This window comes from Streptomyces sp. NPDC047079 (genome assembly GCF_040643755.1).
GTDB lineage: Bacteria > Actinomycetota > Actinomycetes > Streptomycetales > Streptomycetaceae > Streptomyces.
Window position 1 is genome coordinate 57,672 of record NZ_JBEYUZ010000020.1, and the last position, 49,212, is coordinate 106,883.

Annotated in this window: 42 protein-coding genes, 1 tRNA gene and 3 pseudogenes (1 of these 46 cut by a window edge); 14 read left to right on the forward strand and 32 right to left on the reverse strand. The window is 69.6% G+C overall.

The window, feature by feature from the left end:
* Positions 1–160, forward strand: the final stretch of a protein-coding gene (locus tag ABZ823_RS23625; protein ID WP_361663747.1) for a nucleoside triphosphate pyrophosphohydrolase. Its footprint begins 167 nt before the window's first position; the window shows 160 of its 327 coding nt (coding positions 168–327); its start codon lies beyond the left edge, outside the window; it ends in the stop codon at positions 158–160.
* Between the two features lie 117 nt (positions 161–277).
* Here ABZ823_RS23625 and ABZ823_RS23630 read toward each other — a convergent pair whose 3' ends face one another.
* Positions 278–1,618 (reverse strand): methyltransferase domain-containing protein, encoded by a 1,341-nt coding sequence (locus tag ABZ823_RS23630; protein ID WP_361663750.1) that lies wholly within the window; start codon positions 1,616–1,618, stop codon positions 278–280.
* 21 nt (positions 1,619–1,639) lie between these two features.
* Positions 1,640–2,584, reverse strand: coding sequence for a LysR family transcriptional regulator (locus tag ABZ823_RS23635; RefSeq protein WP_361663754.1), 945 nt, complete (start codon positions 2,582–2,584; stop codon positions 1,640–1,642).
* A 335-nt stretch (positions 2,585–2,919) separates the two neighbouring features.
* On the opposite strand from ABZ823_RS23635, the gene ABZ823_RS23640 reads away from it, so the two are divergent.
* The 4 genes from ABZ823_RS23640 to ABZ823_RS23655 are packed head-to-tail and all read left to right on the forward strand — an operon-like array spanning position 2,920 to position 6,233.
* A complete protein-coding gene (locus ABZ823_RS23640; RefSeq protein WP_361663757.1) occupies positions 2,920–3,477 on the forward strand; it encodes a hypothetical protein in 558 nt (185 codons plus the stop codon).
* Positions 3,478–3,482: 5 nt separating this feature from the next.
* On the forward strand, positions 3,483–4,103 hold the full coding sequence (locus ABZ823_RS23645; RefSeq protein ID WP_361663761.1) for a hypothetical protein: 621 nt from the start codon (positions 3,483–3,485) through the stop codon (positions 4,101–4,103).
* Positions 4,104–4,128: 25 nt separating this feature from the next.
* On the forward strand, positions 4,129–5,073 hold the full coding sequence (locus tag ABZ823_RS23650; RefSeq protein ID WP_361663764.1) for a hypothetical protein: 945 nt from the start codon (positions 4,129–4,131) through the stop codon (positions 5,071–5,073).
* A complete protein-coding gene (locus tag ABZ823_RS23655; RefSeq protein ID WP_361663767.1) occupies positions 5,070–6,233 on the forward strand; it encodes a cysteine desulfurase family protein in 1,164 nt (387 codons plus the stop codon). The genes ABZ823_RS23650 and ABZ823_RS23655 overlap by 4 nt, the downstream gene beginning before the upstream one ends.
* Positions 6,234–6,377: 144 nt before the next feature.
* On the opposite strand, the gene ABZ823_RS23660 is transcribed toward ABZ823_RS23655, so the two are convergent.
* The 5 genes and pseudogenes from ABZ823_RS23660 to ABZ823_RS23680 all read right to left on the reverse strand — a co-directional run bounded on the left by ABZ823_RS23660 (position 6,378) and on the right by ABZ823_RS23680 (position 9,617).
* Positions 6,378–7,847 carry a UvrD-helicase domain-containing protein gene (locus ABZ823_RS23660; RefSeq protein ID WP_361663770.1) on the reverse strand — a complete coding sequence of 490 codons (1,470 nt, stop codon included), beginning with the start codon at positions 7,845–7,847 and terminating at the stop codon, positions 6,378–6,380.
* On the reverse strand, positions 7,844–8,323 hold the full coding sequence (locus ABZ823_RS23665; protein WP_361663773.1) for a hypothetical protein: 480 nt from the start codon (positions 8,321–8,323) through the stop codon (positions 7,844–7,846). Before ABZ823_RS23665 ends, ABZ823_RS23660 begins: the two co-directional genes overlap by 4 nt.
* Positions 8,320–8,829, reverse strand: coding sequence for a hypothetical protein (locus ABZ823_RS23670; RefSeq protein ID WP_361663775.1), 510 nt, complete (start codon positions 8,827–8,829; stop codon positions 8,320–8,322). Before ABZ823_RS23670 ends, ABZ823_RS23665 begins: the two co-directional genes overlap by 4 nt.
* A gap of 15 nt (positions 8,830–8,844) precedes the next feature.
* Positions 8,845–9,231, reverse strand: a pseudogene (locus ABZ823_RS23675) (DUF6083 domain-containing protein); the annotation flags it as partial.
* A gap of 122 nt (positions 9,232–9,353) precedes the next feature.
* A complete protein-coding gene (locus tag ABZ823_RS23680; protein WP_361663778.1) occupies positions 9,354–9,617 on the reverse strand; it encodes a helix-turn-helix transcriptional regulator in 264 nt (87 codons plus the stop codon).
* A gap of 177 nt (positions 9,618–9,794) precedes the next feature.
* Between ABZ823_RS23680 and ABZ823_RS23685 the strand changes: the two genes are divergently transcribed.
* On the forward strand, positions 9,795–10,826 hold the full coding sequence (locus tag ABZ823_RS23685; RefSeq protein ID WP_361663781.1) for a hypothetical protein: 1,032 nt from the start codon (positions 9,795–9,797) through the stop codon (positions 10,824–10,826).
* Positions 10,827–11,020: 194 nt separating this feature from the next.
* Positions 11,021–11,629 (forward strand): hypothetical protein, encoded by a 609-nt coding sequence (locus ABZ823_RS23690; protein ID WP_361663784.1) that lies wholly within the window; start codon positions 11,021–11,023, stop codon positions 11,627–11,629.
* Between the two features lie 743 nt (positions 11,630–12,372).
* On the opposite strand, the gene ABZ823_RS23695 is transcribed toward ABZ823_RS23690, so the two are convergent.
* The 4 genes from ABZ823_RS23695 to ABZ823_RS23710 all read right to left on the reverse strand — a co-directional run bounded on the left by ABZ823_RS23695 (position 12,373) and on the right by ABZ823_RS23710 (position 16,848).
* The gene (locus ABZ823_RS23695; RefSeq protein WP_361663787.1) at positions 12,373–14,151 is read right to left on the reverse strand and encodes an SAVED domain-containing protein; all 1,779 of its coding nucleotides are present in this window, start codon (positions 14,149–14,151) and stop codon (positions 12,373–12,375) included.
* Positions 14,148–15,614 (reverse strand): ThiF family adenylyltransferase, encoded by a 1,467-nt coding sequence (locus tag ABZ823_RS23700; RefSeq protein ID WP_361663790.1) that lies wholly within the window; start codon positions 15,612–15,614, stop codon positions 14,148–14,150. Before ABZ823_RS23700 ends, ABZ823_RS23695 begins: the two co-directional genes overlap by 4 nt.
* Positions 15,611–16,615 carry a nucleotidyltransferase gene (locus ABZ823_RS23705; RefSeq protein WP_361663793.1) on the reverse strand — a complete coding sequence of 335 codons (1,005 nt, stop codon included), beginning with the start codon at positions 16,613–16,615 and terminating at the stop codon, positions 15,611–15,613. Before ABZ823_RS23705 ends, ABZ823_RS23700 begins: the two co-directional genes overlap by 4 nt.
* Positions 16,616–16,707: 92 nt before the next feature.
* Positions 16,708–16,848 (reverse strand): hypothetical protein, encoded by a 141-nt coding sequence (locus ABZ823_RS23710; protein ID WP_361663796.1) that lies wholly within the window; start codon positions 16,846–16,848, stop codon positions 16,708–16,710.
* 117 nt (positions 16,849–16,965) lie between these two features.
* Between ABZ823_RS23710 and ABZ823_RS23715 the strand changes: the two genes are divergently transcribed.
* Together ABZ823_RS23715 and ABZ823_RS23720 are read left to right on the forward strand one after the other, a co-directional pair.
* Positions 16,966–17,340, forward strand: a complete 375-nt coding sequence (locus tag ABZ823_RS23715) for a hypothetical protein (protein WP_361663799.1) — start codon at positions 16,966–16,968, stop codon at positions 17,338–17,340.
* 49 nt (positions 17,341–17,389) lie between these two features.
* Entirely contained in the window at positions 17,390–18,526 is a 1,137-nt protein-coding gene (locus ABZ823_RS23720) for an ImmA/IrrE family metallo-endopeptidase (protein ID WP_361663802.1), read from the forward strand.
* 26 nt (positions 18,527–18,552) lie between these two features.
* On the opposite strand, the gene ABZ823_RS23725 is transcribed toward ABZ823_RS23720, so the two are convergent.
* The 8 genes from ABZ823_RS23725 to cas3 all read right to left on the reverse strand — a co-directional run bounded on the left by ABZ823_RS23725 (position 18,553) and on the right by cas3 (position 29,624).
* Positions 18,553–19,422: an ATP-binding protein gene (locus ABZ823_RS23725; RefSeq protein ID WP_361663805.1), complete on the reverse strand. Its 870-nt coding sequence runs from the start codon at positions 19,420–19,422 to the stop codon at positions 18,553–18,555.
* The gene (locus ABZ823_RS23730) at positions 19,419–21,005 is read right to left on the reverse strand and encodes a Mu transposase C-terminal domain-containing protein (RefSeq protein WP_361663808.1); all 1,587 of its coding nucleotides are present in this window, start codon (positions 21,003–21,005) and stop codon (positions 19,419–19,421) included. The genes ABZ823_RS23725 and ABZ823_RS23730 overlap by 4 nt, the downstream gene beginning before the upstream one ends.
* Positions 21,006–21,051: 46 nt before the next feature.
* The gene (gene cas6e / locus ABZ823_RS23735; RefSeq protein ID WP_361663811.1) at positions 21,052–21,759 is read right to left on the reverse strand and encodes a type I-E CRISPR-associated protein Cas6/Cse3/CasE; all 708 of its coding nucleotides are present in this window, start codon (positions 21,757–21,759) and stop codon (positions 21,052–21,054) included.
* Complete coding sequence (gene cas5e / locus ABZ823_RS23740) at positions 21,756–22,547, reverse strand: type I-E CRISPR-associated protein Cas5/CasD (protein WP_361663814.1); 792 nt, start codon at positions 22,545–22,547, stop codon at positions 21,756–21,758. Before cas5e ends, cas6e begins: the two co-directional genes overlap by 4 nt.
* Positions 22,544–23,776 carry a type I-E CRISPR-associated protein Cas7/Cse4/CasC gene (cas7e, locus tag ABZ823_RS23745; protein WP_361663816.1) on the reverse strand — a complete coding sequence of 411 codons (1,233 nt, stop codon included), beginning with the start codon at positions 23,774–23,776 and terminating at the stop codon, positions 22,544–22,546. Before cas7e ends, cas5e begins: the two co-directional genes overlap by 4 nt.
* 1 nt (position 23,777) lies before the next feature.
* Positions 23,778–24,464: a type I-E CRISPR-associated protein Cse2/CasB gene (locus ABZ823_RS23750; protein WP_361663819.1), complete on the reverse strand. Its 687-nt coding sequence runs from the start codon at positions 24,462–24,464 to the stop codon at positions 23,778–23,780.
* A gap of 54 nt (positions 24,465–24,518) precedes the next feature.
* Complete coding sequence (casA, locus tag ABZ823_RS23755) at positions 24,519–26,111, reverse strand: type I-E CRISPR-associated protein Cse1/CasA (RefSeq protein ID WP_361663826.1); 1,593 nt, start codon at positions 26,109–26,111, stop codon at positions 24,519–24,521.
* A gap of 663 nt (positions 26,112–26,774) precedes the next feature.
* Positions 26,775–29,624: a CRISPR-associated helicase Cas3' gene (gene cas3, locus ABZ823_RS23760; RefSeq protein ID WP_361663829.1), complete on the reverse strand. Its 2,850-nt coding sequence runs from the start codon at positions 29,622–29,624 to the stop codon at positions 26,775–26,777.
* Between the two features lie 1,031 nt (positions 29,625–30,655).
* Between cas3 and ABZ823_RS23765 the strand changes: the two are divergent.
* Positions 30,656–30,919 (forward strand): annotated as a pseudogene (locus ABZ823_RS23765) (hypothetical protein); the annotation flags it as partial.
* Positions 30,920–31,150: 231 nt separating this feature from the next.
* On the opposite strand, the gene ABZ823_RS23770 reads toward ABZ823_RS23765, so the two are convergent.
* The 4 genes and pseudogenes from ABZ823_RS23770 to ABZ823_RS23785 form a co-directional block, all read right to left on the reverse strand.
* A tRNA-Met gene (locus ABZ823_RS23770) sits at positions 31,151–31,224 on the reverse strand.
* 1,720 nt (positions 31,225–32,944) lie between these two features.
* Positions 32,945–33,634 (reverse strand): annotated as a pseudogene (locus ABZ823_RS23775) (DUF2637 domain-containing protein); the annotation flags it as partial.
* 339 nt (positions 33,635–33,973) lie between these two features.
* The gene (locus ABZ823_RS23780; RefSeq protein ID WP_361663832.1) at positions 33,974–34,498 is read right to left on the reverse strand and encodes an NUDIX hydrolase; all 525 of its coding nucleotides are present in this window, start codon (positions 34,496–34,498) and stop codon (positions 33,974–33,976) included.
* Positions 34,495–35,763, reverse strand: coding sequence for a helix-turn-helix transcriptional regulator (locus tag ABZ823_RS23785; protein WP_361663835.1), 1,269 nt, complete (start codon positions 35,761–35,763; stop codon positions 34,495–34,497). Before ABZ823_RS23785 ends, ABZ823_RS23780 begins: the two co-directional genes overlap by 4 nt.
* A gap of 223 nt (positions 35,764–35,986) precedes the next feature.
* On the opposite strand from ABZ823_RS23785, the gene ABZ823_RS23790 reads away from it, so the two are divergent.
* Positions 35,987–36,412: an ATP-binding protein gene (locus ABZ823_RS23790; protein WP_361663838.1), complete on the forward strand. Its 426-nt coding sequence runs from the start codon at positions 35,987–35,989 to the stop codon at positions 36,410–36,412.
* 306 nt (positions 36,413–36,718) lie between these two features.
* Complete coding sequence (locus tag ABZ823_RS23795; protein ID WP_361663841.1) at positions 36,719–36,850, forward strand: hypothetical protein; 132 nt, start codon at positions 36,719–36,721, stop codon at positions 36,848–36,850.
* A gap of 3 nt (positions 36,851–36,853) precedes the next feature.
* Here the strand turns inward: ABZ823_RS23795 and ABZ823_RS23800 are convergent, their stop codons facing one another.
* From ABZ823_RS23800 to ABZ823_RS23830, 7 genes are all read right to left on the reverse strand, one after another.
* The gene (locus tag ABZ823_RS23800; RefSeq protein WP_361663844.1) at positions 36,854–37,720 is read right to left on the reverse strand and encodes a 3-hydroxybutyryl-CoA dehydrogenase; all 867 of its coding nucleotides are present in this window, start codon (positions 37,718–37,720) and stop codon (positions 36,854–36,856) included.
* Positions 37,721–37,736: 16 nt separating this feature from the next.
* Complete coding sequence (locus ABZ823_RS23805; protein WP_361663847.1) at positions 37,737–39,413, reverse strand: CocE/NonD family hydrolase; 1,677 nt, start codon at positions 39,411–39,413, stop codon at positions 37,737–37,739.
* Between the two features lie 7 nt (positions 39,414–39,420).
* Positions 39,421–40,911 carry a cytosine permease gene (locus ABZ823_RS23810; RefSeq protein WP_361663850.1) on the reverse strand — a complete coding sequence of 497 codons (1,491 nt, stop codon included), beginning with the start codon at positions 40,909–40,911 and terminating at the stop codon, positions 39,421–39,423.
* Positions 40,908–41,651, reverse strand: coding sequence for an enoyl-CoA hydratase/isomerase family protein (locus ABZ823_RS23815; protein WP_361663853.1), 744 nt, complete (start codon positions 41,649–41,651; stop codon positions 40,908–40,910). The genes ABZ823_RS23810 and ABZ823_RS23815 overlap by 4 nt, the downstream gene beginning before the upstream one ends.
* On the reverse strand, positions 41,648–42,829 hold the full coding sequence (locus ABZ823_RS23820; RefSeq protein WP_361663856.1) for an acyl-CoA dehydrogenase family protein: 1,182 nt from the start codon (positions 42,827–42,829) through the stop codon (positions 41,648–41,650). The genes ABZ823_RS23815 and ABZ823_RS23820 overlap by 4 nt, the downstream gene beginning before the upstream one ends.
* Positions 42,830–42,903: 74 nt before the next feature.
* On the reverse strand, positions 42,904–44,985 hold the full coding sequence (locus ABZ823_RS23825) for an acetate--CoA ligase family protein (RefSeq protein WP_361663859.1): 2,082 nt from the start codon (positions 44,983–44,985) through the stop codon (positions 42,904–42,906).
* Positions 44,982–45,818: an SDR family oxidoreductase gene (locus ABZ823_RS23830; RefSeq protein WP_361663861.1), complete on the reverse strand. Its 837-nt coding sequence runs from the start codon at positions 45,816–45,818 to the stop codon at positions 44,982–44,984. Before ABZ823_RS23830 ends, ABZ823_RS23825 begins: the two co-directional genes overlap by 4 nt.
* A gap of 233 nt (positions 45,819–46,051) precedes the next feature.
* Between ABZ823_RS23830 and ABZ823_RS23835 the strand changes: the two genes are divergently transcribed.
* Together ABZ823_RS23835 and ABZ823_RS23840 are read left to right on the forward strand one after the other, a co-directional pair.
* Positions 46,052–46,924: a TetR family transcriptional regulator C-terminal domain-containing protein gene (locus ABZ823_RS23835; RefSeq protein WP_361663864.1), complete on the forward strand. Its 873-nt coding sequence runs from the start codon at positions 46,052–46,054 to the stop codon at positions 46,922–46,924.
* A gap of 25 nt (positions 46,925–46,949) precedes the next feature.
* Positions 46,950–47,555 (forward strand): CoA pyrophosphatase, encoded by a 606-nt coding sequence (locus ABZ823_RS23840; RefSeq protein WP_361663867.1) that lies wholly within the window; start codon positions 46,950–46,952, stop codon positions 47,553–47,555.
* A gap of 113 nt (positions 47,556–47,668) precedes the next feature.
* Here the strand turns inward: ABZ823_RS23840 and ABZ823_RS23845 are convergent, their stop codons facing one another.
* Together ABZ823_RS23845 and ABZ823_RS23850 are read right to left on the reverse strand one after the other, a co-directional pair.
* Complete coding sequence (locus tag ABZ823_RS23845) at positions 47,669–48,310, reverse strand: hypothetical protein (RefSeq protein WP_361663870.1); 642 nt, start codon at positions 48,308–48,310, stop codon at positions 47,669–47,671.
* Positions 48,311–48,513: 203 nt separating this feature from the next.
* Positions 48,514–48,939 (reverse strand): hypothetical protein, encoded by a 426-nt coding sequence (locus ABZ823_RS23850; RefSeq protein ID WP_361663873.1) that lies wholly within the window; start codon positions 48,937–48,939, stop codon positions 48,514–48,516.
* Positions 48,940–49,212 lie beyond the last annotated feature (273 nt).

The window sequence follows — 49,212 nt, forward strand, 5'->3', positions numbered from 1 at the left end:
TGCCAACGCGCCAGAGGAACTTGCGGACGTACTGGAGGTCCTGCACGCGCTCGCCGCAGTCCTCGGGGTCGACGCAGGGCAGCTGGAGAAGATCCGCGAGGCCAAGGCGAGTGAGCGCGGAGGCTTCGCGAACCGAATCGTCTGGACCGGCAACCGCTGACCGCGCGGCTCCTCGGCCGTTACTGGGCACACCGCGTCGTGCGTGACTGAGTACGTTCACTGGTATGCGGCTTCGTGCACCAGGCCGCAGGCGGCTGAAAATGTTCGCCGGTGCGCCTTACGCCGTCGGCTTGGTCAGGACGGCATAGCAGACCCCGGGCAGCGGCAGCGCTGGGGCGCCCTCGGCCAGCTGGAGCCCGGCCTGACGGGCGAGGGCGATGATCTCGCCAGGGCTGATGCCGCGTTGGAAGGTCCCTTTGGACTGGCTGGACCAGAATCCGTCGTGATGGATGCTCCAGCCGCCGTCCGCGGCGGCCTTGGTGATTTCCTCGGGTGAGCGGGTCACCACCACGACGTGCCCGCCGGGGCGGGCGAAGGACGCCGCGTCCTTCAGTGCCTGAATGCGTTGCCAGGGATCGGGCAGTACGTTGAGGACGAACATCGAAGTGACCAGGTCGAACCCCCTCCGCTCGGGCCGGGGCCAGCCGAAGTCGTCGTGTGGGTCGAAGCCCTCCGCCTCCAGGCCCGTAGCACGGTAGTGGGCGACATCGGCGCCGCGGCCGCATCCGTGGTCCAGGATGGTTCGGATGCCGAGCGGGCCGGTCAGGTGTTTGGTCACCGCCCGGGAGGCTGGAGAGGGCGCCTGGCGGCTCATCGCCGTCTTGTGGGGCTGGTACTCCCGCCTTGCCGGGGCGTCAGCCGGGCGGTCGCCGGTCAGCTCGCTCAGCGCGAAGAGCACGTCGTCCGGCTCGGCCGCCTGCAGGGTCAGCGGCAGGTCGATCAGTAGCGCGGAGTGGTCGGTGAAGGCCGCCGGGCCGATTCGCACCGAGTCGTCCACGGTGATGGTGGTCGTCGCTGTCAGATGGTCGCTGAGCAGGGCGAGATCGCAGCGGAAGCGGCTGTGCCTGCCGTTGAAAACCCGCTCGAAGGTGAAGGCTGGCGCCTCCTCAGCGGTGGTGTCGACCAAGCCTGCTGCTTGCGTCAGCTGGTGCAGAGCCGTGCGTTCGGCCTGGGTGGTGAAGTCGCTGGTCTCCTCGCCGAACGTGCCGTCCGCGGGGCGGGGGGCGAGGTTGAAGTCGCCGCAGGCGAGCAGCGGGCGTCCCTTCTCGGCGGTCACCATTTCGGTGAGTTCGGTCAGCTGGGCGGCCCGGGCGGCACTGCCATAGGCGTCGAGATGCACCTGAAGGACAATGAGCCAGTCCAGTTCGACCCGCTGCACCCATGGGGCGGGCGAGGAGACGGTCGGTGGGGCAAGGTTCTCGTTGGCCCAGGCGGCCAGGTGCCCGTCCCCGCCGGCGAGCGTGAAGCCCGCCAGGGCTGGCGGCGTACGGTCGGCGGGCTTGAACGGTTCCTGCGCGAGCAGGATCTTCACGCCGTGCTCGCGCAGCCAGGTGGCGAGGTTTGAGCGGGCGCCGGTGGCGCCGAGACGCTTGTTGAGGTTGACCGAGGCCAGCAGCACGAAGGTCCTCCAGAGCGGGGATTACAGGGGTAAGGGTTTGTTGGAGGCAGCCTCGTCGCGGAAGGCGTCCCACAGGATGTTCAGGGGGTGAGAGGCGTCGTACGTCTCGCGTTCCCCTTTGCGAGCGAAGACGCCGGAGACCAGTTGGAGCATGGGGGTGAAGTCGTCGGCGAAGTCGATGAGCCGGAAGCCCTCGCTGGTGGGCAGTCGCCCGTCGATGGCGGCCTGGCCGATGGAGCGGGCGCACAGCATGCACCCGTAGGTCATGCGGGACCTCAGCAGGGCGAGTCCGTAGTAGATGTCGTCGATCTCGGCGGCGATCTGCAGCTGTGAGCGGAAGTCGGGCCCGTACCAGCGCTCGACGAAGTCTGTGATCACCCCGCGTGAGGGGATCACCAGCGGCAGGCTCCGCAGCCGGTCGACACCGACGGTCTTGGCCGCGAGCTCGCGGACCGGCAGGTTTGTCAGGAGGGCCAGGCCCTCACGATGCCACTCCAGGAAGTCGTATTCAGGGGCGACTTGCTCGACGGCGGCGTCGGCCGCGAGGCCGCCGCACAGCAGGTCGACCTGGTTGGAGTCCAGGCGTGTCCAAAAATCGCGGGTCCGCACATGTACGACCTTCAGTTCGACTTCCCGCTCCAGCAGTGTCGGGGCGACCCGCTCCCATACTCGTCCCAGGAAGCCGAGGGTGAATTCGGTGGTCCCCACGGTCAGCGTCGAACCGAGTCGACGGCGGGAATCAGCTATGCCCTGCAGCCAGTCGGCGAAGGTCGCCCGCGCCCGCTCGACGACCTCCAGTCCGGTCGGGGTGAACAGGAAGTCCTTGCCCCGGCCCTGCTTGACCACGAGCAACTCACCAGTCAGAGCCTGGAAGTTGCGGTTGAGGATGTCGAGTTGCTTCTGCACGCTGGACTGCTCGCGTCCCAGCATCTTCGCCGCGGCCAGCGCGGTCCCCGCCTCTCTCACGGTGATCAGGGTGCGCAGCTGGTCCCATGTCAGATCCAGAAGGTCTGGAGAGCACGAGATCAGGTCGGCACGGCAGCCTTCCGGACCCGGCACCCTCAACGGTCCGGACGATAACGACGGCACCATGACGCCTCCTCCTGACGCGGCCTCGCCCAGCTTGCACTGTCCGCACGGCCAGCAGAACTGAACTTCTCCGCATTTCACCCCGAGAAAACCTTTAAATGTCCGACCGGACATATAGATATCGCGGACTAGCCGGGGGAACATTTCAGCAACCGCCTTCGATTCGAAAGGCGATGACCACAGCACTGCCTGAAACCCCCGGGGGATGAACCATGCTCTCAGCCGAGTCGATCACCTCGCTGATCACACAGGACGTTCTGGGGTGGTCCGGCCAACTCCGCGGCGACGGACTGCTGTTGACGCTCGGCTCACCGCTGCAACCGCTGACCGCGTCCAGCACGCAGGTCATCGACCTGGCTGACCAGGCAAGCATCGACGACCTCTACGGTGAGCCGGTCACCGACTGGACGAACTACGAGATGATGCCCGGCGAGATGCTGCTGGGCGCGGTCAACCAGCCGCTGCGGCTCGGCGCTGGTGTGATGGGCATGATCGGCGGGCTGAGCCACCTGGCCCGTGTCGGTCTGGCCGTCCACGTCACCAGCCCGTTTGTTCTGCCCGGCTGGAACGGGCATCTGACGCTGGAGCTGGTCAACACGGGCCCCGCCGTCCTGCGCCTGTACCACGGCATGCCGCTGGGGCGCCTGCTCGTCTTCGCTCTGGACAGCCCCTGCTCCGACGACGTCGCATCCCACCCCTTCTACGGTCGCGAGTCCGACCTGAAGAGCCGATACGCCGACGAGTTCCCCGCCAACCCGAGTCAGAGGTGATCGTGATGGACTGCCAGTTCTGCGCCGAGTTCACGGCACGTGAGAACACGCCCCGGATCATCACCGAGACCGCCGGCGGCTGGGTGCTGCTGCCGACCATCGGCTCCCTCACCCCGGGCTACTGCCTGTTCATGCCGCTTGAGCACCTGGACGCCGCCGCCGACGTCACCCCCGCCGCGCTCGCCCGGGTCGCCGAGGAGACCGAGCAGATGCGCACGCTGATCCAGGCCCGATACGGGCCGGTGATCCTCGCCGAACACGGGCCGCGTGACTGCGAGTTGGGGGCATCCTGCTGCAGTCACTGCCACCTGCACCTAGTCCCCGTCTCCGACCCGGATGCGATCACCGCAGCCTACGAGAAGACCGGCGGTCCCGGCCGGCGGCTCACCTCCATGGCGGCCCTTCCGGAGGCCGCGGACGGCTCCTACCTCTACCTGTCCCCACGGCCCGGCGAGCACTACTACTGGCCCTCGGCCGGCTTCGCCCGGCAGTTCGTACGCCGGGTCTGCGCGGACCAGCTGGGCATCGGCGACTTCTACGACTGGCGGGATCACCCCTTCACCGCCCACCGCGAGCGCACCTTCGCCGAGTTGACCGCCGACGTGCGCCTTGTGGACGCCGCCTGAGCCAAGAGAAGGGGGGAACGCCGCGATGGCGATATCCCTGCCCCGCCCGTTACACGCGCTCACCGCCGCCGCGCTGGAAGCGGCGGCCAAGGACCGGCGCTGGCCGAAGTGGCAGACCATGGCCCTGCTGCGCTCGCTGAAACTGCCTGTGCTCAACGCCTGCCTCATCCAGCCCGGCGACAGCGCAAGCACCGTTCGCACCGCCGCCCAGATTCTGGCAGCCGCCACCGGCACCGAGACGCTGATGATCCGCTCGGACGGCGGGGTGGAGAAGAAGCAGTACTACCGCGGCGGCAACACCTTCCCCATCAAGGAGATCGGGCCTCGGGCCACCGAACTGCTGGCCGATAGGCGGGCGGTGATCCTCGCTGAGCCCACCAACCGCTTCACCAACCGGCTCACCGTCCTGGTGCGCATGGACCGGCCCGGCCCCGGCCGCCCCGGTTCGCTGATCCTGGAGGCCCTCGGGCCCGGCTACGACGTCGCGGACCTGACCCGCGGGCACATCCCGCCGCAGGTCACCGCCCACCTCGACGACGTCGACTTCGCCCGCTACCAGCCGCCCCGCTGGCACGAATGGAAGATCACCGGGGACCAGTGCCCCGGCGGCGAGAACGCCCGCCGCACCCGCCGCCTTGAGAGGCTTGCCTCCCAGACCCTCACAGACGGCGGTCACCTCGACGGCGAGAGCGGCTCCGAGCACGCCGAGAGCTGGCTACGGCAACGCGGCTACCTGCACCTGTTCGGACCGCAACCGACCCGCGAGGCCCTGGCCAAACGCGCCGGCCGGCTGTTCGACGACGCCTTCTTTCTCGCCCAGTCCCAGCCGAACCGGAACTGGCACTGCCTGGCCACCGCGTTCTCCGTCTTCGAGGAACCCCGCACCGTCTACTGGGACCTGGTCGACGGCGAACGCAAATACGCCGCGACGGCACCGGCCGCCGCCCGACACGAGGAGCGGGCCGCATGAACACCCCACCGATCTACCTCGACCACCAGGCCACCACCCCGCTCGACGAGCGTGTTCTGAAGGCGATGCTGCCGTTCTTCACCAGTGAGTACGGCAACCCCTCCAGCCCTCACGCCTACGGACGCACCCCCGCGAGAGCGATCCGCACCGCCCGCCAGCAGGTCGCCGATCTGGTCGGCGCCAAGAACGAGCTGGAGATCATCTTCACCTCCGGCGCCACCGAGGCCAACCACCTCGCAATCCTCGGCGCCTCCCTGGCCACCCGCCCGCACAGCGGGCACATCGTCACCACTGTGATCGAGCACAAAGCCGTCCTTGCCGCCTGCCAACGGCTCGTCGATCACCACGGCTACACCCTCACCCGCGTCGGCGTCGACCGGCACGGCCGCGTCCATCCCGCCGACATCGCCGCCGCCCTCACCCCGGACACCGTGCTGGTCTCCGTGATGCACGCCAACAACGAGATCGGCACCCTGCAACGGCTGGCGGCCATCGCGGAGATCACCGCCCCGCACGGCATCATCCTGCACACCGACGCCGCCCAGAGCGCCGGCTGCGGACTCCTCGACGTCGCCGAACTCGGCGTCGACCTCGCGTCCCTGTCTGCCCACAAACTCCATGGCCCCAAAGGCATCGGCGCCCTCTACATCCGCGGCGGCCTCCGCATCACCGCGCAGCAGACCGGCGGCGGACAAGAACGCGGCCTGCGGGCCGGCACTCCCAACGTCCCCGCGATCGTCGGCTTCGGCGCCGCCGCCCACCTCATCACCACCGACGCCACCCCGCCCCCGACCCGCATCCGAGCCCTGCGTGACCGGCTCCAGGACCGCCTCCTGGCCGCGATCCCCGGCGCCACCATCAACGGCCACCCGCACCAGCGGCTGCCCGGGAACCTCAGCCTCACCCTCCCCGGCATCGAAGCCACCGACCTCCTTGACCGACTCCCCCGCATCGCCGCATCCACCGGCTCCGCCTGCAACACCGGAAGCAGCGAACCCTCCCACGTCCTCACCGCGATCGGCCTCACCCGCAGCCAGGCCCGCGCCACCCTCCGGCTCAGCATCGGCCGCACCACCACCGATACCGACATCGACCAAGCCGCCGACCTCATCACCCGCACCGCACACACACTGAGCCCGGCGTCCGCCAACGCGGCCTGACACCGCGACGGTGCCTGCCGTGACGGCCGCGTTCGGCCCGGTAAGCACCGACGGCCGAGTGGGACGTAGCAGGCACTGACAGACCGGAATTCTCAAGTACCGACTCGCGTGACAAGCACGTGCGCACATTGCCCGAATGACCACTCAGACGGAGGGGGTGCCATCGGGATGATCGTAGATCCAGGACAGGCCGCCCAGATCGAGCCGCTCACGGGTACGGGTGACCGCTACGTAGGCCAGGCGCGCTTCGGCGTCGTCGACGGAGTCCGGCGGCCTCGTGGTGTTTACCTGTTCGTTTGTCGTGCTGTCGCTGGGCCGGGCGAAGTCGTCTGCGATGAGCACGCGGGGCCATTCGCGTCCTTTCGCCTTGTGGGCGGTGGAGACGGTGACCTGGGCGCGCTGTTCGGGTGCGAGGTGGGCGAGGGCGGTGAGGATGGCGTCGGGGCCGTGGGTGTCGATGAGGTTGACCAGGGGCTGCAGGTCGCGGCCGGCCGGGTCGTGGGCGGCGTAGTCCTGGAGGTCGCCCCAGCCGGGGAAGAGGAGCAGTTCGGGGTGGTGGGTGTGGCGGCCTTCTTTCAGGTCGCGGGCTGCGAGGGCCAGGGCCTGAAGGCTGTCGCCTCCCCCAGCGAGGGCGACCCGGTATCCGGCGGTCATGAGGGTCATGACGTGGGCCATGGCGCCGACGTTGGTGCGGCACAGCACGGCGTCCGGCTGGGTGACGGGGCCGAGTTCGGTGGGCACGGCGGGAGTGCCGGTCAGGCGAATCGGGGCGTCGGCCATGTGCAGCCAGCGGTTGGCTTCGGCGGCGAGGGCGGGGCCGAAGCGAAAGGACTGCGACAGCGCGAGTTGGGTGCCGTCGAAGCCGGTCATGATGTCTTTGGCGCCGCGCCACTGGTAGATGGCCTGGGCGGAGTCGCCGACCACGACCAGTTGGGCGTGGTCGCGTTGGTTGAGGAAGATCTGTTCGACGACGGGGTTGGTGTCCTGGGCCTCGTCCAGGAGCAGGAAGTCGGCCTGGATGCGGGGGCGGGTGAGGGCCCAGATTTTCAGGTAGTGGTCGTGGTCGAAGCGAACGCAGCCGTCGTCGGGGTGCTGGAGGTCGGCCCAGGCTTTGCGGGCGAAGGGCACGATGTGGGCGGCGAGTTGGGCGTGCAGGTCGGGGTCTTCGAGACCACGCAGGTGGGGCACGTGGTGAGGGGTGATGGTCTCGTCGGCGCTGTGGCAGAAGCGGGCGACTGTGCGCAGGGTGGCGTTGGACAGAGCGCGTTGGGAGACCTCGCGGTCGCCGATGCGCAGGTGTTGGGTGATGCCGAGGGCCTGACCGGTCTGCCAGGCCGGGCGGCGGGGTGCGTTCAAGCGGCGGGTGTAGCGGTGGCCGACGGCCGCGTAGGCGAGGGCGTGGGCGGTCTTGCACTGGACGGTGTGCGGGAAGCGGGTGCGGGCGTCCTGGGCGATGGCCCGGTTGTAGGCGAGGTAGCGGCCGCGGCGTGTGGTGGCGCGGGCGAGGAGGGCGAGGGTGGTGGTCTTGCCGGTGCCCGCGCCGGCCTGCAGGACCAGGTGGTCGCCCGCGTGGAAGGCGTCGGCGGCCGCCGTTTGTTCGTCTGTGGGGTTCATGACCTGGGGCTTTCAGGGAGGTGGGTGAGTGCGTGGCCGACGGCGGCGATCAGGTGTGCGGGGCTGGTGTGGGCGAGGAGTTGACGGACGGCGCGGTTGAGGCGGTCGGCCTCCTGGGCGGTGTGCTCGGCGAGGGCGCGGTGGATGGCTGCGTGTACGAAGCGTTCGGGGCTCTGGCCCGCGTGACGGGCGTCCCGTTCCAGAACGGTGTAGGCAGCCGGCGGGAAGGAGAGGTTGAGCAGGACATGTCCGTACGCGTCCGGGTAGTGGGTGGTGATCACGTCGATGGGCAGTCGGCCGGTGAGCCGCTGGCGGAGGCGGTGTGCGGCTCGTTCGGGGGTTTTGCCGTCTGCCACGGCCATGAGGCGGCTGGTGTCGTGGTTGGCTGCGAGCGGCCAGTCGTGAGCGGCGCGACGGAGCTCGGCCGCCGTCGCAGGCCGTGTCAGCAGGATTTCCAGGGCATGGTGCATCGTCATCGATCTCTCAGCGGGCGTGCTGGGGTGTGCGGCAGGCGGGTGCGGATGTGCGCCGCGTGCAGGAGGGGGTCGAAGACCTGCCAGTCGGCGTGAGCGAGATCGGGGGCGGTTCCGGTGGCGTGGGCGGGGCAGTGCTGGGCGCGCCAGCGCAGTTGGTCGGTGTAGGGCAGGTGGCTGAGGTCATAGACGGCCATCGTGGTGTCGGGGAGGGCGAGTTGGCCGTGGTGGGGTCCGGTGGGCAGGAGTCTCCAGCGGCCTGCCGGGTGGGCGGGGGCGAGGATGGGGTTGGTGCAGCGGCGTCGTTGGCGGGTCTGGGCGACGCAGCGGATGTCGTCGAGGGGGCTGTGGCCGAGGTAGCTGACGAGGAGGATCCGGACGACGGGGCAGGTGGGTTGTTCGGCCTCGCTGGTCGGCACGGCCGTAGGGGTCTGGGTGTGGGGTTGGGGGGTGAAGGCGCCGGTGTCGATGAGGCGGCGGGAGTGCACGGCAAGTTCGCGCCGCAGCACGGTGAGCCGGGTATGGCCGGTGTGGGAGCGGAGAGGCTGTTGGGGGCAGAGGGCGGCGTGGGGAATGCGGCACCATGCGCTGCCGTCGTCGTGGGGGTGGGCGACGCCGCCGCCGATGTGCCAGCGGCAGGACGCGGGGGTGGCGACGACGGCGACTTCCGCGGGGTGCAGGGCGATGGGGCGGTCGTCGTGGCGGGGGTACCAGTCGATGCGGTTGCCGCAGTGGCGGCAGCGGCCGCTCTGCCCGGCGCGCAGGAGCCGGCTGGGGCTGGTCGGGGTGATCTGCAGGCCGCGGCGGCGGGGGCTGCCGTCCCAGTGGAGGTCCGCGGACAGGGAGTCGGGGGCGCATGGCGGTGACCGTGCCAGGTGACGCGCCGAGGGCCGGTGGCGGCTTTCGGTGATGTCACACGATCAGCCCCACCTATGGGAACGCCCGCCCGAGACGTGGGTCAGTTGTTCGGTGCCGTCCCGCCCGGGCGGGTGATTCTTTCCGCGTCCGGTGAGCGGCTGGCGGTGCGGCCGGGTCAGGGCTGAGGCGTGCCCGGGACGGGATGGCCTTCACACAGCGCGGTGAGGAAGCGTTCGATGGGGACGTCGAAGGCGTGGGCCAGCGCGTGCCAGGTGGCGACGCTTCCGGTGCTGCGTCCGTGTTCGAGGTCGATGAGGGTGCGCCGGGCCAGGTTGCTGCGTTCGGCGAGTTCGTCGTAGGTCCATCCGCGCTCGCCCCGCAGCCGCACGAGTTCGACGCGCAGCGCAGCGAGGTTGGGGTCGGGCGGGATGATCGTCACCCCACCATCCGACGGTGCAGACCTCTGCCCCGTCAGTGCAGACCTCTGCACTTTCTTTTCTGAGGAAACTCAGGACGGTCGCGGTGCAGGGATCTGCACTACCGTGCGTCCGTCCGGAACGCCTGACCGCAGGCGTTCCGGCCCTATGGCACGGACAGACGGGAGGACGGTCGGCCGATGAGGCTCGGCGGTGCCGCGGTGCGGCGCATCTGGACGGTGGAACTGCATCCGCGGGCAGGCGGGCCCAACCTGGTCTGTGCCCAGTGCACCGCCCGCACGCCCGCATGCGAGGCCGCCTCCGCACGGTCCGCCGCCCTGGCCCATCTGGCCTGCCACGCACGCGCCGACGCGCTGCCCGGGCACCTGCGCACCTGCCAGTGCCGGGCCCAGGGCTGCCGCTGGCATCCGCGCCACCGCGGCTGCGCCGGACCGGTCCTGCTCGCCCTCACCCAGGGCCTCGGCGGCCGCGCCTGGCGGCTCGCCGACGCCTGCGCGGCCTGCGCGGCCGCGACCAGCCACACCGCCATCGTCCCCGACACCCAGCTCGGCAGCCCCCACTCCCCCACCCCGCCGGCACCCGCACGTGGCCCACACCGACTCGGGACTGAGGAACGCCTGCGCGTGCGGGAGACGCTCACCTACCTCGCCGCCGCACTGCCTCAGTTCACCTCCCCCGCCGCCCGCCTCCTCGCCGTCCAGTGCACGCTGCGCGCCGACGCCCGCGGCCACGCCCGCCTGCCCGCGGGCCTGCTGCGCGGCATGCGCCTGCGCGGACGCAGGGAAGTCTGGGAGGAACTCGCCCACGGAGCCTGGCTCAGGTGCCCCGACCTCAGGCCCACACGGGTGGAGGTAGAACTGCTCGACGCCACCGTCCTGGATCAGATCCCCGGCCGGCAGACACGCTGCCGCGCCGCCCATTGGGCGCTTCAGCCTGCGCCATTGCACCTGCCCACCACTTCACCGCCCGCGCTACGGCTGATCGCTCTGATCCTCGCCGCACACATCACCGGCCCAGCCCCACGCACCGTCGACATGGACGTGCTCACCCGCCTCAGCGGCCACTCTCGGCAGCAGATCGCCGAGTTGCTCGACCGGCTGGTCGCGCTACGGGTGCTGACGGCATGGCGTCAACACCGGGACACCGAGGATGTGCTCTGGGAACTCATCACGTCCCAGACGACGGCCGGGACCGAGCCGCAGCACACATGACCAGCCATTTGTTGACGGCACTCTCCTGCCAGCCTCATGCACCCCAGAGCAGAACGTGTCGTCCGCACAGAGAAATCAGGGTTTCCCACCCGTAATATCGCTACACCGAGGCACACAGCGGGCGATGTTCCATACCGAACCTGCCGCAGTGTGTTCGCAGACTTTCGATCCGGCCACACCCCGAGGAGACGGACATGCCCGAAAGCACAGCTCCCACAACCGAGTTGGCTTCCCAGTACATCAGCCAAGTGGCCAACGACCTCGACCGCAACGTCAAGGAGCAAGCACGCGTCACCCAGGAACTCGCTGTACTGCAGGAGCAGTTGGCCACTCTGCGGCGAGACCACACTGTGCTGGTCAACATGCAGCAGGCACTCGGCGCCCCGACCACAGCTCCCGAACCGGCCCGCACCGACAGCGCCGTAGTGCCCTCCCCCAGGAAGAAACCCGCCCCCGCATCCGGCGCCCGCCGGCCGGCGAAGAAGGCACCGGTACAAGAACCCCAGGGCAAGAAGACGGCCGCGAAATCAGCTCAGCCCAAGCTGGTGGATCTCATCCACCAGCATGTGGTCAAGCAGAGTGAGCCGCGCTCCGCCGTGGAGATCGCCGAGGCGCTCCGGCAAGCGCACACCGGGCGCGCCATCGACACGAAGGTGGTGCGCACCACCCTCGAAAACCTGGTGGCCAAGAGCCGTGTTCACCGCACCAAGCAGGGCTCCTCGGTGTTCTACACAGCCGCAGATGCACCAGAGCAAGAGGCAGCTTCTACCGGCCAGGCCCAGCCCGAAGCCGCCACGGCATAGGGACATCACCTGCTCCGTCACAACGGGACCGCCGCAGGCCCGGTTCGCAGTCACCGCCGACGAGCTGGTGCAGCGCGAAACCCTCACCGACAACAGCCACTAACCAGCCCGCGTCCGTAGCCGTCTGGGCAAGCTGCCACCCGAGAGGTGCGACTCGTCCGGCAACGCCACTGCCGGTGGCTGGCCCGCCTGTTCAGCCCGATTCGCGTGCTCCGCCTTGCCCTCCGGCAGAAGGCACTGCTGACGGCCGGCCGGACCACATGAGTAAAACTCTCTATCGATAAAGTCGGCCCCGCAGGTCAGCAAGGGGCCATCCCCACGTGAGTAGGGGTCCTTCCACGGCCGGACCATCGGTGGCGTCACCACCTGGTTCGTCCCCACGTGGGTGGGGGTCCGCTCTCAACGAACGCGGCCAACCGGCTGCTGAGCAGCCCCCACGGCTTCCCCTGCTCCTCGACGACGCTCTGCTCTCTTATCGCCTGGGTCAGGAGCACATCGTCGGCCCGCGCAAGGCGTTCCGTGCCACCGGCGGCACCCCGCCGCTGCCGCCGTCGCGGCCTGGGTACCGGACCGGTTCAGACCGGCCGACCCCGGTCTCTCCTCAGTCGACCTTGTGTAAGGACTTCTGCTGGCCCTGTTGTTATGGAGACATCCGAGGTTGGCGGGCTCCCGCGCTCGGTCGCTGGCTCTTTTGTGCACGCCGGAGCGAGACCGGCCAGCACGCTGCGCGTGTATCGCCGCACCTATTGGCCGAGCAGGACCTGGGTGATCGGTCCGCCGGTCACACCTGGCTCAAGCACGAGAGCTGGCGTGTAGCGGGGCCTCCCAGGGGTCGCGCCGTCCCACTCGTACACGACGGTACGCAGCGTGTTGAGGTATCGCCCTACGAGTAGGGCCATCGTGTACGGGCCGTGGAAAGCGAGATGCACCTCCGCACGGCCACTGCGTGCGGCCAGCGCTTTGATCTGTTGCGCGGCAGCCGCGCTGAGGCGTGCGGCCTCGCGCGGGTCGAGTCGGTCTTCGCGGACGACGGAGACTACGGCGGCCGCCGCGAAGCCGTCGCTGGACTCGTGCAGGAGCTGCTCGAATGCGGTCCGATCTGGAGCGGCAGTCAGGCTGACGAAGATCGCGATGCGGTCGTGGCTGTCGCACGTATCCGCTTGTTCGAGGTCAACTGGTTGCGTATGAAGTTGGCTGGTCAGCGGGTCGTCACCAGCTTCCGTGGACGTCCACAGAGCGCCATGGGCATCGACCACCTCGACATTGCCGATCTTGGTCTCGGACAGGGCGGCTCCCAAGGCCAGAGCTACCGACAGGTGAGCTCCGCCGGAGACGCGTACCGCTTTCGCATCGGCTGCGTACACGGCGTCGCTGATCAGGGGCAGCGTGGTCTGCAGGAGTGTGAGTCCCTCGCGCGAGGGCAGACGTCCGTCGCCGGCGGATCTGATGCGGATGTGCAGGTCGTCCTCACCCGCGTCCATGGCGAAGGGTGCGGGGCGGGTCTGTACTCGAATCGTGAAGGCGCGGTTCTCGCTGCGGATGGCGGACTTACGTTGTTCGACTCGGTGCATCAGCAGGTCCCGCACGATCTCGCTCTCGCCGGACGGTTGCAGCATGTTGCTTTGCTTCTTGTCGGCGAGGGTCCGAAAGGGAGCGAGTCTCAGGAGTCGGTCCGGTGCCTCGTAGTCGCACTGTGTATTGCTTCCCGCTCTGGCGATCTTATTCGCGATGCACAGGCTAAAGGCGGGGTCCTCGTCCAGTTGAAGCAGCCTAGGCAGCTCACGTTCTCGGACGATGTCGCTGTGGACGATCTCCGGAGTCACGACGAGCACGGCTGCCGAAAGTCCTGTGGTCAGGGCTTGTTCGAGGCGATCGGTCGTCGTGCCTGGGCGCAGGTCGGTACGGTCTCTCCACACGACGAGACCGGCGGCCCTGAGCAAGTTCTCGATCGAATCGGCCTGCGGGGAGCCATCCGACTGCCGGTAGGAGATGAACACCGCGCCATCACGCCGAACCGCATCCTCGGGCAGTGGCCCCAGCGCCTCGAATCTCTGTGGTGGCGGAAGGACCGTTGCTGCCCTGCTGGTGACACGTCCCCATCGTTGGCGCCGCGCGATCAGTCCGGAGAAGGGATCCGCCCCGCCGGGAGCGTAAACGAGGAGTGCGATCGGACCGTCGTGCTCCCGGGCTGTTGCCTGCATCGCAGCAACATCTATCGAGCTCGGTCCGGATGGTGCGGGATGGCTGTGCCACTCGCCGACGTAGCCAGTTGGATCGTCATCCGCTCGCTCTGCAAGGAACTCTGCGAGGAGCGCGTTCGCCCTGACGTCATCGCGCACGTACCTGTGAGTGGACGCTCCTTGTCCGTCGACCACGAGGGCATGAGTGACAGCGAGGTTGGCGTCTTCCCGGTAGCCGAGGAGGATGCCACCCGTTTCCCGCGGCAGCTGCCGGGCGGTCGCGGACGCGATGGCCTCGTATGCCTCCTGGCGCAGCTCGATCCGTGGTGCCAGCCGGGTCACTGGTGGCTCCCTTGTGATGCGGAATGGAGGTGGCGCGTCTCCCCAGCAGGATGGAGAGGACGCTCCACGAGGAGGCCGATGGCGTGGCGGACGGTTGCCGCTGCTGCCTCGATCACCGCGTGGGGCGGCGTTGGGGAGATAGGGCTTCCGCAGCCTGCTTCGAACAGTAGCGGTGCCTCGGTGTCGGCTCTGGTCGTCGAAGGCGGTAGCGGTGCGGCATCGCCGAGCGGTGGCAGTACGTCGATGCGATAGGTCCTGCCGTCGTTTTGAAGCGCCGCGGACAGGACCCGTGTGCCTACTGTCCGGGCGCTTACGTGCAGGAGCGCCGTGGTGGCGAAGTCGGCGGTGGCGTTCACGACGAGGTCGTGGTTCCGCAGATGGTCAACCGCGTCGGCGCCCGAGGTAAGCGCGCCATTGATGATGCCGATGCCGCTGGCCAGCACCTCGTCCTGCCTGACGAGGTGTCGCTTGACCGCTTCGACTTTCGGCAGCCCGACCGTGTCGGGGCCCACGAGGTGGCGGACGAGGTTTCCCGGCATGACGACATCGTCGTCGATGAGAGTGAGGTAACGGACACCGGAGCGCACCAGCATGTCGGCGATGAACGATCCCAAAGCGCCGACGCCGACGACTGCGACCCTGGATTCACGCAGTGCGGGGGCGAGGACGCCTGCACGAGCGGACCGGGCTGCCTCGGTGTCTGCGCCCGAGCGCAGACGTGTGACGGCCGTGCCGCCCTCCTTCGTGGACGCTACGTCCAGCACGATCGCGCCCTCGTGGGTGCCGCGTCGGTAGATCAGCACGACAACTGCGACCGACTGCTGGCGAATTCTGCGGTCTAGCTCCGTGTTCGAGCCGAGCCGGGCGGAGATGTCTGCCCAGGTTCGCGGCGGCACGTCCACCTCGCCGAGGTCGGCTACATACCCGAAGCGGTCCTTGCTGTGCTTGAGGGCCTTTTGGGGACGGGTGCCGTGCCGGATCCGCATCGTGTTGTTGCTGGCCGGGCTGAAGCGGACGGAGCGGTTGAGGTACTGGCCGAGGTCGTCGTAGAGGTAGAGGCGCCGGTCCGCGGACTGATGGAAGTACCGGTCGAGGTCGAGGTCGGGCCGATCGCCGGTCCATCCGGTGTGCGCGTGCTCGAACCATGCTGTGACGTGTGCGAGGAACACCGGTGCCTCCGTCCACCACAACTCGTCGTGATCGTCTTCGGCGACCAGGCACAGAGCGCCGTCCGGGTCGCGGTGCCAGGACCAGGGCACCGCGTCGTGACCGACCGGCGCCACTCTCGGCGGCCGAAACGGGAAGCGGGGCGGCAGGTCGATCACGACGCGGGTCGTGCCCGCAGAGTGCGGGACCGGCCCTTCCCATCCTGTTTCAACCTCGCGGAACCCGGCGCGGATCAGGCCTTCCTCGAAGTGCTGCCGCGTGTAGGAGACGTACTCGTCGAAGCTGACAGAGGTCACCCGAAGGTCCTCTTGCCGGCGGGCACGACGCGGGCGCCGGGCGAGATCGCGGATGCCTTCTTGCTGCCGTCCTCGTTGAAGCCGGGGGGCATCGGGAAGACCGTGTCTCCGTCGCCGTTCGTTCCCAGCAGTTTCCGGAACGCCAGCGCGGCCTTGCCCGCGTCCTCTTCGTCGAGCGCAGCTTCTGCCGACGCTGCGGCGTCGGTGAACCGCGTACGCGCGGTGTCCAGTTCGTCGTCGGTGGCGCGGATGCGGATGGTGTGTCCAAGCAGGGTCGGGTCGGTCACCGCGATGCCGTAGGTCACGAAGTTATCTATGATCTTGCTGACCTCCCGGAGGGCGCAGACGTAGTACTCCGCCTGATCGTTACCCGAGACTGCGCCTGATGCGAACGCCTGGTAGGCGGCCATTTCGATGAAGAATCCGCCGGGCTTCTTCGTGCCGAGCAGGGCGCGACGCGTCTGGCGAAGCAGTTTGACGGTCGGTACGTAGTACTCGTCGTGGTCCGCGTTCATCGTGCTCGACAGGTCCGTCAGCCCGTCGGGGTTGGTGCGCACCCACTCGTTCTCGTCGCCCTTCTGGGGGATCTCCCAGGTTCCGTCGCCGTAGGGGCGGGCGGGCACCGCGTCGACGTAGAGGTCGTACTCCGGGAAGGAGACCTGCAGGCTCCGGTCCTGACGCTTGGTGCGCCGGTGCCCGTCGGCGTCGGTGCCGAACTCCGCGTGCAGGACCTTGAAGAACCTGTCGAGGATGTCCGTCGACGTGACGTCGCTCGGAACATCGGGAAGGCGCACGAACACGTCGACGTCCTTGATCCTGCGGATCGACACGTTGCGCTTGTAGGAGCCGATCAGGATCGGGCTGACGCCGTACTCGGCGAGCTTGGAGTCAGCCTTGAGGGCTTCACGGACGAGGCGATGCGCCTCTGGCGCGTTGGTCTTGTCATCGCCGGGCTCGATGGAGCTCAGCGCATCCTTGAACTGCTGCTTGAGGTGAGCCATCGGGCCCTCCGATCCTGGTTGTGACTGCATTGGCCCGCTGAGTCTGCCTCGCACCACTGACAATGCGAGGTCGGCCGCGAGGGGCTGGCCGCCTACTTCTTGCTGCCGCCCTTGCCGGCGCTCTCATTGGTCGTCGTCTTCGGGTGCCGCTTCACGGTGGCCTGCTTCACGAACCGGCCCGTGATGGCGCTGCGGCCCCGCTTGCCGTTGGATGCGCTGCTCTTGCCTGCCATGGGCTGTCCTCCAGATCTCCAGCGGTGACCGGCGATAACACAAGCCACACCCTACGCCACAGTTTCATTTACCCAGTAGGTGCATGAAATCTTGTGGACCTTGATCGGGAGGATAGCATGGAAGCAGTAGGTACACGGAAAAGGATTCTGAGGTCGCTGGTGGAGATCGTCTTCGAGGACGCCGAGCTCGCCCGTGTCTGCAACAGCGGCCCTGCCCGCAGGGACCGTCTAGGTCCCGACGGGGCGACCACCCTGCTCCGGCGTCTTGGCCAGATGTCGGCCGCCCACCACCTGGCTGACCTGCGGCACGTTGCGGCCGCGCGGCTGCGGCCCGCAGCCAACGGGGACTGCTTCACTCTGCTGGTGTCACTCGGCGATCACGGCGATCTCGTGGTCCGCCCGCGCGACGACCCACCCGACACCCTCAACGACGGCACCCTGAACGAGCACGCCGTACGCGCTGTGATCGTCGCCGCGATCCATCGCCCCTGACCCCGCCACCAGACCCGCCCCGCAGCCTCGCCGACCGAGAGGCACTCACGTGACTCCGCCCTCCACCCCCCACCCGTTCGCACCGGATGAAGTCCTGCCTCCGGGCGACACACTGAAAGAACAGCTCGACGCCCTCGGCATCCCCCAGGCGGACCTCGCCCGCCGCACCGGGCTGTCGACCAAGCACATCAACCAGATCGTCCAGGGCAGCGCCGTCCTCACACCCGAGACTGCCCTCCTGCTGGAGCGGGCCATCGGAATCCCGGCCTCGCTGTGGAACCAGATGGAGGCCGCCTGGCGCACCCACGTCAGCCGCACCCAGAGCCGTGAAGCCCTCAGCCACCACCTCGACTGGCTCGACCGCTTCTCCCTGCAGGAGCTGGTCAAGCGGGGCATCCTGCCGACCAAAGAGCGCACGGTGGACAACCTTGAGCACCTGCTGGCGTTCTTCGGTGTCGCCGACCCCGAGGTCGCAGAGAACGTGTGGGGCAGCTACCGGACAGCCTTCCGCCGGTCCACCGTCCTCACACCCGACGACTACGCCACCGCCGTCTGGCTGCGCCAGGCCGAACTCAGAGCACGCAAAATCCCCTGCGCACCCTACGATCGCGCGGCCCTGCTTGAGCTACTCCCCCAGCTGCGCGCCCTGACCGTCGAGGAACCCGCCGTCTGGCGCACCGAAATCCCGCGCCTGTGCGCCCAGGCCGGCGTCGCGGTGGTGTTCGTTGCCGCACCCCCCAACAGCCGCGTCTCCGGCGTCACCCGATGGCTCACCCGGGAAAAGGTCGGAGTCGCCCTCAGCGGCCGGTTCAAGAAGGACGACCACTTCTGGTTCACCGTCTTCCACGAGCTCGGCCATGTCCTCCTGCACGGCAAACGCCTCACCTTCATCGACAACACAAACCGCGACGACGACACGACCCCCGAAGGAGACCACAGCGAGGACGAAGCAGACGCATTCGCCCGGGAAACCCTCATCCCGCCCGAGCACGCGGCCGCCTACAAGCAACTAGCCCAGCGCCCCATGCCCTTCACCAACATCACAGCCTTCGCCCGCCGGGCCGGCATCGCCCCGGGCATCGTCGTCGGACGCCTCCAGCACGACGGCGTCCTGGACTGGAAATACGGCAGCAAACTCAAACGCCCCATCGAGATCAGCCTCTCCGGCGATCTCACCGCGGGCTAGATGCGCCCAGACGCCGGGGCAGCGCTTCAGTCGGTGTGACGTTGGGTGGGGTCGAGACGGCTGAGGACGGCACGCATGAGGTCCCGGCTGTAGGGAGGGAGCGGTGCGGCCGCGCCGTGCGGAGTGGGCGGGTTCGTCGGCCCCGTGCTACCGGCTCCCTTCGAGCCGGGGCCGCCGTGCTGTTCCCGGAGCAGGTAGGTGATTTTGGCCCACTGGCGGAAGTTGCCGTGGCAGGCGACGTCGTCGATCCACAGCAGTTCGTCGGTGGGTACGTCCGCCCACAAAGGGTGGTATTCGGGAATGACGGTAAGGACTTCGGCCGGGGTCAGGGGCTTGTAGCGCTGCCAGACGAGGATGCGGGAGTCCAGCGCCGGACGGTTCTTGATCTTCTGGTAGCAGGTTTCGGCGCCGACCAGAACGACGGCGAGGCGGGTGTCCTCGTCGTCCCAGAGCTCGCGGATGAATTCGAAGGCCCGGGTGTCCAGCCACTGCGCTTCGTCGACGACCAGGACGCGCGGGGTTTCCGACAGGGCTTCCTTGAGGATGGTTTCGCAGCGGGTGCTGTTAAGGGGGGCCTCGCCGGGCAGGTCGAGCTTTTTGTACAGGGCGGCGCGCAGAGCCTGGATTTTGGCGGAGCCGACTTTGATGCGCAGGGTGGTGTGGGGGGCGAGGTCGTCGAGGTGGCTGTTGACGGCGAAGGTCTTGCCCAGGCCGACGCCGCCGTGGACGCACATGATGGCGCCCTTGCCGGCGTCGGCGTTGAGGGTGGTGACAAGGTTGGCGTAGGTCTCTGCGCTGGCCTGGGTCAGCATGGCGCGGGCGCCGGGCAGGCCCATGTAGTGGTAGTTGGGGCCGGCGGTCGGCTGGTTCTCGGGCGCGGTCGTCGGGTGGGTCACTCGGTGTCCTGGGGCTTGGGGTCGGGCCGGGGCCTGGTCCAGCGGGCGGAGTCGGGCTGGGGCCGGTTGAGGAGGTCGGGTCGGGCCTCGGCCTGCAGGTGACCTTCCGGTGTCTGCAACTGGCGTAGCTGGTCGGCTGCCTGGCTGGCGGTGAACCGGTTCAGGGGCTCGGGCGCGGCGGCGACGCTGGTGGCGGCGTAGCGGGGTGTGGCGTTCTTGCGTGCCCGGCGGGCTTTGGCAGCGTAGCGGTCGGCTTCGCGCCGGCGGGCGTTGTGCAGTGCGCGGGCTTGGCGGGGGCTCATTTCGTCGCTGCGGAAGGCGGGGCCGCGGTAGGTGAGGGTGTCGGCGTCGTAGAGTTCGACGCGGTGGTAGTGGTGGGGTTCGTGGCGCAGGCGGACCATCTCGCCTGCGCTTGAGTGGCCGTGCATCCAGTCGCCGACGTAGTAGGCGCTCTTCCAGCGCACCCCCTTGCTAGTGATCTTCCGGGGTGGGCCGGCGTCGGTGAGGGTGTAGGTGTGCAGGTCGGCGGGGTCGAGGGTGTCGATGGGGGTGAGGTCGGCGTGCCAGGCCTGGGCGGGGGTGCGCCGGTGGAGGCGGGCGATGGTGTGGTCGTTGTTCCACCAGTCCACCCAGTCCAGGACGACGGTGATGAAGGTTTCGTAGTCGAGGAGTTCGTTAAGGTCCCACAGGGGCTGGCCGCGGCGGTCGCGGCGGCTTCTGGGGGTGTGGGCGTAGCCGGGCAGTCCTTTGAACAGCATGTGTTTGGCGGCGCCGTTGACGGCTTCGACGGTGCCTTTGAGGTGGGGGCTGTAGGGCGGCAGGACGATCAGTTCGGTGCCGAACTTTTTGAACGCCTCGTCCACGCACTTGCCGAGGAAGTCACGGCCGCGGTCGGTGCGGATCTTGCGGGGGATGCCGCCGAAGGGCCGGTGGTGATCCGTGCAGAGGATGGCGTCGCGGGCGGCGGCCAGGATGGCGTCCTGGCTGGGCTGGTGGGGGGTGATGGCCAGCCCGCAGATGACGGCGGTGGTGTGGTCGATGAACCAGGTGATCCAGGGTTTGCGGCGGCGGCCGTCGATGTTGACGAAGACGCTGGCTTCGACGTGGTCGGTCTCCCAGACGTCGTTGCGGTTGCCGTGCGGGCGCAGGGCGTGCACGTCGTGTCGGCGGCGGGCGGCTTCGCCTCCTCTGAGGGCGGCACGCTGGCCGGGCGTGAGTTCCCGGTCTACGGCGCGGTAAAAGGTTGCCTGGGATACACGGGGCGGGTTGCCAAAGATGCCGTCGGCGACGAGTTCGCGGTAGGTGGCTGCGGCGTTGCCGTTCCATCGGGTCAGGGCTTCGTGCATGGCCGGGGTGAGGGTGAAGTGGCGGCGGCCTTGGGGGGTGTAAGTGCCGTTGTGAGTGGTGGCGTTGTCCATCCAGCGGCGCACGGTGCGCCAGTGGACGGTGAAGGCGGCGGCGACGGTACGCACGTCGTAGTGGGTCAGGCGTTCGGCATTACGCAGGCGCAGTAGGCGGCGTACGGCGGCGGCGCGCAGGGAGGTTGTGTCGTAGGGGCCGTCGGGTGGTGGTGTTGCGGGCATGCGTCGGGGTCTTTCTTGGGGAGGCGCACGTCGGGGCGCGGGTGGGTCAGGCGGGGGCGAGGGTGAGTAGGCCGGCGCCGTAGGGCTTGCCGCGGCCGATGCCGGTGAGCAGGGCGTGGCTGAGTTGGTCGGGGTCGGTGATGGTGGCCAGGCCGTCGAAGCGGGTCAGTGCGTGCATGGGGCCGGGAGAGTGGGCTTGTTCGCCGGGCTTTGCGGCGTGGTGGCGTGTGCGGGGGAAGCGGGCGGGGGTGATGTCGGTGGTGGCCAGGGTGAGGCCGGCATGGTGGGCGCGGCGCTGCCACCAGTCGAGGGCGTCGTCGCCGTAGAGGGCGACGATTTTTCTGCCGTGCTTGTTGTCGACGGGGTGGTGGTAGTCCAGGACGCGGCGGGCGGCGCTGGCGTTGGCGGTGATGCGGTAGCGCACCGCTCGGCCGGGGGTAAGGGCCTGGAACATGGGGTGCAGGGGTCGGGTTTCGGCGGTGCCGTAGTGGTGGGGCAGGCGGGTGAGGTCGGGCGGCTGGTGGGACTGGACGAGCAGGGTGGGCGGGGTGTCGTCGGTGGCGTCTTCCAGGCGGAAGAGCAGGCCGGCTTTTTGCCGGGGGTGGTCGCCGAGGTCGTCGGGGGCCAGGAGCATCACGGACTTGTGCAGGCTGACGGTGTCGGTCAGGTCGCGGCGGACTTCTTTGCTGCGGCGGTTGAGGCGGATCCGGGTCAGTGTCGCCGTGGCGGCGAGCGTCTTGGGTGTGCTGGTCACAGGGGGGTGTCCTGGTTGATGTAGGCGGCCAGCGCGGTGAGCGCGGGTGGTGGGGCGTACAGGGTGGCGGGCAAGGATTCGGTGGTGCGCCAGACGTGGCGGGTGTGGTGGAAGCGCCGGGTGGGGGTGAAGTCGGCGGGTACGTCGGCGACTTCGCGGTGGGAGGGGGCGGCGGGCACGTGGGCGGGCTGTCGTTCCCAGATGAAGTCCACGGGCACGGTGGCCTGTTCGGGGCGCGGCGGGGTGGTCAGGCTGAGCGGAACGTGGCGGAGGAGTTGGCCGACGGGGTCGGGGTGGGGGCCGCGCAGGACGAGGGGTTCATCGGGGATGCAGGCGCGTCGGCCCAGGTAGGGGCCGAAGGCGGGTTGTTCGAGCCGTTGGATGAGGTGTTCCAGGAGCGGGTCGGGGCCTTGGACGGCGAGGGTGAAGACGGCGTCGGCGAGGTAGACGCGCCTGCTGATGAGGGTGGATTTGTTCTGGGCGCGGTAGTCGCCGGCGCTGGTGCGCAGGCCTTGTTTGTGGGGGCGGCCGCCGCCGGCGGTGTGGTAGTCGGTGTGGCGGGTGCCGGGGCGGTCGATGCGGACGGTGAATTCCAGGTCCGTGTATGGGGGTTTACCGGTGTCCGGGTCGGGGGTGAGGGCTTCTTCGCGCGTGCGGCCGTCGGCGGCGGCGAACAGGCCGATGAGGGCGGAGCGGGTGGGGAAGGGGAGGGTGTCGCGGTAGTGGAAGGCGGCGTGTTCTCCGAAGGACATCAGCGGGGCGGCCAGGCGTAGCAGGATGCCGTTCATGCGGCTGCCCGGGCCGGGGCGGGCTGGGCGGCCGTCTGGGTGAGAGCGTCGGTCAGGTCGTCGAAGCTGGCGTGCGGGGTGCCGAGGTGGTCGACGGGTGTGTCGTGCGCGGTGGCGTAGCCGGAGCCGATCAGGCGGCGGGTGCCCAGCAGCCGGTTCAGGGCGCCGGCGTGCTGGGACAGGGCCTGGATGGCGGGGGCGATGTAGCCGCCGCCGGGGGCCTTTTTGACGGGCTGTTCGAAGGCGGCGGCGAAGGAGACGGGGCGGCGGTCGCGTACCGCGTAGTGCACCAGGGAGGGGTAGGTGTGTGGGGCGGTGGACGTTTTCTTCGCGCCGGGCATGACGTCGATGAACGCCTCGGCGAACAGTTCCAGCAGGTGCAGGGCCTGGTCGTGGTCGCCGTTCAGGTTGCGGGTCAGTTCGGTGAGGTTGACGGTGGCGTAGCGGTAGAGCAGGCCGGTGGTGAAGAAGCTGGTCTGCAGGTGCGCGCTGCCCGCCTCGTGGGGCAGTGACCAGTCCTCCACGGCGGTGAAGTAGTCGGGTTGCTGGCCGCTCTGGTGGACGGAGAAGGCGTGCGCCATCTGCACGGCGCCGTCGACCTGGGCATCGGGTACTTCGGCGAGCATGCGGCCGAAGAGATTGATGGTGGCGGTGCGCCTGCGGATGAGGGCGGCGACGGTGGGCGTGGGCAAGACGGCCTGCGGCTTCTCCTTCTTTTGGTTCTTGCGGGTGCCCTTGGTCTGGGCTTGCGCCTCCTTGGCCTTCTCCGCCTCCTTTGCCCTTTCCGCCTTCTCCTTGGCGAGGGCCTCTTCCAGCTGCGGGCGGTGTTCGGCGCACAGGTCGGTGAGGTCATCGAGCACAGTGCGCGGCAGGTAGAGGGTGACCGAGGTGATGCCTCGGTCTTCCTCGGTCTTCAGTCCCTCCCTGGTGGCCGAGCGTACGATCTGCGCTCCGGCGAAGGCCGCCAGGTCGGTGGGCCAGCCGGCCTCACGCAGTGCGTCGGCGACACGCAGGGGCAGCATGCGGGTGCGGGCGGCGTGCTCGTCGAGGTCCTCCTCCAGCCGCATGCGGATGGCCCGTTTCCAGGCCTGCGAGGACACCATGGCGCGTACCGCGCCGCCCAGCTCAAGGGTTTTGGGCAGGTCGTCTTCTCCCCGGTTCAGCACGGAGGCGGGCAGCGGGTGCAGGGCGTGGAAGTCGGCGTAGCGGGCGGGGGCGTAGGCGGCCATGTCAGTGCTCCTTGGCGGACAGGGTGTGCAGGGTGAGGAAGTAGTTCTCGCGCCAGCGGGCGGCGGTCTCCACCTGGTCGTGGTCCCACCAGGCCAGGTCCTCGAGGAGGACGGCGAAGTCGAGGCGGGCGGCGCCACGGCTGTTCAGGTGGCTGGTCAGCGACCACAGCCGGGGGTGCAGCAGCTCTGTGTCGAGTTTGGTGAGGGTTTTGACGCGGTTGGTCATGGTGGCTTCTTTGAAGCCGTACCGGGCCACGGCGATGGCGAGGTGGGTGCCGAGATCGGGGCGGCTGCGCCAGGGCCGGGCGGTGGTGCCGGGCTCCGGTGCGACAAGGGAGCCGGGCGAGGGTGGTGCGGCATCATCAACGGCGGGTGCGATGCCGGCAGGGCGGGCGGAGCGGGCGGGGGCGTCCTTGGCGGGGGTGGCCAACTCCGGCTGGTAGGGGCCGTCTTCGTGGGGCAGGTCACGGTTCTGGGCGATGAGGCCGGCCACGGTGTAGTGGGCGCGGTGCGCTCCGAAGCCGGCGATGTGCCGGGTGAGGTGCTCTGGCATCCGAGGGCACTGGGCGATGGGGCGTCCGAATCCTGAGTTGAGGTCGGCGCGGATGCTGTTGACCGCGCACAGGGTGATGACCTCCTGGACGAAGTCGTCATAGTGGGCGCGGCGTTGCGCGGTGGTGAGAGACACGGTGCGAAAGCCTTGGGGTAGGGCGGCTGCGAGACGGGGGTAAAACTGCGGGAGTCAGTGGCCGTGGCAGCGCAGTTGTGCCACGGCCTGGGCGACGGCCTCGGCGGCGCCGAAGTGCTGGGCGATGGCCGGTCGTGTGGCGGCGCGCAGGGAGTGGATGGCGTCGGCGGCGAATGCCGCACGTGCGGCACGGGAGTGGTCGTCGAGAAGACTCCAGAAGGTGGCCTCGGCGCGGGGCCAGTACAGGATGCGGGCGCTGTGCGTCCAGGGCGGCAGGCGCCTAGGCGGCCGCCCGGCCTTGTCGCCGGAAGGAGAGGTGACCTGCTTCCAGGCCCTTTGGGAGGCGCCGTCAAGGTGCTCGCCGATCTCTTCGGCGGCCTTGCGGCATTCGGCGATGCGCTCGGCCGCGGCCGGGTCGTGTTCCTGCATCCAGGGCCAGATCGGCGGGGTCAGGGCCGTGTACCAGGTGCGGTTGACGGTCTTGTCGTCCTGGTCGAAGCCGTAGACCCGAACCCGCAGGGCGGCACGCAGGTCGGCCGGCAGGTCGTTGAGCGTGGTGAAGGCGTCGGGGCGCTGGACGGTGTAGCTCTTGCGGCCTTGGCCTGCTCTTCCTTTGCGGTCGTCCTCATCGCCCGCCAGCAGCAGGGCGTCCAGGTCCCGCCACAGGGCCCGGTCAGCGTCCGCGAGGCGCGGCTTGTGACGCTGAGTGGCGGGCCGGTCGGCATGGAAGTGGTGGATGAGGTACGGGTCGAGGGCCGGAAGCTTCTTCTGGGTGGCCCAGGTCACATAGGCGTCGGTCACCTGCCGGCCGTCGGGCGAGGGGATGAGGAGGACGGCGTGCCGGGAGCGGCCGGTCAGCAGTCGACCCGGGGAGGACACCGGTGGTGGCGCGGCGTCAGGGTCGGGGCCATTGGCGGGGTCCGGGTGGGGCAGCGGTTCTTCCCACGGGCAGCGATCCTCGGCGTCCGGCCACAGCCGGGACGGTTTGGGCATGCCTGCCAGGAGGGTTTCGTACAGGGTGCGGCCCAGGGGGTGGAAGGAGAGCGTCGAGCGCAGCGGACCGGCTTTGGCGTTTCCGAGACGGCGGTCGCCGACGGTGCGCACGGAGCACTGCCCGGCTGCACCGTAGTAGTGGTGGATGAGCAGGTGCCACAGGGCCTGGTCGCTGGGCACCGGGTGGGGGGCGGTGTCGGTGTGGGGGCTGAGCCAGGCCAGGTTGTGTCCTTCGGGGCGGCCGAAGACCAGCTTGTTGACGCCAGCCCGTTTCGGGCATTGTGCGGCCAGTCGCGGGTCCTGCAGGAACGGCCGCTCGGGGTGGAACAGGTCCCAGATGTGGCGGTCGAAGTAGTCATGAACAACACCCGGGTCGAACCCCTCGGGGTTCTTCAGCAGGTCACGGCGGCGTTGCGCCCACTGCCGTGCGGTCATGCGTCCATCGGCCTGCGCGTCCAGGCCACTCACCCGTGCGGCCATCGCCACGAGCAGGCGCAGGGCAGCGGATGCCGCCGGTGGTATGGGCAGCGCCAAGTCCTTGATGAGGTGGGCATGCAGCAGCACATCCCGCCATCCCAGGTATTCCTGGCGTCCGTCCAGGAACAGGACGGGAATGCAGGGTTCTTTGTCGGTCGCATAATGCGGGGCAGGCACACGGGCTCCATTGCCAGGTGTGAAGAAAGAGGGGATTTCTGGAAAGAGTTGCCTGCCGGAATCAGGAACCCGCCTGGGTCGAGGCGCCGCGGATGCGCACGGCGGACCGAGGAATGGAGGCGGGCCGCGCGGTCGTGGGCTGGGTCAAGCCACGCTGGCGGGCAGCAAGCGCTACACGGGAACACCAAGGGTGCGGTGCACGCAGCGTAGCAGGCGCGAGATGCCGGACTCGAACGTTCATCCGGCTTCGCAATTCCATATTAGCCACAGCCTGGCAGCCTTCCGAACCACGTCGTTCAGCCCGCAATTACCGACCAGTTTCCTTTTTTTGACTTAGTGTTATTTCCTGGATACGGAGCGGTCTTACACGCGATTCCGCCCTCGTCGATCCGTCTTTTCTGCTGCCGCCCGAACGGAGGTCCCAGACCGTCGCGAGAGCACAGAAGTGCGGCGCGCCACCGTCTCCAAGGTGTTCGGGCCTGCCCGGACCTCTGTCGGAATGGTGGAAGGGTGCCGGACTCGCGAGACGCACCGGGCGGCCACCCGCGCGATAGTGCTCTCCTGGCCGTCGCACCAGCCCGATGCGCTCTGCGATCAGCTGCCACCGCGCACTTTAAAGGGGCAGGAAGGGACGGCAGCCGCAGGCATGCGGGCGAAGGCGGCTCACGCCCCGGTGTGGACCAGCCCCAAGATGGCGTCGAGGCGAAGACTGTGGCGCCCGAAACGCACCCGACGTTCAGGGTCTTCAGCATCCTGCGGCAGCAGGAGGAGGTCGGCGAGGAGAGTGTGCGTACGCCAGGAGTCGGGGACCTGGTTGCGCCGGCTGCGCTCGGCGACCCAGGCGGCGGGCACGGGCAGGGTGTGCTGGAGGATCCTGCGGGTCTGCGCGGTAGTCGGTTTCCGGTCCCGGGGCAGCGGCTGGGTGCCGGCGGCGTCCAGTGTGAGGCGGCCGCTGGGAGTGCGGTAGACGGGCAGGAGGCGGCGGGGCATGACGCCCAGGCGGGTGGCGGCCTGGCTGGCGTGCAGGTTCTGGCGGTGCAGGTCGGACAGCGAAAGAGTGTCGTGGCAGGCCGGGACGGTGTGCAGGGCGCTGTGGTGTTCCTCGGTGCGCTGCCGGGCCTGATGGAGGCTGTGGCTGCGCTGCAGGGCGGCATCGGCGCAGGCGAGTTCCTCGGCATCGCCGTGCACGCTCTCCACCAGGTGCTGCACGTCGTCGGGCAGAGTGAGCGGGCCATCGGGCCGGTGCTCGAGATAGTGGGCGGTGGCGCGCGGCAGGAACGGGGAGTCCAGACCTCGCCATGCGGGCGGCAGCAGGAGGTGGCCGCGGTGGTCGGTGGGCTCAAGGACGCTCAGGCGGGGGCGGTCCTGATGGCGCATCCAGGCGGGCCGCTTGATGTGGTCGAAGCGCCAGAGCCGGCCCAGGCGTTGCAGGAGGGTGTGCAGGGCGGCGAGGTCGCTAACCATGATGTCGACGTCGATGTCGAGGCTCATGTCCAGCAGGCTGGTGGTGACGACCACCAGGCGCTTGGGGCGCTCGCCGGTGCGGGACAGGGCGGTGCGGATACGGCGGGTGAGGGCTTCGCCCTGGTGGCCGGGCAGGCGGGCGTGCAGCAGGAGCAGCTGGCTGCCGGGGCCGCCGTCCGGCCAGTTCAGGGCCGTGTGCAGGTGGTCGTAGGTGGCCTGGGCGTCGGCCACGGTGGCGCAGTAGACGGCCGCGCAGCCGCCGGATGCGGCGACGGGTGCGATCTCCTGGGTGATGCGCTCCAGGCGGGTCTCCCGGGCCGGGGCGTCGTCGGGATCGGTGCAGGAGGAGTGGCGCACCGGGTGAAGGCGGATGTCGGCGCGGCGGCGGTTGCGGGCGGCGTGGGCGGCGGCCGCGGCAGGGTCGATGCGGGTCAGGGAGGCGTCCGAGGCTGCGGCGTAGAGCCAGCCGGGATAGGGGGGATGACAGTCCAGGTGGGCGGTTTCGGGGTGCGGGTGGCCGGCGCCGTCGAGGTAGCTGCGGATGAGTTCGCTGCTCACCTGCCTGGGCAGGGTCGCGGACAGCAGGACCACGGGGCAGCCCAGGGCGCCCAGCCAGTGCAGCAGTCGCCCCAGCGTCTGCCGCATGAATGCGGGCAGGGCGTGGACTTCGTCGATGATGACGGTCCGCCCGGACAGGGCCAGCATGCGCAGGGCGCTGAAGCGGACCGGCAGCGCGGCCATGAGGGCCTGGTCGTGGGTGGCGACGGTGAACTGGGCCAGCAGAGCCCGGTCCCAGCCGCGCAGCCAGCCGTCCGGGACGGTCACCCGTTCCTCCGGCCGCTCCCCCGGCGCCGTGTCGGCGTCGTGTTCGCCGGGCCAGAAGGCGTCGCTGGTCGACGGCTCGTGGGCGGCGAGACGGTGGTCGCTGTAGGCGGTGTTGTCGTAGCTGTGGCTGTGGACCAGGGAGACCGGAGCGTGCTCGGGCCGGTGGGCGGCCACGTAGGCCTCGAGGGTGTCGTAGGCGGCGTTGGTGGTGGCCATGGTCGGCAGCAGCCACAGGATGCCGGCCGTGTCACCGCTGGCGTTGAAGATCCGCGCGGCTTCCAGGGCGGTGACGGTCTTGCCGCCGCCGGTGGCATCGGTGACCACCAGAATCCCAGGCCCCTTCTCCCCCACCACCGGGGCGAGTTGCTCCATCACCGAGGCCTGCAGGTCGTTCGGGGCGGCCAGTCCACCGTGCGCGCGGGTGAAGGGTACGGGCGGCAGGATGATGCGGGTCAGACCGGACTGCTCGAGCAGGCCGGGGGCGTCCCGGACGGCCTGCGCGTAGTGCTCGCCAGCACCGAAGGCGGGCGCCTGGGCCTTGGGCAGCCAGTAGTGACGCTGGCTGGCCAGCCGGTCCGCGATGATGCCCACTCCAGTGATCAGCACGGCCGCCTGCACCGACACATCAGTCGGCACCATGGTGGCGCCGGTCAGATGGCGCACCAGGGCGAAGTAGCGGCGGCGCAGGTCCTGCCAAGCGGGCCCGCCCAGCGTGAGGTTGACCCGGGAGGCCTTGGCCGCGCCGTCGATGTCGATCTGAAGGAACCGGCCGTGGTGCCCGCCCAAGATCTGCGCCACCAGCACCCCAGGGCTGTCGGAGGTGTCCACCGGGTAGCCGGCCTCCGCCAGCAGCTGCAGCACACAGTGCATGGACGCCCGCTCATGCGGCATACGCCGCCAATTGCCGGTGTCCGCCCGCAGGTTGTCGCTCACCCGTGCCCAGGGATGCTTCTCCTGTTCCTGGAACGCGGACAGCTTGCCCAAATCGTGCAGCCCGGCGATGAACATCACCAAACAGCGCGCCTCCGCAGGCATCACGCCCAGCCCGGCTGCGATCAATCGGCGCTGGCCGTGGGTCAGATACCGGTCGAAGACCTCACCGGCGACTGCCGCGACGTCCAGCAGATGGAACAGAAGCGGATACACCGCGAGCTGCCCGCGGTCGAACTTCCCCCAAGGTGTCAGATCGATCCCGCTGAACCGGGCATCCTCCCGCACTCCCACCGACCGCCCCCTCTGATCACCAACTCCCCCTGCTATCAGGGCTATTGAGGTCCCATCATGCCTCATGGCGATCATGCCTGCCGTGAGCGTCCCCGGGAGCGGGAGGGTGCGACCTGCAGCCTGAGTCTTCACTCGTTCCTCGCTCCTCGAGAGGTCTTTCTGCTGGTCATCGCGGGCCGCTCGGGACCTTTGCCTCCCCACACGTGGGGGTCTGCCCGGCGCAGCCGCTCGGCCAACTGCGGTGGACTTCTGCCCTGGTGCGGGCCGCACCGTCACCACAGCCAAGCACCGGCCGTCACCAGTTCAGCCAAAGCGTGTAAAGTAAGCAAAAGACAGCCCGCTGATCTTCAAACCCACAGGTCACGAAGGGTCTTCCCCGCACGCGTGGGGGTCTGTCGCCCAGAAACCGCCGTTCGTCCCGGACCACGGAGTCTTCCCCACACGCGTGGGGGTCTGTCCGGCCAGCCCTCGCCAACCTCGGCGGCCTTTTCGTCTTCCCCACACGCGTGGGGGTCTGTCGCGGGTCCAGTCGCAGCGAACGCTCGGAGCAAGCTCTTCCCCGCATGCGTGGGGGTCTGCCCTTCCGGACCTGGGCGAAGCTCACGTCGCATCTGTACTCCCCACACTTGTGGGGGTCCATGTCGGCGGCCAAGTGGGCGATGCGCGGCCCTCCCCACACACGTGGGGGTCTATCCATGTTCGCCAGGTCGTTGCGCGAGTTGTACTCGTCTTCCCCACACGCGTGGGGGTCTGCCCTCGTGGCCTCGCTCCTCGCGCCGCAGCTCGGGTCTTCCCCCACACGCGTGGGGATCCGTCACACGCCTCCCGGCTTCAACCCAGGCTGCGACCTGGGCACATAAGTACAGGTCAGAGAGTCATCCCTATGGATTTCTCATTTCACTGCGCTGGAGATTCTCATGCAATGTCACCAGCATTTCTCAATCGATGTCACCGTTTCTGCGGTCTGACCAGCAGAGACTCGCAGCATCCAGATGAGAACTGCTGGTGACATCGAGATGAGAAGTCGCAGCCCCCACCACGACCTCAACGCCGCCCGCCACGCCGTCACCACCGGCCTCGACGCCGACCCTACGGCGGAGCTCCTCTATCGGGATTGGATGCGTCTTGAGGCTGCGCGCGGGAACCGCTCGGGGCTGCATACCGCGATCACGCGCGTGCAGCAGATCAACCGGGGTTTGGACTGCTCGCTGGAAATGGAGACTACTCAGCTCATCAACGAGCTCCTCAACGGCTCGGGCACGGCGGTGCGCAAGGCAGGGTCCGCGATTTCGTGAGCAATCCCGCCTGATCATGAGCACTGTCCGAACACATCCGCGGTTTTGTGAGCACTGACTCAACGACCCCCTGGCGCCGGAGAGGCGATCGCCGCGGCGGCAGAACACCTGGGTTCGTTGCTCCCGGAGATTGACGCCTTCTTATCCCGGGAGCCCCGGTCGCCTGAGGATCGGGGTCGAGCGGGCCCAAACGCAGTGAGGGCCCGGCGGATCCGGACCTTCACGTGTGAGTAGCGGGGACAGGATTTGAACCTGCGACCTCTGGGTTATGAGCCCAGCGAGCTACCGAGCTGCTCCACCCCGCGTCGGCACGGTGAACTGTACGGCATCGACCCGGCTGGGCCGAATCGACTCTCGCCCGAAGGCACGGCCAGGGCCTTGGGAGCGGGGCCCACGCGGCCACGGGCACCGTCCACCCCTCGCCCAGGCCGGGAGACGCGGCACTGGGATCTTCAGCAAGGCCACCACCCAGTTGGTGCCAGCATGCCCGCGAACTCGGGAACGAGATCCGATAGCCCCATTGCTCATGATCGACCAACACGGCCACTACTCGCCCAGCCTGGATTCTGGCCTGCTCGCAGGAACCAGTGCGCACGGAAACGCGGACCCTGCACGCAAGGCCTTGTAGCGGTGGGTGCGCAGGGCCGCATGGTGCGCGTATGGCCCCGTGCGGGGAACGTCCAGGGCCGCATCGGTGGCGGGTGCGCAGTGCGCAGACGCTGTGCACCCTGATCGCGCAATGGGTATCGCGGCTGCGCAACGCCAGGATGACCTGCACTTTCTCTTGATCGCGCAACTGTTGGCACTGAGCAAGTTGCTGGTCCGCAGTGACGAACAGGCCGCGGGTTCTTACTGCTGTGCCTGCGCTTGGTGGCGGCTCAGTGCCTGCCAGCGCCGCTCGAAGTCGACGGCCTGTTCGGCGACGTAGTCGGCGGTGAGAGGCTTGTTGTGCTGTGCGGTGATCCCGTGGGCTGCGCACTCCTGCGCAATGGCGTCGAGCGACGGGGCTTCGTTGCGCACCCGCTGTTCAGACCAGAGGTTGTAGACACGAAAAGGCAAGAGGTAGCGGCGCAGGGTCGACGGGCTGACCGGCTTTCCGCCACGGCCGGTCATGCCCTTCTTGCTAGCAAGGAAGTCGGACAGTTGCTCGGCCTTGGGCTCCTCGCCGTGCTCGGTCTGATACTCGGTCCAGGCCAGGTAGTAGCGGTCCACGGTGGTCAGCGCGGCGGGCTCGCCGGCCGCGTCGCCATCGCCCAGTTGCTCGCCGATGGGGGCGCTCACCCTGGCAATGCGCATCCCATTGGCTGGGTACGCGCCCGCATCCGCCGGTGTCGCCTCAGGCTCGGTCTCCTTTGGGAGGAGGTCATCGGAGGGCGCCTGTGTAGCGCGCTCGGTGGTTTGCTCGTCGGCGGGCGGCTCCGTCTCGTCGAACTCGCGCTGGCGGAAGGTGGAGACGAAGTACTCCAGGTCTGCGCCGGTGATGGGCTGGCCGTTGCCGCCGATGATCTGGTCGCGCTCGTAGACGTACGCCGCGAGTGCGGCGGCATCGGGGTACGCCCCGCGCTCCTGCGCGTACGCGAGCCAGGCGTTGTAGAAGTAGTCACCCCATCCGTCGTCGGCGTCGCTCGTGTCTTGGGGCTCGCTCCCGCTCTCAGCTGCGGGGGTATGGCGCTGCTTGAGGAGCTGCAGCAGGGGTTCGAGCTGCTCGTCGGACAGTGGCCCGCCGGCTGCGGTGGCGATGCCGTACTGGTCCTGGAGCCACAAAGCGAACTGCGCGCTTGTGGGTTCGACTCCGAAGGCGGCGATCCAGTCCTGGTAGGCGTTGGCGAGGTGTTGGGCGTTCCCTTCGTCCACGAGGTCGTGCGACGGCTCCGGGGGTGCGGTTCGCGGCTGCCCCACCGGCTGGGGCTGCGTGCCGCGCACCGGCGCCAGTTCCTTCTCCTGGTCGACGGCGGCCTCGAGCTCGGGGCTCTGCCGCTGAGCCGGAACCGGGGTCCGCTCGACGGTGAACTGAATCGGAAGGTCGTCAATGCCCGCGGCAGCAAGGCCGGCCGGGGCCGTCTCGGCCAAGGGGACGCCGTAGCGGGCGAGGCGGAGCGGCATCAGTGACTCCACCGGGGCCTTGCGGCGCCAGGCGCGGCCGAAACGGGAGCGGAGGCTGGCCTGGTAGACGAGGCGTTCCTGTTCGAGTTTGATGACCTGCTCGTAGGAGCGCAGCTCCCACAGCTTCATGCGGCGCCAGAGCAGGAACGTGGGGATCGGCGAGAGGAGCCAGCGGGTGAGGCGGACACCTTCCATGTGCTTGTCGGCGGTGATGTCGGCGATCCGGCCGATCGCGTGCCGGGCGGCCTCGACCGCGACGACGAACAGGACCGGGATCACCGCGTGCATGCCCACGCCCAGCGGGTCGGGCCAGGCCGCCGCCCCGTTGAATGCGATGGTGGCGGCCGTCAGGAGCCAGGCCGTCTGCCGCAGCAGCGGGAAGGGGATGCGGATCCAGGTCAGCAGCAGGTCCATGGCCAGGAGGACACAGATGCCAGCGTCGATGCCGATCGGGAAGACGTAGGAGAAACTTCCGAAGCCCTTCCTCACCGCCAACTCGCGGACGGCCGCGTACGAGCCAGTGAAGCCGATACCAGCGATGATCACAGCGCCGGTCACGACCACGCCGATCAGAACACGGTGCATCCGAGCCAGCCGCAGCGGCGCCGTCACATAATCGCCCTTCCGAAACAACAGTCACCAAGTGTCACCCTGCCACGCACCACGCACACCCAGAAACCGCAGCACACAAAACTGGCCGGAACACAACGGGGGAAGTTTCCTCAACGCACGTGGGTGCCGCTCGGTGAACGGGAGGGTCATCCACCGGTCCATCCACGCACCCTTGTCCAGGTGCCTCGTCCGGGCATGACGTGCTCACCTACACCGACGCCAGCCCCGCACCCACAGCTGCGCTCGGCGCAGACTGACCACTGACCAGGTCCTCCAGGCGCTGTGCGCCATGGCCACCGAGCACTGCCGCTGCCCAAGGACTGAAAACGAAGTCGCCGATCACAGCATGGGTACGCCGTCCCGCAGGTACAACGGCCGTCCCGTCTCCAGCGCGCGCACAGCCTGCTCGAACCGACGTCGCATTCGATCCACGAGGCGAACGCCGGCCTCGTCCGGCGTCACGAACGCAACCTCGGACAGCTCATCGTCGCGCGGGCGGAGCTGGTCGGCCTGGTCCCGGTCGAGCACGCCGCCGTCAAAGACGAAGGCAATCTGGTCGTCCCAGGGGCCATGCGGGGCGACCCAGTCCACCACCAGCAGGCCCCGCAGAACGATGCCGAGATCAAGTTCTTCCATCAGCTCGCGGCGTACCGCCTCCTCCGGCGGCTCGTTGGCCTCGGCCATCCCGCCGGGCAGGTCCCATGCTGGTTTGTAACTCGGATTGACCAGGAGCACGCGCCCGGCCTCGTCCCGTAGCAGCACATCAGCGGCCACGCGCTTGCGGGCTTGCTTGGCGTTGCCCTCCGCGAGGTAGGCGTTCCACGCGTCGGGGTCGGCAGGAGAAGGTGCCTTGGTGGGCCTCATGCGGTGGTGCCTCCCGGGGACGGCGGGATCAGATCGGCCAGCAGGAGCATTCTGGCGCGGCGTGCATCATCGAACCGCGCCAGGTACTCCCGGACCGGCCTGTACGACCGATGCGCCGCCAGCAGTCGGCGCATCTCGTCGAGCTGTTGCAGGACCCTGACAGAGCCCAGGGTGGGGCTGGTGCTGAGGAGAGGGTGGCCGGCGCTCACGGCGGCGTCCAGGTCACCGCGGCGGACGTGGATGTCGACCAGGGTGATCCGGGACAACGCCAGCGACCGCGCCCGGCTCGCCTCGCGCAGCGTCAGGGACTTTTCGGCGTACGTCAGCGCCTGGTCGTACTGTTCGAGGTCGCGATGGATCATCGCCGATTCACTGGCCAGAGCGGCGGCGTCGAACGGGCTCAGCCAGGGGTGTTCAGCGGCAGCTGCTCCTTCGAGGTCGCGCCGGGCAGCGTCCAGCGCGGCCTCGGCCGGGGCGCGCTGCGCCGCGACGGCCAGGGCCCGCGCCTGCATGGTGTTCAGTCGCGCCGTCAGCGCGGGAATCCGTGGCCCTTGCGCCGCAAGGTCGAGCCCGGTCCGGGCCCAGCCGAGGGCCCTCGAAGCGTCCCCGTTCTGGAGGGCCAGGTGGCTGCTGCTCGCGGTGACGTTGGCGGCCAGCGGGAGGTCACCGGATGTGCGGGCCAGCGGGAGGGCGCGGGCGAAGTGCTGGGCGGCGCGATCGTCGTGGCCGGAGTCGTGGGCCATCCACCCGGCCATTTCGGTCATGGCCGCTGCAGCGGCGAACACGTGGGGCGCGCTGTCGACGTCGACGAGCCGGGGTGCCACCCGGTCCGTTAGATGCCGTACGACCGCCCCGTATAACCTGCCGCCACCGGCCTGCCGGTCGGCGCTGCGGAAGTGATCCACAGCCACCAGGTCATCACCATCGGGTGCCGGACGGTACGCCCGCTGGTGCTCGGCCACCACCGGTGCTGGCTCCCACGGCCGGCGCGCCAGGCCCAGCAGATGACCAGGTATGTGGAAGGCGTCCGCGATCTGCTCGAAAAGGGTCAGCTTCTCCACCCGGCTCTTGCCGTTCATGTAGTCGTAGAGCCGACCTTGCGTGATGTCGACGGCGGCGGCGATCCGCCGTGCGCTGATCCCCCGGGTGTTGAGCATCCGGAAGACGGTGCCCATGTCGCGCTCGGCGCAGGCGCGTAGCAGCCGCTCATCACTGAGCAGCCCGGCCACGATTGCGCGCGGATCCGGTAATGACTGCTGACTCATCTGCGACTCCCCGAGCGGTGGTGAGTCGATGCTAGGCCAACCTCCTTTGAGTGACTTCGAGTTGGAGTCAACTTCTGGAGTCTCCCCGCCCCCTTGCCACCGCGTTGACTAGCTATCAGCCGCCAGGAGCGCCCGCATACGCATCCTGACGGCACCCCGCCCGCACGTTTCTCCCCCGAGGCGAGCGGGCGGGGCCCCAGCCGCCCCGACCGAGGCGTTGACGATGACCATGGCGAGCGCCGAACCAAGACCGACAGTCCACCCCGGCTACAACATCACTATGCCCTCCGTGCCGGAGACCGCCGCCGAGGCGCGGCGCTTGACCCGTCAGAGCTGCGCCCTGTGGGCGTTCGATGAGGAGGCCAGCGACAAGGCGGTCCTGGTGATCTCTGAACTCGTCACCAAGGCCATACGTCACGGCCGCTCCTACAGCATCCGAGTCCGCGTTGAACGCCCCGCCCCGGAGCGAGTCCGCCTGGCCGTGGTCGACAAAAAGCGCCGTATGGTCACGCTCGGCAGGCCGTCGCCCGAGGACGTCGGGGGCCGCGGCCTGGTACTGGTCGACACACTGTCCGACCGGTGGGGCGTCGACCTCCTCCCATGGGGCAAACGCGTCTGGGCCGAGATCCACGTGAAGGAGCAGCAGTGACCGGCCGTCGGCTCCCGTCCTGCGACGGTGTAACAGCCGGCACCGGGCTCCTGGGCTCAGTCGCTGTCGGGCTCGGCCTGGTCGCCTCGATCGTCTCCACCCAGTTACACCCAAGCCCTGATACGCCGGCCGGGCACTCCCGCCTCGGCCTCAACGCCGACGAGGGCACTGTCATCGCGCTCGCCGATCACTCATGCGGTCCCCCGTGCCAGTTCGGATCCCACACCGCTTCATGAATTCCCTGCGGCGGGCTGTTTCACCCTGGACCCGCTTTCTGCGGAAACTGCAGGAAGGAAGGCTTTCCTGATGGTTGTACGGCGACCGGCCCTGGAGTGGGACAGCCCCGTGCAGCGTGCGATGGGAGAGATCGCTCCAGGCTCCCGCACGGTGGTCGCGGACCACCCGGCGCTGCTGTCAGAGCCGGCCTGCCGCCGCTGAGGCCTACGCGGTCGCGTAGTCGTGGAAGCCTCGGCCGCTCTTCTTGCCGAGCAGACCGGCCTCGACCATGCGCAGCAGCAGCGGAGGCGGCGAGTACAGCGGTTCCTTGAACTCGGCGTACATCGACTCGGCGATCGCGTTCGTCGTGTCGAGCCCGATCAGGTCGGCGAGCGCCAGCGGGCCCATCGGGTGCGCGCAGCCGAGCACCATGGCCTGGTCGATGTCCGCGGCGGAGGCGAAGCCGGACTCCAGCATCCGGACTGCGGAGAGCAGGTACGGGATGAGCAGCGCGTTCACCACGAAGCCGGCGCGGTCCGTGGAACGGATGACCTGTTTGCCCAGCACGGCGGTGACGAAGTGCTCCGCACGCCGCTGCGTCTGCTCGCCGGTGAGCAGGGACGGCACGAGTTCCACCAGGGGGAGCACCGGCACCGGGTTGAAGAAGTGGATGCCGACGACCTGCTCGGGCCGTGCCGTGGCCATGGCGAGCTTCACGATCGGTATCGAGGAGGTGTTGGAGGCGAGGACGGCGTCCTCGCGCTGCACGACCTTGTCGAGGGTGGCGAACACGTCGATCTTGACCCGTTCGGTCTCGGCTGCGGCCTCGACGACCAGATCCCGGTCGGTGAACTCGCCGAGGTCGGTGGTGAAGCGCACGTGGGTGAGCGCCCGTTCGCGGTCCGCGTCCGATAGCTTTTTGCTGCTGACGCCGCGTGCGAGGGACCGTTCGACGCGCCGTCGCCCGGCGGCCAGTGCGTTGGGGCCGGTCTCGGCGACGAGAACGTCCAGCCCGGCCCTGGCGCAGATCTCGGCGATGCCGGAGCCCATCAGTCCGGCGCCCACGACGCCGATACGGCGGATGGTGTCCATAGGGTTGTTCGTCCCTTCAGGAGTACGTAGGCCTGGGGAGCACGGTGAGCTCCAGGTGGGCGCCGTCGTGCCCGCCGGTCAGCAGCCATTGGGTGCTGCCGGTGGGGCGGCGCGCCCGCCATGGGTGCGCGGTGCCTGCGCTGTGCGGGAGGTAGAGGGGGAAGCAGCTGGAGGCCAGCTGGACGCGGAGCCGGTGGCCCGGTTGCACACGATGTCCCGTGTCGCCGAGCTGGATGGGGACCCGGTGCCGCTCGTGGGCGCCGGTCAGCCGGTACGGCGCCTCGAGGATGCGTCGGCTGGTGCCGTCGGGCGCCACCTCGCAGAGCTTGACGACGAGGTGGCTGACGGCTGCGGTGGAGGTGACCGGCAGCACCAGCCGGACCGGGCCGGCCAGTTGCAGCGGGTCGTCGCAGGCGGGGCCGGTGAACGTCAGGACGTCGGGCCTGCGCTCCACCATCCGCTCGTCCGGCAGCGCGAGCAGGGGGCGCCACCAGTTGAGGTCGGTGGTCGGTACCAGGTTCGCGGGGTCGTGGTCCCAACACGCTGTGTTCGGCAGGGTGTCGGGTCGTGCGGACAGCGCTCCGCCCTGCGCTCCGGTGGCCGCGGCAGATGCGTCGACGAGGTGGAGCCGGACGCAGACCGCTCCGGGCGGGGGCCAGCACCTGGCCGTATGCCACGTGCCGCTCGAGCTCTGCCAGCGGACGGGGGGCAGCGACGCCCCTGCTGCGCCCTCTGCGAGGTGCCGCAGCAGGAAGTCGGTCGCCGGGCTGAGTGAGCGGTCCAGCATGGCCTTGCGCGCGGCCGGATCGGTGAGGTGGTCGGGGCTGCGCCCGCTCGGGGTGAACAGGTCGTCCTGGTGGTCGGTGGCGCCGGCGAGCAGGTGCTGCGGTGCGTTCGCCGAGCTTCGGGCCCGCTGCCAGTCGCGTAGTTGGCCGCGCTGGAACAGGTCGTACCAGCCCGTGCAGTGCAGGGTGGGTATGCGTCCGTGCCCTGGGTCGCGGCCGCCGAACGCCAGCTGCCGCCAGCGCGCGTCGCCGGGCGGTGCGGTGGCCCACTCGGCCGGCGGCAGCGGGGAGCCGGTGTCGGGCAGGGCGTCGAGCAGTTCGGCGAGCGGCCGCCGGGACCAGTCGGGGGCGGGCAGGACATTGGCGCGGCCGGCCCAGGTGGACGTCAGCCACTCCACCATGGGCCCGAGCCTGAACACCCCGCCTCGGTGGACGAGTTCTGCGCCGATGTCCGTGGTGGTCAGACGGGACACGAGTGCTCGTACGGCCGGGTGGCCGGACGCGGCCGCGGCCCAGGCGGTGAAGCCGTAGTAGGAGTTGCCCCAGCAGCCCACCGTGCCGTTGGACCAGGGCTGGGCGGTGATCCAGTCCAGGGTGTCCCAGGCGTCGGCGACTTCCGCGGTGAAGGGCACCGGCCGTCCCTCGGAGCGGATCTTGCCGCGGACGTCCTGCGTCACCACGGCGAGTCCGGCCTCGGTCAGCCGGGCCGCGATGTCCGGCAGCAGGGTGTCCGGGTGCGTCTTGTCGTACGGGGTGCGGATCAGCACCGCCGGGAGCCGTGGGCGCCGCGTGGGCGACGGGGGCAGGTGGACCTCGGTGTGCAGCCGTACGCCGTCCCGCAGGCGCACCCGGTGGGGCTCCGCCTGCGGGATGGGCGTACCGAACGGCACGGGGACGGCCGTACTCACCCGGCGCTCACCCGGAGTGCGCTGAGGGGGACGTGCCGGCCGGCGCGTCCGGGTCCAGTCCCTCGTCGGCGGTGGCGACCACGGCCCGCTCGGCCGTCAGGTCCAGCGACCGGCAGACCAGCAGGTACAGCCCCGCCGAGACCACCAGGCCGACGATCATGGTGACGTCCAGGCCGCCGAGCCATTTCGCCAGCGGGCCCATGCTGTCGCCCACGACCGCGAACGGCATCATCGAGGCGAAGCCGACGACGTAGCAGACGAGGCCGCGCCAGCTCCACCGTCCGTAGATGCCCCGCGGGTTGAAGATCTCGCGGATCGAGTAGTGGCCGCGGCGCACGACGTAGAAGTCGACCAGGTTGATCGCCGTCCACGGGGTGAAGAGGTAGCCGAGCACGACGAGGAAGTGCTCGAACTGCGCGAGGAACGTCTCGTCCGAGCTGAACGCGATCGCCGTGGACAGCAGGCCGATGACGACCAGCGTGACCACCCGCTTGGCCACGGTGGGCCGGATCTGCCGGATCGAGTCCATGCTGGACAGCAGGGTCAGACTGCCGCCGTAGAAGTTGAGTGTGCCGATGGTGATCAGCGGCACCACGGACACCAGCAGCAGGGTCATGCCGAACCCGTGGAAGATCTCGTCACCGGCGGAGATGACCGATTCGACGAGGGCCGCCTTGGGGAACAGCCCGGCGGCGACGGTGCCCACGAGCATCATCCAGGCGCCGCCGATGGTCGCGCCGAGGTAGGTCCACCAGAACGAGGAGCGCACGCCCACCGTCGGCGGCAGATAGCGCGAGTAGTCCGACACGTAGATCGACCAGGACAGCTGGTAGACCGCGGCCGTGAAGAACTGGACCAGGAAGGGCGCGAGGGCGAAGGTGCCCAAGTCGAGCTGTTCGGGGCTGAAGGGGTTCACCGCGAGGATGCCCACGGAGAACACGATCAGTGCCACGAACATGAGGTACGTCAGCCAGCGCGACGCCCGGTGGATGAAGTCGTAGCCGACTACCGCCAGCACGATGCCCACCACCGCGTAGCCGATGTAGCTGACCGGGTTGGGCACCCCGGCCAGATGCTCCATGGTGCGGCCCACCAGGATCTGGTTGAACGCGGTGTAGCCGATGTACGTCACCAGCGCGGTGATCCACACCAGGAGGGCGCCGACGTACCCGAACTGCGGGCGGGACTGCACCATTTGCGGCAGACCGAGCTGCGGGCCCTGGGTGGAGTGGAAGGCCATGAAGAAGGTGCCGAAGGCGGAGCCGAGGACGACGGCGATGGCCGTCCAGATCAGGTTGCCGCCGAGCGCCACGCCGATGGCGCCGGTGGCGACGGTGGCCAGGTGCGCGTCGCCGGCGAACCACACCGGGAACAGGTGCCACACCTTGCCGTGGCGCTCGGCCAGGGGCACGTAGTCGATCGAGCGGGTTTCGATGACCGGGCGGCTGCCGGGGGGCGTGGTCGGCGTGGCGGATGTCGAGTTCGAGGTGACGGTCATCTCGGGTCCTCGTTTGGTGGGTGGGTTGCCTGGTTGAGGGAGGCGTACGCCAGCTGCTCCAGGAGCAGGGAGGCCTCGCGCGGGGAGTCCGCCGCCACGTCGATGACCCGCTTGGTGACGGCGAGGGCGAGCGGGGGCAGCGCGGCCAGTTCCGCGGCGAGCCGCAGGGCGGTCTTAAGGTGCGCGCCGTCGTCGGTGACCTCGGTGAGCAGGCCCCAGCCGAGGGCTTCGCCGGCCGTGAGCCGGCGGCCGCGCAGGACGAGTTCGCGGGCGCGGGCCGGGCCGACGATCCGGGTCGTGCGGTACGTGCCGCCGGAGCTGGGGAGGATGCCGATTGCGACCTCCGGCAGGCCGAACGTCGCGGTCGCATCCGCGATGCGGAAGTCGGCGGCGAGGGCGAGTTCCAGTCCTCCGCCGAGGCAGTATCCGGCGATCGCGGCGACGGTGGGCTGCGCCAGTGCGGCGACCTTTTCGTAGACGGCGCCGGAGTCGCGGTAGTAGGCGGCGATCGCCTCCGGGGTCATTTCGCGCAGTTCGCCGGTGTCGGCTCCGGCGGAGAAGACCTTGTCGCCGCCGGTGAGGACGACGGCTCGCGCGGTGGTGACCGCCTTGTCGTCCAGGGCGCGCAGCAGTTCGCGTTCGAGGTGGGTGGACAGGGCGTTGAGCTTGGCCTCGCGGCGCAGCGTCAGCACGGCGGTGCCCCCGCTGCGCCGGATGTCGACGCTGCCGGCGCCCGTCATGCCTGGGGGGCCTTGTTGGTGGGGAAGTTCAGGAAGCCGAGGCCGCGCTTGCCGATCTCGTTGGCGATGACGAGGCGCTGGATCTCGGAGGTGCCCTCCCAGATGCGGTCCACGCGCAGCTCGCGGTATAGCCGCTCGACGGGGTAGTCGCGCATGTAGCCGCGGCCGCCGAAGATCTGCACGGCCCGGTCGGCGACGCGGCCCGCCGCCTCGGATGCGGACAGCTTGGCCATGGCCGCCTTGGCGTGCAGCGTCTTGCGGTCGCCGCCCTGATCGAACTCCCAGGCCACCTGGTGGACGAATGCGCGGTTGACGGCGATGTCGACGGCCGAGTCGGCGAGCATGCCCTGGATCAACTGGCGTTCGATGAGGGCCTGTCCGCCCTGGACGCGTTCACGGGCCCACTCGGTGGCCAGGGCGAGGGCACGTTCGGCGGCGCCGACGGTGCGGGCGCCGATCATCAGGCGTTCCTCGGTGAACCAGCTGCGGGTCAGGTCGTAGCCGCCGCCGATCTCGCCGAGCACCGCGTCCTTGCCGACCTCGACGCCCTCGAAGACGTACTCGGGGTGCTCGTAGACGAAGGTGTGCATGTAGCGGGGGACGCGCTTGAGGCGGACGCCCGGCAGGTCCTTGTCGACGAGGAAGAGGGTGGGTGCCTTGTCCTCGCCGACCAGCGCCAGGACGAGGAAGAAGTCGGCCGCGTCGCCGACCGTGACGAACCACTTCTCGCCGTCGATGCGGTAGCCGTCGGTGGTCGGCGTGGCGGTGGTGGCAATGCCCTGCGGGTCGGAGCCGGCGTCCGCCTCGGTGATGGCGACGGCGTCACGGCGCTGTCCGAGGATGTCGGGGACGAGGTAGCGCTCGCGCTGGGCGGGGGTGCAGGCGGACAGGGCGTTGGCGGGCCGCCACACCGTGTCCCACAGCGCGTTGGTGAGCTTGCCCAGCTCTTCTTGGACGACTACCTGCTCCAGGATGCTCAGTCCGGCGCCGCCCCACTCGGTGGGCATGTTGACGGCCTGCAGTCCGCTGGCGAGCACCTCGTCGCGGATGCCGCGCAGCACCTCGGGCGGCAGGCCGTTGTTCGCCTCGCAGGCGTCCTCGTGGATCATGATCTTGTCGGCGAGCGTGGCGGCGCGTTCCTTGAGCTCGGTCAGGCGCGGGGTGTAGGCGAATTCCATCTGCGTTTCTCCCTGCTGGGTGCGTGAGTTACGAGTGCGTGAGTACGTGTATGTGTGCGTGAGTGCGTGGTGTGTCAGGCGTCGAGGACGATGCGGGCGTCCAGGCCCGTACAGCCGCGCGGGGTGACGAGCAGAGGGTTGACCTCCAGCTCGGCGATCTCCGGGTGGGCGGCCGCGACGCTGGTGATGGCCTCGATGGCGCGGGCCGCGGCAGCGAGGTGGACCGCGGGGCGACCGCGCACGCCGTGCAGCAGCGGGGCGGCGGTGAGGCGTTCCAGCAGGGCGCGGGCGTCGGTGGCGGTGACGGGTGCCAGGCCGAGGCGGACGTCGCGCAACACCTCGGTGAAGATGCCGCCGAGGCCGACGAGCGCCACGGGACCGAAGCGCGGATCGCGCCGTACGCCGACGATAAGTTCGACGCCGTCGCGAGTGTCGGCCATGGCCTCGACGCAGTAGCCGGGCGGGTCGAGGCGGCGGGCCATGTCGGCGTGCGCGGCGCGGACGGACGCCTCGTCGGCAAGGCCGAGCACGACGCCTCCGGCGTCGGACTTGTGCAGCAAGCCCATGGCCTTCAGGACGACGGGCCCCTCGATCCGGGCGGCGGCCGCGGCGGCCTCGTCCTGCGTACGGACCAGGTGGGCGGCAGGGAACTCCAGCCCGCCCTGACGCAGCAGTTCGCGTGCGCTCCAGTAGTCGTCGGCGGTGACGGGTGCCGCCGGGGCGGGCACGGCCGGTACGTGCGGGGCCATCCGATCGGCCCGCTCCGCGATCCGGCCCAGGACCTGGGCCGCGTGCTCCACCGACTCAAAGACGCAGACGCCCTGCCGGCGCAGTTCGGCGGCGGCGGGCGCGTCGGCGTACATGGTGTGGACGGCGACGGGCTTGCCGTGGTGGCGGATCCGCGCGGCCATCACGCGGGCGGTGGCGACCTCGGCCTCGGCGAGAGCCTCGCCATAGCCGCCGTAGCCGCCGAAGTAGCCGGTGACCAGCACGGAGTCGACCGATTCGGCGCCGAGGGCGAGGTCGAGGACGCGGCCGAAGGAGGTGATGTCCTGCTCCCCCGCCCCGGCGAGGTCGACCGGGTTGGCGGTGCCCGCGGACGGGGGAAGTTCGGCCTTCAGCCCGGCGACGAGGTCGTCGTCGAACTCCGGGACCTGCAGGCCCTGGGCCTCGGCGACGTCGCTGGCGAGCGAGGCGTGGCCGCCGCCGTCGGCGATGACGGCGACCCGGCGTCCGCCGCCGCGCCGGTTGCGGTGCAGCGCGCCCAGCAAATGGGCGAGTTCGGCGACGGTGGCGACGCGGTCGACTCCGGCAGCCCGGCAGGCGGCGTCGATCACCGCGGAGTCGCTGGTGAGCGCGCCGGTGTGGGAGCGGGCCCCGCGCATGGAGGCCTGGCTGGCGCCGACGGTGAGCAGCGCGACCGGCTTCCCCGCCCGTACGGCGTCGGCGGCGGCCCGGGCGAAGGCGCGGCCGTCGCCGAAGTCTTCGCAGTACAGGGCGATCAGCTCGGTGCCGTCGTGCTCGGTGTAGCTGCGCACGAGGTCGGCGGCCGTGAGGTCGGCCTGGTTGCCGAGGGAGGCGAAGCGGGAGAACCCGAGTTGGTCGCGTTCGAGGAAGCGGCTGAGCTCCAGGGCCATGTTGCCGCTCTGGGAGACGAAGCCGATGCCTCCGGCAGGCATATCGTTGGAGGCCAGCCGCAGTTCGGTGGTGGTGTCGAGGACGCCGAGGCAGTTGGGGCCGAGCAGCACGGCGCCGGCCCGGCGGATGCGCCTGGCGAGGGCGGCCTCGCGTGCCCGGCCCTCCTGACCGAGTTCGGCGAAGCCGGCGGTGATACCGACGATGGCGCGGGCTCCGGCGGCGAGGGCGTCCTCGACGGCGTCGGCGAAGCCGGCGGCGGGCACGGCGATGACGGCCAGGTCGACGCCGCCGGGGGCGTCGACGGCCTGCCGGTGGACGGCGCGGCCGAGGACGGGTTCGCCGCGGCGGTTGACCAGGTGGACGGGGCGGCGGTGTTCGCCGCGCAGCGCCTGGACGCTGAGCCAGTTGCCGTATTTGGTCTCATCGTTGCTGGCACCGATGACGGCGACGGAGGAGGGGTCGAAGAGCGCGGACAGGTCGCGTACGGCGGGGGCCGTCGCATCGGTCAGGATCGTCACCAGGTCTCCTCCGCGCCGTGGGGGGCGTCCGCGGTTTCCCGTGCCGGGACCGGGTGTCCGGTGCCCCAGGCGTCGACACCGCCGTCGACGGTGATCGTGGTTCCGGTGATGTACGAGCCGCCGGGCGAGGCGAGGAAGCACACAAGGCCGGACACTTCTTCGGGGCGGCCGAGCCGGCCGAGCGGCACGGCCTGCTCCCAGCGACGGCGATCCGCCTCGTCGTACGCGGCTTCCAGCCCTTCGGTTGCGATGGTTCCGGGGGCGACGCAGACGGTGCGGATGCCGTAGCGGCTCCACTCCAGCGACAGTCCGGCGGCGAGGTTCTCCAGCGCGGCGCGGGCGGCGGTGGCGTGCACCATGCCGGGAATGCCGCGGCGCGGGGAGAACGCCATGAAGAAGACGGCTCCGGAGCGGTTGGGGATCATGGAGCGGACGGCGACCTCGCGTGTCATCGCCCAGCCGGCGTCCACGGCCAGGTCGTGCACGGCGCGCCAGCCCTTGGGGGTGATCTCCTCGGCGGGGGCGGTGAACTGGCCGCCCGCGTTGTTGACGAGCACGTCGATGCGGCCGAAGGCCTCAAGGGCCGTGTCGACGACACGCTCGACCTCGCCCTCGGCACGGATGTCGGCGGGCACGGCCAGGCAGGTGCCGCCGGCGGCCTCGATCTCGGCAGCCACCTTCTGAAGGGGTGCGGGCCTGCGGCCGCACACCACGACGCGGGCCCCGCAGGAAGCGAAGTCGATGGCCACGGCCCGGCCGATGCCGGTGCCTCCGCCCGTGACGAGCACGACCTTGCCGTCGTGTACGTCCGGGCGCAGCGGTGTCGATCCCACAGCGCTCTCTTTCCGTGCCCCCAGCGGGGGCCCACAGCGGGTTTACGACCCAGATCGCAATCAACTGACTGATCCGTTGGTCGGTAAGTCGGCATCACTGTGAGCCCGCCCTTTGCGAAGTGTCAATAGGTCGTACTAGCTGGACTTTTATGAATCCCGGTCGCGATGGGGGCCACCCTGCCGCGACCGGCTGCATTGCGATTTTGGCAACGCAGGCGCTACGGTTCGACAGCATGGACGAGACAGCCGAGCGCGTACGCCGGATCATCGACGCGGTCGCGGAGACGCACCGCGACTTCGCGGCCCGGATCGACCTCGAACCGACCAAACTGTCCAAGTCCCTCAAAGGGCACCGCCGCTTCACACCCGGCGAGCTGGCGGCCGTCGCCGCGGCCGCAGGGGTGAGCGTCGACTGGCTGGTGCACGGGGTCGGCCCCGGCCCCGCCGAACAGGGAGCCGGCCCGCTCGGGACAACGCCCGGCGACCCGGACCGGACGGGCGACGCGCGCCGTACCGAGTTCCTCGAGGCCGCCTGGCGGCTGATCTCGCAACACGGCTACCACGCCGTACGGATCGCCGACATCGCCCGCGCCTGCGGCACCAGCAGCGGCGCCGTGCACTACTACTTCCCGACCAAGCAGGACGTCCTCAACGCCGCTCTGCTGCACTGCGTCGAGAGCGCCTTCGAGCGGCAGAGCGACGACCTGAGAAGCGTGGACAGCGCACACGCACGGTTGCTGCGGCTGATCGACATGCAGCTTCCGGCCGGCGGCCGGGTCCGGGACGAATGGCTGGTCTGGCTGCAGTTCTGGGCCGAGACCGCCCTGCGCCCCGAACTGCGCTCCATCCACAACGACTTCTACGCCCGCTGGCGCGAGGCCGTGGTCCGCATCGTGCGCCGGGGCCAGCGCCAGGGGCAGTTCCGGGCCGACACCGACGCCGAACAGCTCGCGCTCGGCCTCACCGCGCTCACCGACGGCCTGGCCATCCAGGTACTGACCGGAGCGCCCGGGGTGACGCCCGAGCGGATGCGGAGCGTCCTGCTGGACTTCATCGAACGCGAGCTCCTCGCGCCCAAGAGCGAGGTGGAACATGCCGGTACCTGATCCCAACGAGCCGGAGGGAAGCGGGATGGACCAGCTGGAGGAGCGGGTCCGCGCCAACCTCGCCGCCTTCCACCGGCATATCGCGGCGCCACCCCCGCACGCCCGTCGCGCGGGCGTGTGCCTCACCCTCCACCCGCACCGCGGCGAACCCCATGTGCTGCTGATCAAACGGGTCGCCCGCGGCCGCAACGCGGGCCAGTGGGCGCTGCCCGGCGGCCGGCTCGACGGCACCGAGACCCCGCAGCAGGCGGCGCTGCGCGAGCTCGCCGAAGAGACCGGCATCTGCGCCGACCCGACCGAAGTGGCCGGACATCTGGACGACTTCGTCACCGACTCGGGGTTCGTCATCACACCCGTAGTGGTGCTGGTGCGGCTTCCGCTACGACTGGAACGCAACCGTGACGAGGTCCACTCGCTGCACCCGATCCCGCTGCGCCGGTTGACGGATCCGGATGTTCCGCGCTGGCGGACGGATCCGCAGGGCCGGCCGCTGCTGCAGATGCCGCTGCGACGGGGCATGGTGATCCACGCCCCGACCGGCGCCCTGCTGTGGCAGTTCCGCGAGGTGGCCCTGCTCGGACGGGCCACCCGGGTCGCCAATCTGACCCAGCCGGACTTCACCCGCACCTGAGTACGACGGCACGACCCGGGGAGGGCCGCACAAACCCGCCCTGGAGCGGCCTGCTGGGATAGACATCGCGGAGCAACGCGAGGACATCACTGAGGGGGGCGAGGATGCCAGGACTATGCATGGCTGGGGGCAGGCACCTCGCGAGGATCCGCGCGCACCACGTAGACCCCCGGCCTGATCCTGTCCGAGGCGCGCCGGATACGGTCCTCCCAGCTCAGGGGCCACGAGGTCCGTACGTCCCAAGTGACACCCGCCAACGGCAGATCGTCCAGGACGGCGTCCGTCAAAGCGGCCCCCCGGAAGTCGTCGCGCACCCCCGCGAGGGCTTCTGCCGCGGCGGCGAACTCCTGACTGAGAGAGAGAGCTTGAGCTCTGGCCTTCTCGACAGCCGTGGGACTGACGTAGCGTCCCCGCTGGTAGGTGGACACCCGATGCATCGAAGTGGCCGCGTCAAACGCTTCTGCAATCGCCGCGGCGAAGGCATGAATGTCCTGCCGGACCAGGCCGTCCTCGATCTCCACGGCAACGGCGAACGCCCGCTCCCGGGCCTCGGTGACTGCCGACGCGCAGTCTTCCGCCGCTCTGAAGGCGTCACCGAACGCCTCAATGCGGGAGAGTTGCCAGTGCACCCGTGACAGGCGGTCCAGCGAGTCGGCCACCGAGTAGGCGCGGCCTCGGGCGACCTCAACGACCTCGTGCAGGCGGTCGACCCGGGCTCTCATTACGATCCGCACGAGCGGATCCCATGCGTACATGCTTGCGGCGGTCCGGGCGATACCCGTGGGGTCGGGGGGAGAGACCCGGGCGATGCCCGTGGGGGCGGAGACTCGGCGGGAGGCACGGAACCAGTAGCGCAACGCCCCGGCCACAGTGGCCGGCTGGCCCGGCCGAGGCCGAAATGCCGGCGAGCGGCGGGAGAGAACCCCGAGCACCCGCCCGGGAAAGGTGTCCGCGCGCACTACTCGGTCCTCCGTCCCGTCTCGGTCGCCTCCGCGGCGGCCGCGCCGTCAGCGCGCTCGGCCTGGCGCTCGCCCGATGTGCTTCGAGGCGCCTCCGCAGGTGGGCCGTAGCCCGGCGGCAGCGTCAGGGGCAGCGCCCGGCTGAGCTGGCCCAGCACCATTGGCGCGGCCGCCCCGATGGCGAGCGCCCCGAGCGGACCCGAAACCTGATGGGTGTCGGTTGCGGCCCACGCCAGACCGGCTCCCACCACCAGACGGATGATCTCGGCCACGGCGAACGCCCACGGACCCGCTTCAGGTAACGGGTCGTCGGGCGAGGCCCGCCACGGCACCCGTCGGAGGCGGCGCACAGCGTCCACGAAGTCGAGTCCCTCGACCGCGAAACCGCCGAACAAGCCCCACAGCCCAGCCTCCAGCCCCGTCATGGGAACACTTTAGGCTCGGCGCTCGCCCCCGCACGCGCAAACGGCGCCTTCGGAAGGTGGCGGAGACGGCGAAGGGCCGCGGGTCGGCCGGTAGGGCCGCGGGCGGTCCGGTGGTACCCGGGCCGGCTTGCTATCCGTGCAGCCACCTGCACCGCCTGCCCCATGCAAATGCTGCAGATGTCAATCCCCTCGCAGCGTGGAGACGATCTATGCGGCCAGTCCCTCGGCAAGGGTGGCCCGGTAGTCACGTTCGTAGTCGATCGGGCTCTTGAA

Bases quoted from the DNA above. Each gene is read 5' to 3' on its own strand.
- ABZ823_RS23640 (WP_361663757.1), top strand. From the start codon at position 2,920: ATGCTCTCAGCCGAGTCGATCACCTCGCTGATCACACAGGACGTTCTG.
- ABZ823_RS23645 (WP_361663761.1), top strand. From the start codon at position 3,483: ATGGACTGCCAGTTCTGCGCCGAGTTCACGGCACGTGAGAACACGCCC.
- ABZ823_RS23650 (WP_361663764.1), top strand. From the start codon at position 4,129: ATGGCGATATCCCTGCCCCGCCCGTTACACGCGCTCACCGCCGCCGCG.
- ABZ823_RS23655 (WP_361663767.1), top strand. From the start codon at position 5,070: ATGAACACCCCACCGATCTACCTCGACCACCAGGCCACCACCCCGCTC.
- ABZ823_RS23660 (WP_361663770.1), bottom strand. From the start codon at position 7,847: ATGAACCCCACAGACGAACAAACGGCGGCCGCCGACGCCTTCCACGCG.
- ABZ823_RS23665 (WP_361663773.1), bottom strand. From the start codon at position 8,323: ATGACGATGCACCATGCCCTGGAAATCCTGCTGACACGGCCTGCGACG.
- ABZ823_RS23685 (WP_361663781.1), top strand. From the start codon at position 9,795: ATGAGGCTCGGCGGTGCCGCGGTGCGGCGCATCTGGACGGTGGAACTG.
- ABZ823_RS23690 (WP_361663784.1), top strand. From the start codon at position 11,021: ATGCCCGAAAGCACAGCTCCCACAACCGAGTTGGCTTCCCAGTACATC.
- ABZ823_RS23705 (WP_361663793.1), bottom strand. From the start codon at position 16,615: ATGGCTCACCTCAAGCAGCAGTTCAAGGATGCGCTGAGCTCCATCGAG.
- ABZ823_RS23710 (WP_361663796.1), bottom strand. From the start codon at position 16,848: ATGGCAGGCAAGAGCAGCGCATCCAACGGCAAGCGGGGCCGCAGCGCC.
- ABZ823_RS23715 (WP_361663799.1), top strand. From the start codon at position 16,966: ATGGAAGCAGTAGGTACACGGAAAAGGATTCTGAGGTCGCTGGTGGAG.
- ABZ823_RS23730 (WP_361663808.1), bottom strand. From the start codon at position 21,005: ATGCCCGCAACACCACCACCCGACGGCCCCTACGACACAACCTCCCTG.
- cas5e (WP_361663814.1), bottom strand. From the start codon at position 22,547: ATGAACGGCATCCTGCTACGCCTGGCCGCCCCGCTGATGTCCTTCGGA.
- cas7e (WP_361663816.1), bottom strand. From the start codon at position 23,776: ATGGCCGCCTACGCCCCCGCCCGCTACGCCGACTTCCACGCCCTGCAC.
- ABZ823_RS23780 (WP_361663832.1), bottom strand. From the start codon at position 34,498: ATGAGGCCCACCAAGGCACCTTCTCCTGCCGACCCCGACGCGTGGAAC.
- ABZ823_RS23785 (WP_361663835.1), bottom strand. From the start codon at position 35,763: ATGAGTCAGCAGTCATTACCGGATCCGCGCGCAATCGTGGCCGGGCTG.
- ABZ823_RS23790 (WP_361663838.1), top strand. From the start codon at position 35,987: ATGACCATGGCGAGCGCCGAACCAAGACCGACAGTCCACCCCGGCTAC.
- ABZ823_RS23795 (WP_361663841.1), top strand. From the start codon at position 36,719: ATGGTTGTACGGCGACCGGCCCTGGAGTGGGACAGCCCCGTGCAGCGT.
- ABZ823_RS23800 (WP_361663844.1), bottom strand. From the start codon at position 37,720: ATGGACACCATCCGCCGTATCGGCGTCGTGGGCGCCGGACTGATGGGC.
- ABZ823_RS23810 (WP_361663850.1), bottom strand. From the start codon at position 40,911: ATGACCGTCACCTCGAACTCGACATCCGCCACGCCGACCACGCCCCCC.
- ABZ823_RS23815 (WP_361663853.1), bottom strand. From the start codon at position 41,651: ATGACGGGCGCCGGCAGCGTCGACATCCGGCGCAGCGGGGGCACCGCC.
- ABZ823_RS23820 (WP_361663856.1), bottom strand. From the start codon at position 42,829: ATGGAATTCGCCTACACCCCGCGCCTGACCGAGCTCAAGGAACGCGCC.
- ABZ823_RS23835 (WP_361663864.1), top strand. From the start codon at position 46,052: ATGGACGAGACAGCCGAGCGCGTACGCCGGATCATCGACGCGGTCGCG.
- ABZ823_RS23840 (WP_361663867.1), top strand. From the start codon at position 46,950: ATGGACCAGCTGGAGGAGCGGGTCCGCGCCAACCTCGCCGCCTTCCAC.
- ABZ823_RS23845 (WP_361663870.1), bottom strand. From the start codon at position 48,310: ATGTACGCATGGGATCCGCTCGTGCGGATCGTAATGAGAGCCCGGGTC.
- ABZ823_RS23850 (WP_361663873.1), bottom strand. From the start codon at position 48,939: ATGACGGGGCTGGAGGCTGGGCTGTGGGGCTTGTTCGGCGGTTTCGCG.